At 66.4% G+C, this 57,510-nt stretch carries 49 protein-coding genes and 1 tRNA gene (1 of these 50 cut by a window edge); 38 read left to right on the top strand and 12 right to left on the bottom strand.

Translation table 11 applies throughout. From position 1 onward, the window contains the following. From ureE to PSQ40_RS15205, 7 genes are all read left to right on the top strand, one after another. Positions 1-121, top strand: partial view of an urease accessory protein UreE gene (gene ureE, locus PSQ40_RS15235; protein ID WP_273952593.1) — the 3' portion only. It extends 752 nt beyond the left edge of the window; the window shows 121 of its 873 coding nt (coding positions 753-873); its start codon lies beyond the left edge, outside the window; its stop codon occupies positions 119-121. Then, positions 84-857, top strand: a complete 774-nt coding sequence (locus PSQ40_RS15230) for an urease accessory protein UreF (RefSeq protein WP_273952590.1) — start codon at positions 84-86, stop codon at positions 855-857. Before ureE ends, PSQ40_RS15230 begins: the two co-directional genes overlap by 38 nt. Before the next feature lie 77 nt (positions 858-934). Beyond that, positions 935-1,588, top strand: a complete 654-nt coding sequence (ureG, locus tag PSQ40_RS15225) for an urease accessory protein UreG (RefSeq protein WP_273952587.1) — start codon at positions 935-937, stop codon at positions 1,586-1,588. 261 nt (positions 1,589-1,849) lie between these two features. Then, a tRNA-Ser gene (locus PSQ40_RS15220) sits at positions 1,850-1,937 on the top strand. A gap of 561 nt (positions 1,938-2,498) precedes the next feature. Next, positions 2,499-3,938 carry a hypothetical protein gene (locus PSQ40_RS15215; RefSeq protein WP_273952585.1) on the top strand — a complete coding sequence of 480 codons (1,440 nt, stop codon included), beginning with the start codon at positions 2,499-2,501 and terminating at the stop codon, positions 3,936-3,938. Positions 3,939-3,952: 14 nt separating this feature from the next. After that, entirely contained in the window at positions 3,953-8,350 is a 4,398-nt protein-coding gene (locus PSQ40_RS15210; RefSeq protein ID WP_273952583.1) for an ATP-binding protein, read from the top strand. Further along, positions 8,347-9,783, top strand: coding sequence for a hypothetical protein (locus PSQ40_RS15205; protein WP_273952581.1), 1,437 nt, complete (start codon positions 8,347-8,349; stop codon positions 9,781-9,783). The genes PSQ40_RS15210 and PSQ40_RS15205 overlap by 4 nt, the downstream gene beginning before the upstream one ends. Before the next feature lie 551 nt (positions 9,784-10,334). Here the strand turns inward: PSQ40_RS15205 and PSQ40_RS15200 are convergent. The 5 genes from PSQ40_RS15200 to nirB all read right to left on the bottom strand — a co-directional run bounded on the left by PSQ40_RS15200 (position 10,335) and on the right by nirB (position 15,647). Further along, positions 10,335-10,595, bottom strand: coding sequence for a hypothetical protein (locus PSQ40_RS15200; protein ID WP_337961835.1), 261 nt, complete (start codon positions 10,593-10,595; stop codon positions 10,335-10,337). A gap of 2 nt (positions 10,596-10,597) precedes the next feature. After that, complete coding sequence (locus PSQ40_RS15195) at positions 10,598-11,011, bottom strand: hypothetical protein (protein WP_273952579.1); 414 nt, start codon at positions 11,009-11,011, stop codon at positions 10,598-10,600. Between the two features lie 287 nt (positions 11,012-11,298). Further along, entirely contained in the window at positions 11,299-12,639 is a 1,341-nt protein-coding gene (locus PSQ40_RS15190; RefSeq protein ID WP_273952577.1) for a nitrate- and nitrite sensing domain-containing protein, read from the bottom strand. Positions 12,640-12,724: 85 nt separating this feature from the next. Then, positions 12,725-13,069: a nitrite reductase small subunit NirD gene (gene nirD / locus PSQ40_RS15185; RefSeq protein WP_273952575.1), complete on the bottom strand. Its 345-nt coding sequence runs from the start codon at positions 13,067-13,069 to the stop codon at positions 12,725-12,727. Positions 13,070-13,094: 25 nt separating this feature from the next. After that, positions 13,095-15,647: a nitrite reductase large subunit NirB gene (nirB, locus tag PSQ40_RS15180; RefSeq protein WP_273952573.1), complete on the bottom strand. Its 2,553-nt coding sequence runs from the start codon at positions 15,645-15,647 to the stop codon at positions 13,095-13,097. Positions 15,648-16,117: 470 nt separating this feature from the next. On the opposite strand from nirB, the gene PSQ40_RS15175 reads away from it, so the two are divergent. From PSQ40_RS15175 to PSQ40_RS15065, 23 genes are all read left to right on the top strand, one after another. Further along, on the top strand, positions 16,118-16,288 hold the full coding sequence (locus PSQ40_RS15175; protein WP_273952571.1) for a hypothetical protein: 171 nt from the start codon (positions 16,118-16,120) through the stop codon (positions 16,286-16,288). A 422-nt stretch (positions 16,289-16,710) separates the two neighbouring features. Next, a complete protein-coding gene (locus PSQ40_RS15170) occupies positions 16,711-17,094 on the top strand; it encodes an RNA recognition motif domain-containing protein (RefSeq protein ID WP_273952568.1) in 384 nt (127 codons plus the stop codon). 322 nt (positions 17,095-17,416) lie between these two features. Continuing rightward, complete coding sequence (locus PSQ40_RS15165; RefSeq protein ID WP_273952566.1) at positions 17,417-20,632, top strand: efflux RND transporter permease subunit; 3,216 nt, start codon at positions 17,417-17,419, stop codon at positions 20,630-20,632. Position 20,633: 1 nt separating this feature from the next. Further along, positions 20,634-22,010, top strand: coding sequence for an efflux RND transporter periplasmic adaptor subunit (locus tag PSQ40_RS15160; RefSeq protein WP_273952563.1), 1,377 nt, complete (start codon positions 20,634-20,636; stop codon positions 22,008-22,010). Then, complete coding sequence (locus PSQ40_RS15155; RefSeq protein WP_273952561.1) at positions 22,007-23,494, top strand: efflux transporter outer membrane subunit; 1,488 nt, start codon at positions 22,007-22,009, stop codon at positions 23,492-23,494. The genes PSQ40_RS15160 and PSQ40_RS15155 overlap by 4 nt, the downstream gene beginning before the upstream one ends. 127 nt (positions 23,495-23,621) lie before the next feature. Then, positions 23,622-24,062, top strand: coding sequence for an acyl-CoA thioesterase (locus tag PSQ40_RS15150; RefSeq protein WP_273952559.1), 441 nt, complete (start codon positions 23,622-23,624; stop codon positions 24,060-24,062). A gap of 408 nt (positions 24,063-24,470) precedes the next feature. Further along, a complete protein-coding gene (locus PSQ40_RS15145; RefSeq protein ID WP_273952558.1) occupies positions 24,471-26,141 on the top strand; it encodes a glycosyltransferase family 39 protein in 1,671 nt (556 codons plus the stop codon). Between the two features lie 12 nt (positions 26,142-26,153). Further along, the gene (locus PSQ40_RS15140; protein WP_273952556.1) at positions 26,154-26,522 is read left to right on the top strand and encodes an SMR family transporter; all 369 of its coding nucleotides are present in this window, start codon (positions 26,154-26,156) and stop codon (positions 26,520-26,522) included. Between the two features lie 46 nt (positions 26,523-26,568). After that, on the top strand, positions 26,569-27,675 hold the full coding sequence (locus tag PSQ40_RS15135) for a DegT/DnrJ/EryC1/StrS family aminotransferase (RefSeq protein ID WP_273952554.1): 1,107 nt from the start codon (positions 26,569-26,571) through the stop codon (positions 27,673-27,675). A 62-nt stretch (positions 27,676-27,737) separates the two neighbouring features. Continuing rightward, positions 27,738-28,691, top strand: a complete 954-nt coding sequence (locus PSQ40_RS15130; RefSeq protein ID WP_409338603.1) for a glycosyltransferase — start codon at positions 27,738-27,740, stop codon at positions 28,689-28,691. Beyond that, positions 28,688-29,683 (top strand): formyltransferase, encoded by a 996-nt coding sequence (locus PSQ40_RS15125; RefSeq protein WP_273952552.1) that lies wholly within the window; start codon positions 28,688-28,690, stop codon positions 29,681-29,683. The genes PSQ40_RS15130 and PSQ40_RS15125 overlap by 4 nt, the downstream gene beginning before the upstream one ends. A gap of 33 nt (positions 29,684-29,716) precedes the next feature. After that, positions 29,717-30,760, top strand: coding sequence for a bifunctional UDP-4-keto-pentose/UDP-xylose synthase (locus tag PSQ40_RS15120; protein ID WP_273952550.1), 1,044 nt, complete (start codon positions 29,717-29,719; stop codon positions 30,758-30,760). A gap of 14 nt (positions 30,761-30,774) precedes the next feature. Next, positions 30,775-31,683, top strand: a complete 909-nt coding sequence (locus tag PSQ40_RS15115) for a polysaccharide deacetylase family protein (RefSeq protein ID WP_273952548.1) — start codon at positions 30,775-30,777, stop codon at positions 31,681-31,683. 113 nt (positions 31,684-31,796) lie between these two features. Beyond that, positions 31,797-33,194, top strand: coding sequence for an MFS transporter (locus tag PSQ40_RS15110; RefSeq protein WP_409338600.1), 1,398 nt, complete (start codon positions 31,797-31,799; stop codon positions 33,192-33,194). 368 nt (positions 33,195-33,562) lie between these two features. Beyond that, positions 33,563-34,168, top strand: a complete 606-nt coding sequence (locus PSQ40_RS15105) for a TRAP transporter small permease (RefSeq protein ID WP_273952545.1) — start codon at positions 33,563-33,565, stop codon at positions 34,166-34,168. Positions 34,169-34,237: 69 nt separating this feature from the next. After that, the gene (locus PSQ40_RS15100; RefSeq protein WP_273948891.1) at positions 34,238-35,515 is read left to right on the top strand and encodes a TRAP transporter large permease; all 1,278 of its coding nucleotides are present in this window, start codon (positions 34,238-34,240) and stop codon (positions 35,513-35,515) included. A 72-nt stretch (positions 35,516-35,587) separates the two neighbouring features. Continuing rightward, complete coding sequence (locus PSQ40_RS15095) at positions 35,588-36,595, top strand: TRAP transporter substrate-binding protein (protein ID WP_273952542.1); 1,008 nt, start codon at positions 35,588-35,590, stop codon at positions 36,593-36,595. A 100-nt stretch (positions 36,596-36,695) separates the two neighbouring features. Further along, positions 36,696-37,148: a type II 3-dehydroquinate dehydratase gene (aroQ, locus tag PSQ40_RS15090; protein ID WP_273952540.1), complete on the top strand. Its 453-nt coding sequence runs from the start codon at positions 36,696-36,698 to the stop codon at positions 37,146-37,148. A gap of 832 nt (positions 37,149-37,980) precedes the next feature. Next, positions 37,981-40,128 (top strand): TonB-dependent receptor, encoded by a 2,148-nt coding sequence (locus PSQ40_RS15085; RefSeq protein WP_273952538.1) that lies wholly within the window; start codon positions 37,981-37,983, stop codon positions 40,126-40,128. Between the two features lie 85 nt (positions 40,129-40,213). Beyond that, complete coding sequence (locus PSQ40_RS15080; protein WP_273952536.1) at positions 40,214-40,954, top strand: DUF4198 domain-containing protein; 741 nt, start codon at positions 40,214-40,216, stop codon at positions 40,952-40,954. Continuing rightward, on the top strand, positions 40,951-41,247 hold the full coding sequence (locus PSQ40_RS15075; RefSeq protein WP_273952534.1) for a DUF3649 domain-containing protein: 297 nt from the start codon (positions 40,951-40,953) through the stop codon (positions 41,245-41,247). The genes PSQ40_RS15080 and PSQ40_RS15075 overlap by 4 nt, the downstream gene beginning before the upstream one ends. Continuing rightward, positions 41,244-42,860, top strand: coding sequence for a PepSY-associated TM helix domain-containing protein (locus PSQ40_RS15070; RefSeq protein WP_273952531.1), 1,617 nt, complete (start codon positions 41,244-41,246; stop codon positions 42,858-42,860). The genes PSQ40_RS15075 and PSQ40_RS15070 overlap by 4 nt, the downstream gene beginning before the upstream one ends. Beyond that, a complete protein-coding gene (locus tag PSQ40_RS15065; protein WP_273952528.1) occupies positions 42,857-43,159 on the top strand; it encodes a DUF3325 family protein in 303 nt (100 codons plus the stop codon). Before PSQ40_RS15070 ends, PSQ40_RS15065 begins: the two co-directional genes overlap by 4 nt. A 160-nt stretch (positions 43,160-43,319) precedes the next feature. Here PSQ40_RS15065 and PSQ40_RS15060 read toward each other — a convergent pair whose 3' ends face one another. After that, positions 43,320-44,132: a HoxN/HupN/NixA family nickel/cobalt transporter gene (locus PSQ40_RS15060; protein ID WP_273952527.1), complete on the bottom strand. Its 813-nt coding sequence runs from the start codon at positions 44,130-44,132 to the stop codon at positions 43,320-43,322. An 87-nt stretch (positions 44,133-44,219) separates the two neighbouring features. Continuing rightward, a complete protein-coding gene (gene nikR / locus PSQ40_RS15055; protein ID WP_273952524.1) occupies positions 44,220-44,684 on the bottom strand; it encodes a nickel-responsive transcriptional regulator NikR in 465 nt (154 codons plus the stop codon). Positions 44,685-44,816: 132 nt separating this feature from the next. On the opposite strand from nikR, the gene PSQ40_RS15050 reads away from it, so the two are divergent. Beyond that, positions 44,817-45,461 carry a LysE family translocator gene (locus PSQ40_RS15050; RefSeq protein ID WP_273952800.1) on the top strand — a complete coding sequence of 215 codons (645 nt, stop codon included), beginning with the start codon at positions 44,817-44,819 and terminating at the stop codon, positions 45,459-45,461. 48 nt (positions 45,462-45,509) lie between these two features. Here PSQ40_RS15050 and PSQ40_RS15045 read toward each other — a convergent pair whose 3' ends face one another. The 4 genes from PSQ40_RS15045 to PSQ40_RS15030 all read right to left on the bottom strand — a co-directional run bounded on the left by PSQ40_RS15045 (position 45,510) and on the right by PSQ40_RS15030 (position 49,481). Then, the gene (locus PSQ40_RS15045) at positions 45,510-46,451 is read right to left on the bottom strand and encodes an alpha/beta hydrolase (protein ID WP_273952520.1); all 942 of its coding nucleotides are present in this window, start codon (positions 46,449-46,451) and stop codon (positions 45,510-45,512) included. Between the two features lie 11 nt (positions 46,452-46,462). Further along, complete coding sequence (locus tag PSQ40_RS15040) at positions 46,463-47,545, bottom strand: GGDEF domain-containing protein (protein ID WP_273952517.1); 1,083 nt, start codon at positions 47,543-47,545, stop codon at positions 46,463-46,465. 173 nt (positions 47,546-47,718) lie between these two features. Then, positions 47,719-48,354, bottom strand: coding sequence for an NAD(P)H-dependent oxidoreductase (locus PSQ40_RS15035; RefSeq protein WP_273952514.1), 636 nt, complete (start codon positions 48,352-48,354; stop codon positions 47,719-47,721). 242 nt (positions 48,355-48,596) lie between these two features. After that, positions 48,597-49,481: a LysR family transcriptional regulator gene (locus PSQ40_RS15030; protein ID WP_273952512.1), complete on the bottom strand. Its 885-nt coding sequence runs from the start codon at positions 49,479-49,481 to the stop codon at positions 48,597-48,599. A gap of 142 nt (positions 49,482-49,623) precedes the next feature. On the opposite strand from PSQ40_RS15030, the gene argC reads away from it, so the two are divergent. Next, entirely contained in the window at positions 49,624-50,577 is a 954-nt protein-coding gene (gene argC, locus PSQ40_RS15025) for an N-acetyl-gamma-glutamyl-phosphate reductase (protein ID WP_273952511.1), read from the top strand. 22 nt (positions 50,578-50,599) lie between these two features. On the opposite strand, the gene PSQ40_RS15020 is transcribed toward argC, so the two are convergent. After that, positions 50,600-51,547: a LysR family transcriptional regulator gene (locus tag PSQ40_RS15020; RefSeq protein ID WP_273952509.1), complete on the bottom strand. Its 948-nt coding sequence runs from the start codon at positions 51,545-51,547 to the stop codon at positions 50,600-50,602. 97 nt (positions 51,548-51,644) lie between these two features. On the opposite strand from PSQ40_RS15020, the gene PSQ40_RS15015 reads away from it, so the two are divergent. From PSQ40_RS15015 to PSQ40_RS14990, 6 genes are all read left to right on the top strand, one after another. Continuing rightward, entirely contained in the window at positions 51,645-52,505 is an 861-nt protein-coding gene (locus PSQ40_RS15015) for a fumarylacetoacetate hydrolase family protein (protein ID WP_273952507.1), read from the top strand. Then, positions 52,502-53,254: an SDR family NAD(P)-dependent oxidoreductase gene (locus PSQ40_RS15010; RefSeq protein ID WP_273952504.1), complete on the top strand. Its 753-nt coding sequence runs from the start codon at positions 52,502-52,504 to the stop codon at positions 53,252-53,254. Before PSQ40_RS15015 ends, PSQ40_RS15010 begins: the two co-directional genes overlap by 4 nt. Before the next feature lie 47 nt (positions 53,255-53,301). Next, positions 53,302-54,312, top strand: a complete 1,011-nt coding sequence (locus tag PSQ40_RS15005; protein WP_273952503.1) for a TRAP transporter substrate-binding protein — start codon at positions 53,302-53,304, stop codon at positions 54,310-54,312. 10 nt (positions 54,313-54,322) lie between these two features. Further along, the gene (gene rhmD, locus PSQ40_RS15000) at positions 54,323-55,507 is read left to right on the top strand and encodes an L-rhamnonate dehydratase (RefSeq protein WP_273952500.1); all 1,185 of its coding nucleotides are present in this window, start codon (positions 54,323-54,325) and stop codon (positions 55,505-55,507) included. Positions 55,508-55,621: 114 nt separating this feature from the next. Beyond that, positions 55,622-56,212 carry a TRAP transporter small permease gene (locus tag PSQ40_RS14995; RefSeq protein ID WP_273952497.1) on the top strand — a complete coding sequence of 197 codons (591 nt, stop codon included), beginning with the start codon at positions 55,622-55,624 and terminating at the stop codon, positions 56,210-56,212. Then, a complete protein-coding gene (locus PSQ40_RS14990) occupies positions 56,213-57,493 on the top strand; it encodes a TRAP transporter large permease subunit (RefSeq protein ID WP_273952494.1) in 1,281 nt (426 codons plus the stop codon). Positions 57,494-57,510: the final 17 nt, after the last annotated feature.

The raw sequence follows: 57,510 nt of genomic DNA, 5'->3' as shown, positions 1-57,510 counted from the left end.
GGCCGCCAGCGCCACCGCGCATGTGCACGGCCCCGGCTGCGGTCACGACCATGGCCATGACCACGACCACGGCAGTCACCCCCATGCCCACCCTGACCACGACCATGGTCACCCGCACTGAGCCGTCCGCCCTGCCCGTGGCCGGGGGCGCCGTGCCTGGCCACCCCGCCGCCGCGCCTGCGGCCCCCCCAGCCATCGCTGGCCTGCTGCAGCTGATCTGGCTGGCCTCGCCCGCGCTGCCGGTGGGCGGGTTTTCGTATTCCGAAGGCTTGGAAGCCGCCGTCGAATGGGCCGGTGTCAGTGACGAAGCCCAGGCGGCCGAATGGCTGTCGGACCAACTGCACCTGAGCCTGGCGCGCAGCGACCTGGCGGTGGTCAGCGCCGCCGTGCAAGCCCTGCGCGCATCAGACTGGCCGCGCCTGATACGCCTCAATGAATGGGTGCAGCAAAGCCGCGAAACCGCCGAGCTGCGCCTGCAAAGCCAGCAAATGGGCCGCTCCCTGGTGGAGTGGCTGCGCAACCTGCAGCCCGACACGGCGGCCCAACTGGATGGGTTGATTGCGACCTACCCCGTGGCCTTTGCCTGCGCCGCCGCGGCCAGCCCCGCCAACGCGGCCGACATCTGCTTTGCCTATGCCTTTGCCTGGTGCGAGACCATGAGCCAGACCGCCATCAAGGCCGTGCCCCTGGGCCAAAGCGCGGGCCAGCGCATCCTGGCGCGGCTGGCGCAAGAGATCCCGGCCGCCGTCGCCACCGCCATGTCGCTGGACGACGACCAGCGCCAGGCCTACACCCCGCGCCTGGCCGTGTTGTCGGCCCGGCACGAGACCCAATACTCCCGACTTTTCAGAAGCTGAGCCTTCACACCCCCCTCTCTTCTGCTCAGTTCTTGTCACTTCTTTTCTCTTCTCCTGCCTTCACTGGACCCGCCCCCATGAGCACCTCAGCCCTGCACCACATCCCTGGCCGAAGCAAAAAACTGCCCCCGCTGCGCGTCGGCATTGGCGGCCCCGTCGGGTCGGGCAAGACCACCTTGCTGGAGATGCTGTGCAAGGCCATGAGCCAGCGCTACGACCTCGTGGCCATCACCAACGACATCTACACCAAGGAAGACCAACGCCTGCTGACCGTCAGCGGCGCCCTGCCCGCCGAGCGCATCTTGGGTGTGGAAACCGGCGGCTGCCCGCACACCGCCATCCGCGAAGACGCGTCGATCAACCTCGAAGCCATCGACCGCATGCTGGAGCAGTTTCCGAATGCCGACGTGGTCTTCATCGAATCGGGCGGCGACAACCTGGCCGCCACCTTCAGCCCCGAACTCAGTGACCTGACGATTTACGTGATCGACGTCGCCGCCGGCGAGAAGATCCCGCGCAAGGGCGGCCCCGGCATCACCAAGAGCGACCTCTTTGTGATCAACAAGACCGACCTGGCGCCGTATGTGGGCGCCGACCTGGGCGTGATGGAGGCCGACACCCGCCGCATGCGCCAGCAAAAGCCGTTTGTGATGACCAACCTCAAGACCCTGAGCGGTATGGACGACGTGATTGCGTTCATCGAGCGCAAGGGGATGTTGGCGGCGGCGTGAGGGTTGGAGGGATTGAAGGCGTCAGGACTTGAGGTCGGGTGGCTGACTGAGGCTGTTCACTGACTGCAGCGGTTGGCTGTTGGCTGTTGGCTGTTGGCTGTTGGCTGTTGGCTGTTGGCTATGGGCTGTTGATGTTGTCCTGGCTTTGAGCCGTCCCCTTGCTTGTGCGGGTGGAAGCGCTTCTGTGCGGCCGGAACGGCCTGCCGGCCTGGGCGCCGAGCCTCAAAAGCAGCCTGGCGCACAGGTACAATGTGCGGCGCTGGAAGCGTGGCAGAGTGGTCGATTGCACCGGTCTTGAAAACCGGCGGCTCGAAAGGGTCCGTGAGTTCGAATCTCACCGCTTCCGCCAGATACAAACGAAAAGCCCCTGTTGAATGACAGGGGCTTTTTTCTCATCTGTCGATTTCGACCATCAACGGCTCGCAAGCTGCTCGTGGCCCCAATTGGATACTCCACTCGCCTGATGGAACGACGACGTTATCAAAGGGTGCGAGTACGCGGACGGCGCCTTTGCAACGGTTGCCGTCATCGACGATCAGCCGTCGACTTCACGCTCTCTGGCATGAAGCAGACGCCAACGCTCTTGGCCGGGTGACGGGATCAACGACCAGTGTCGAAGGTGCTGCTGACGTCCAGCCTAGCCGTCTGACAATCGGCGTCGAACGTCTCCCAGTAATGCAGGCTTCCGAGACCGTCGCAGCGATGTCCGAGGAGATAATTAAGACCTATGTGCCGCTGTGGGACTTCATAGTTGCCAACATCGCTCTTGCTTGTTTCACGGGGCAAATTCTTCTGAAGCAGCTGGCGCTAGGTCACTAGTTTCGCAACGTTGCAAGGCCACGGTATGTGAAACTCGAGCCCAGCGGCAAGGAGGCTGCTGCTCGAGAACGTCATCAAGGAATGCAGGGACATGGCGAAGACCAGATTTCAGGGCGCAGCCGACATTGAGGACGAGGACTTCAAGCGCGCGTTTGTCGGGGACACCCTCGTCATCGACTGTGATGAGATTCGCCTGGTCCAGAAGGGACTTGACTCCCCCATCACGTACGTTGGGCCTGGTTCCATCGAGGTTGGCGCCAGGAAGGGCGTCGTGGTGCGCATGGTGTGCCCGCGCTCGGAGACGGATCCATACGACCCTATCAAGTTCTTGAAGAGCTTGAATGGCCCTCAGGCTGGGGTCATCCTGGCCGACGAACACTACTACCGGCTTGAAGCCAGAGATGTCGCCGGCGACACCTGGCTGTGCGAATCAGGAAGCCTGGAAAGGAGTGACCGGGAGTCCACGGTCGTGCTGAGCTTTACGTCCTCCCGCATCACATGCGCCGCACAGGCACCTGCCTCAAAGGACTACGCCTTCCTAGTGTTCCTCGACGAGCTCGGATTTCCTAGGAACACCGTCAGGACAACCACGGTTGAAAGAGGCGGGGAGCCCTGGGGTACTCAGTCCAAGTGGGACCTATCGGAAGGTGTCATTGCGGGCTTGAAAATCACGTATGAGGGAATCAATGTTGAGCCGAATAGGAAGTACTCCCAATTCGTAGCGGTTGCTGAGAACGAGGTGGAAGCGCCGCCTGGATTTGAGCACCGGCTGCTCGAGGCAATCAGGTTCTGCACCGCAACCATGGCGACCCCTGTCCTGACCCAAGTAGGCAAGGATGGGAAGAGAACAATCGAGCTTTCGCGTGCGCGTGACCTGAACAAAGGCCTGGTTGAGCCCCCAGTTCCTCACCAGAACCATGGGCCGGACTTCTTCCGGCTCTTTGGTTGCTACTACGCACATGCCTGCACGCATGCAGCAGGCAAGGACTACTCACCGCTGTCTGCAAAGGTTGGCGGTCTGTTCTCCCTGAAGGGCGTCTGGGTCGAGACTGTGGTCCTGCTTCTCTCCGTCGCAGTCGAGAAGATGCTGAACGAGAAGGAGTTCAAGCGCCTGGGCAAACCCGCCGCCGACGTTAAAGCCGAGGTAGACAAGGTCCTGGCGGCGGTGCGAGAGCTTGAACTCAGCGAGTCGATGGCCAAGCGAGTCGGGGGCTCTTTGAATGGGTTCAAGTCCACCAGCCCTGCCGATCGGCTCCACGCGTTGATAGAGGCCGGTGTCCTAATCGAAGACGACCGAACGACGTGGAAGGCGAGCCGAAACGCTTCCGCGCATGGCTCGTTCGAGATTGAACCCGAGACATTCCAGCAGGTCATAGATACGGCTTTTCGGCTGATGGCCATGATCTACAAGATGGCGTTCCTGTGCATCGGCTACTCTGGCTCGTACACGAACTTCGCCGTCAGAGGCTGGCCTGTGCATCAATTCGACCTGGCAAGGTACCAAGCCGCGCTTGCTAAGCCGGCAAGCTGAAGAGGAGGCGTGCGTTGAGCGCAGACATCAAGGCGACTGCGATTCCGTTGGCGGGGTACGTCTACCAGACACTGCAGGGTGTTGATGTCCTCTGCGATTGGCTCGATGCACCAGCCCAATACGCGAGGATTCGCTTCGAGTGCGACGATGACGAAGTCGCACCGCAGGGACTGGACGACGTGGTCGCGGAGCGGCGGGACGGTCGTGTCGACGTTACACAGGTCAAGTTCACGCCCTCGCCTGAGAAGTACGCCTTGGACTGGGATTGGCTGCTGACGAAGCCCGGCAAGGTTGGAGGCACCTCGCGCAGCCTTCTTCGAAAGTGGTTCGACGCCCTTGAAGCGATTGACCCGGGCCGCCTGGGCGACGTTTGCTTGATCACAAACCGCGTCCCTGACCTGGCGATGGAGACGTGCCTCGCCGGTGGCGCGTTCATTGCCTACAAGAAGGCATCTGCCGAGGTCCAAGCCCAGGTTGAGGCGGATCTCGGAGGCGAGGCGAGCGCACAGCGACTCTTCCAAGCCCTGAGCGTCCGCCACAGCGACAAGGGCTACACGTCGCTGGACCACCATGTCACCAGCCGACTGCGTAAACACTCAACGGTCGAGGGTATCGAGACGTTGAAGAACAGGGCGGTGCAGTGGGCCATCCAGAAGAAGCACCCGGCGCCGGAAGGCTGGATAACTTTCGAGATTCTGCAGACCACCCTGCGGGTTATCGCCCCAGAGCCACTGCCCGAAGACTTCGTCATTCCAACCGGGTATCGAGTGCCCGACGCAGCCTTTCATGCGGAGTTCGTCAATGCGCTCAGTGCGGTGCCAACGCAGCCGCTGGTGCTGACCGGACCGCCTGGCAGAGGCAAGAGCACGTACCTGAGCAGGGTCTGCGAGACCCTGGGAAAGCTTGGAATTCCGTTCGTCCGGCATCACTACTACTTGTCTTCGACGGATCGCACGGCTGACCGCTACTCCAGCTACGCGGTGGAGGAGGCCCTGCTAGCGCAAATCAAGAAGTTCCACACGGATACAGGGGCGCCGGATAGAGACCTGGCTAGGGCCCTGCTTGAGTGCGCGGCCCGCTACAAGGCTGAGGGGAAGCCGTTTGTAGTGGTCATAGACGGCTTGGACCATGTGTGGCGAACCCAGGGGCATGACAAGCGGCCGCTTGACCAGCTCTTCGACCAGCTGCTTCCCGCGCCTGAGAACCTGGTAATCGTGGTGGGCACTCAACCCGTCGATGACACTCAGCTCCCGAGCCGGCTGTTGGCTGCGGCGCCCAGAGCGACATGGCGTGAGCTGCCCGTAATGTCCGCCGATGCGGTGCTTCACTATCTGCGCAGGCAGGTTGACCATGGCCGACTAACCATTCAGGGTACGTCACCCCATGACGATGAGGAGCTCCAAGCAGCTGCGGCTGAGCTCCGCTCTCGTACTGGCGGCCACCCGCTGCACGTCATTTACGCAACCGAGGAGCTCGCTCGCTCGGGCCGGCACGTGTCCAGATGGAGTGTGGAGCAACTGTCCGGCGACCTGAGCCAAGACGCCACCACTTACTACGCCTCGCTTTGGCATGGTCTGAGCGCTAGTCAACGCGACGCCCTCAGGCTCATTTCCGGATTTCCGTACTTTTGGCCCAAGACGGCATTTGCGCAGATCGCTGCCCTGGCGGGAACTGCGCCGCCAGAAATCGGCGCTGTGGAGCACCTCTTGTACGCCTCGCCAGCGGGCCTGCGCGCCTTCCACGATAGCCTTGTAGTTTTCGTCAAGCAGACCGAGGACTTCGCAGCTCGGCTGGAAAAGCTGACAGGCCATGTTGAGACGTGGCTAGCTACAGCGGCTCCTGATGCCTTGCGCGTCAACTGGCTCTGGGCCGTGCGAGCCCAGCGAGGCAAGCCGGAGCAGCTCATTTCCGGTCTGCAGCGCGACTGGGTCGTCGAACGGCTGCAGGAGGGGTACCCGACGACGCTCTTTGAAGGTCTTCTGGCGAGCGCGGAGGAGCATGCGGTGCAGCTCGTACGCTATGCGGACGCCTATCGGCTGCGCCACCTGAAATACCGCCTCCTGAACAGCCTGTCCTATCAGTTGATGGATGAAGCGGCGGCGAGGCTAAGAGCATGCACTTGGACCCTTGCTCCCGACGACGGCGTGATTGACGAGGCCTTCGCCTCACGTCACGAGACTAGCGTTCTTGAAGTTGCTGCACTCGGGACGGCGCTCATGGAGCGCGGCAAAAATGCAGAGGCGGAAGTTTGCGGGCGCGAAGCCTGGCGAAGGGCGCTAGGGGAGAGCCGCTTTTCCACCCGCAACGACTCTCGTGTGAAGACGCTATATCTCACCAAATCGTTGGCACTGCTTCATGCCCTAGATCGCACTGCAGCCGAGACTGCCAAATGGGTCGACCGGCGGTGGGAGGAAATGGGGCGCAAGCTCTTCGAGGTCTACGCTGATCGCGGCGAGCTGCGGATGCTGGTACAGATTGCCGTCGCCCTGAAAGACCCGGACCTAAAAGTTCTTGGCTGCGAAGCCGCCGTCCGCTCAGCAGCCCTTGTTGGTGCGGACCTTTCTGCCTGGGCCGAGTTTGGCGCACTCTCGCATGGAGCACTGATTGGATGCTTGAGTGCACTTACCGGGCATGGCGGGGCGACTTGGCTCGGGGCGACAGACCTTCAATGGCATGAAGGCGGGTATGAGGAGAGTCGTGCTGCTTTGTGCGACCTTGCGCATGACTGGTTCTTTGGGGCGGCTCACGTCAAGCTTGCAGCTGTGGCGCCTGCCTCCCTGTTGAAAGCCCCCATCTTCAAAGATCGGGAGAACGTCTCCCAGTACCTGGACCACATGAGCGGTTTAGGCTGGAACGTTGCCAAGCGCTGGCGCGCAGGTGCGCCTGTGAAGTTTTCGCGCCTCTACGAGTCTTTCAGTGCCGTCCAGCCGTTCAGCTACTACGGCAGCTACGAGCTGAGCAGCGCTGCCAGGGACTTCAGACGCACGCTTCATGGCATCGCCATAGATATCCATCTGCTGAGCGTCCGGTTCGGTGGACCGCAGTTGGTGGAGGCTGACGACCTTAGCCACGCCATGGGGCAGGCTTGGTTTGACGTTGATGCCTTCAGGGAGCAGTACGTCTCGGGTCTGCCGAAGGTTCTTTCGGATGACGCTGCCGAGTTGTTCATCCGCAGCCAGATGGCTGGGTTCGACGCAGCCGTCGATGAAGAGACCGGCGTGCGCATGCTTGCCATGCTCGACCTGTGCGAGATGGGCATCCGCCATAAGCTGACCGCCCTGGCCTCTGAGCTTTGCCGCCGTACCTGGGAGCTGGTGCTCGGATACTCGCAGCGGAAGGACCCGGCGCTGTCCGAGCTGATGGACGCGCTTGAGTATCTGGCGGTGGTCGCGCCCGACGACACCCGACGCCTGCTGGCCGAGGTAGGCCCTCAAGTTCATCATGTGTTGTCGTACACAGATGGCAAGGGCACTCGGCATGTCCTCTATGAAGCTGATCGCTTGCTTGCAATGCTGCATCGCGAGGCGCTGGTGGAGAAGTACCGCGAGCACACAGAGAGCGGTGACTGGTATCACGCGGAAAACAGCCTGGAAGCCTATGTCGCGACCATGCCCGCGCAAACCGCGCTAGGGAATGCTCTTCTTCGCACTGGCCTTCACGCAGGCGCTGTTGATGCTCTAAAGGAGGCGGCTGATGGTGGAGATGCCCTTTCCGCCAGGTTGCTTGCGGAAGTCGTGATTCACAACGGGGCCGACGTTGGTCGAATCGCGGACACGGATCGCGGGAGCACGCCTACTCATTGGAAGCCGTTCCTGTCGGACGTGAAGACATATGGGGTCGATGACCTTCAGCGTCTGCTTGATGACTTGAAGAGTCACTACGGAGTTCGCGGCGACATCCTGCGGGAGTGGTATTTGCACTGGGAGGCCCAGGGGGAGGGCTCTCGGCTCATCCATGTGCTCGAGCCTCGGCTTTTGTCAGGCTCTGTGCGGGATGACGATCTGAGTGACCTGCTGGACTTGGCGTTTGAAACCAAGCTCAGGTTGGAAGGGAAGGCAGCCGCCTTCCCATACATTGTTCAGGCGCAGATGTTCCGGGGAGGTTGGTCCGGACCGATGATGGCCAGCCAAGAGCAGTCTCGACAGCGTCTGCAGCGAGCAGTCGCCACCTACAAGAGTCGCTGTGACGAGTTTTTCGTCAAGTCAGCATATAGCTGGCTCGGGCTCCCGAGAAAGGAGCGCGTGATTCCGAGCGACATCATGGTGTACTTCCTCGGGCTGCAGGGGCGTACGGCGGAGGCGGTTCAGTTCGCGCAAGCCATGGTTCAGGCCGTGCGCGATGACACCCGGACGCTGCAGCTCAAGGTGCCATCTTGGGTGCTCAAGCTCGCGGCGCCGAGCCCTGCTCCATGAACTTGGAGCTGGAGCTACTTTTCGTCAGGCTTCGCTGGCCTGTGGCGGCAACGCGCTGGTGGGTGATGCAGGAGCTGGCCACCCTGTTGGTCACACCCGGCGTTGCTGATGAGGTGCAGACCCGCCTGTTCAAGGAATTGCGCGGATGTCGGTTGGAGGCTGAGGCGCTGGAAGTTCTGAGCATCTTCTGGATGGCATTCCACAAAGGGTGGGCTGCGCCCCAAGAGCTTGGCGACGCCCTATCTCGGCCGTCCATGTTGGCAGACCGCTTGTTGGGTGACATGAAGGTCTCGTCTCAATCAGTCGCCACTCCACCACTGCACGTCGCACCAACCGACTTTGAGGTGCCAGAGGAGTTTGAGCGGCGCCAAGGCACGGATGTTCCCCGGATCCACTACTCCACCGTGAAGTGGATGGAAAAGAGGTTCGGGTTTCCTTTGGTGCGTCAAATGGCGTACGAGTGGGCGCGGTCGAAAGAGGCATATCCGGATGCCCCATTCCAGGGAGACTTGGCCCACTTTGCGCGGCCAACAGGTGGTGCGGGGTGCTTTGCAGATAGGACCTCGCTGCGAATGTTGACCGCCTTTATCAGAACCCTAGAGGTCGCGAAGGCGCTATGGCAGGCGCCGGCTCAACTGGCGTTTGGGGTTGTTCTTAGGGCGCTTCCTCTGGTTCCTACGCTTGCTTTCCTCAGGCCTGAGCGTCCGACCTGGTTGCCAGCGCTTGTTCCAGAGGCGGGGGCCGACGCCGATTCCATCAGTGGATTCATCGGGGGCGCTGACGCGGCTCTGAGAGCAATGGACCTGCAAGCAGCACTCATTGCGCTTGCGACACCCCTGCATGTCTCTGATCACGAGGTGACCGTGCTGACCGTCGTGCGCTGGAGGCGATGGGGTTCGAAGGACGTCGAACCGAGTGAGCTTTGGGAGCGGTACGCGTCTCGTCAGCATCGTGCGTACGGCGACTTCGACTCAGACGGGTGGGGCCTGCAGAGTTTGATATCAAGCTTGCCTCTTGAGGAGGTCATCGACGAAGAAGTCGATGCAGCGCCCATGGCAGCGCTTTTGGGCACAGAGGTCATCGGCTACCTTCAACGGGAGCTTTACCCAGAGCGACTCTATCTGCCGGTGGTGACGGGACAGGCGGACGACCTTGTCGCAGAGCCTTCAGGCGGAAAGCTTGCGATCAAGGCTGCGGACGTCGAGGTCGCCAGTCAGCAGTACTGGAACGCAGGGTGGTCGCCCGGTCATCCATCAGGTAGCAGCGGTCTCGTTGGCACTGCCTTGATTGGGCGAGCAGACTGGCCTCGAGGTGAAGACGAGGCGGCTCCCGATGGCCACTTCTACCTTTGGCGCTTGAGCAGGCTAAAACGGGAACACGGCTACGGTGACTACGAGGAAGAGGCACCGCTGTTTGGAATCATCGGGCTTTAGGACCGTTCGTTTTAAGCCAGAACGTTCCGTCTGGCACGCGCTCCTCGCTGGTGAGCGCCTTGACCTACTGAAGGGTGCCAGGCATGGACTGAGGGAAGGCCGACCGCCACTTAAGAGCGCGGTAGGCGCATGTTTCACGCCAAAACGAGGTTTGCCAGCACAGCAGGGTTTTCGGCGGGGCCGCGAATGGCAGCAACGGGTCGATCTGCGACGGTCGCGGGACGCGATGGCGGTCGCTCGACCAGCCCGAATGCAGGCGTCCGGCCCAAAGGCCGGTTCCGGGAATGAAGCAGCCGGCCAGGCCGTGCCGCATCGCTCGACCGCTTCAGGCAACAGCGGTCACTTGGAGCCCTGTCGTCCAACGACCGAGATCAGCCTGAAACGGCGATTCACCTCTCTCCACACCTTCGCGCCCCGAAAACAACGATGCTTTCACTCCTGCACCTCGAAAGCATGCAAATCGGTGCCAGACCCACGACCGATTCTGTTTTCAGGCTGTGGGATCATTTGGGCAATCAGGCCCCGTTTTGCGCAGCCGCCAAGGGCGGGGGTTACGCCTTAGGCTGGGTGGCGAAATCCTTGGGGTTCAGGCCCAAATCTTCCAGCTTTTTCGCGTACGAGTCCCGGCGTTTGGCTGCCTTTGCCGCTGTCTCGGAGGCGGCTTGTATGGCCTTGGGCCCTTTGTGGGCAGCCGCCTGGATCAGCCCAAACTTGTGGGCGGCCTCGGCCTCGGCCCGCTTGAACGTGGCGATGAGTTCAGCGTGGGCAACAGATGGATTCACAGCAACGCCCCGATCAATCGACGCCGTCATTCTTAAATTTTGACGCTGGCGCGAAGCAAGGCGTTTCTCAAATCGCGCGTGGCTTCTTTATGAACATCCACCTTTTGAACCGCCAGGTCGAACGAAGAGCCTGGCTTGATGCTGGTGGGCAGTATCTTTTTGGCTGGAAGCTTGGATGGGTAAGTCCCTTGACGTGGACACATGCGAACGGAAAACCCGAATTCTTCGAGCACGCCTTTCGCATACAACTCCACCAATTGTTGAAACGTCACGTAGGTTGAGCGTTTCACGTCTTTGCGTCCTGGTTGGCAGACGTCGCGAACGAGTTCGAATTTTCCATGTGAATCGCGCTGGGTATCGGTGAACGGATGTAGCAAGAAAGTCTGACGAACGCCATCCTTTTTGGACACCCGAATGTGCTCGACGGCGATATCGGTTAACAGCATGTTGTTTTTCCAGCTCCGAGAGCTGCAGGTTGCGTGACCGCATCAGCCGACACATCGCAGACAGCAGATTTTGGTTTCAAGAGACGTCAGCGGGAAGCCGAGTGCCCCTTGGGATGCGGGTTGATCGTGCGGGCAAAAATCACCCAGCGGGCGCGGACTTTAACTGAACGACCGTCAGTGGTCGATCCCGATGGCACGGCGATGGACCGCCTGGGGTCCCCAACTGCCTGCCGAGGGTGGTCCATTCAAAGCCCGTTGCCAGCCTGAAGCAGTCACCAACCCCCTCCTCACTTCCCCGCCCCTCTCCCCTCAAACACAAAATCCGGCAGCGCCAGCGTCGCCTCCGCCACATCCAGCAAGCGGCGGTTGTGGTCCATCGACGCTTTTTGCAGCGCGCGCAGCGCGGCGTCTTCGGTCAGGCCCAAGCGGGCCATGAGGGCGCCTTTGGCGCGTTCGATCACCTTGCGTTCGTTCAGGGCGCGGCGCGCGGTGTCCAGCTCGACCTCCATGCGGGCCAGGCGCTCGGACTGGGCTTGCAGCAGCTCGACCAAGGACGACACGCTGGGCTCTTGCGCCTGGGCTGCGCTGCTGGCCGCCACGGCCGCGGCGCTGGCGCCGCTGGCAGCCGCCAGGCCCGCCTCGCCCAAGCCGGCGGCGGGCAGGGTTTCGCCGGTTTGCAAGAAGCGCTCGACTGCGTGGGCGCGAGGCAGGGGTTTGTCGCGCAGTTGGCGCAGCAGGCCCTCGGAGTCCTGCAGGTCGCGTTCGGCGGCGGCCATCTGGGCCTGGCAGGCCTGGCGCAGGCAGGCGACCAGCTCGGTTTGCAGTTGCCACAGCTCGGCAATGCGCACGCTGGCCACCTCAAACCAGTCGTCGCTGAGGCTGCTGTCCAGCGCGGCTTCATGGCGCGCCATGCACAGGGTGCGGCGCAGGCGCTCCAGCAGGGCGACCTTGGGGGTCAGCTGCAGTTGCTGCCAGCGGGTGCGCAGGGCGGGCTCGGCAAATTCTTCAAACAGGTGCAGGCTGCGCTCTTGCGCCTCGATCAGCTGCACCACGCGCTGTTGCAGGGCCTCGGTGCACAGGCCCGAGGCATAAAGCTGGGCGCCCACGGCACGCTCCTGGCCGGCGGCCTCTTTGCCTTGCACCAGGTGCACAAAGGCGACCAGCAGGCGCGACACGTCGGGGTTGGGGGCCGCGTCGGCCAAATGAAAAATCAGCTCCACCAGGCCGGCAATGACGCGGCTGAAGGCGGCCACGGCGTCGCTGGCGCTGGGGGTTTGGCGCTCGATCTGGGCACGCAGTGCGGGCAACGCCTCCAGGTCCAGCAGCACCCAGGCCATCAGGGACAGCAGGCGGGTGGAGGCGCCCAGGGGCGGTTGCAGGTGGTGGGCAAACTGCTCGCGCAGCGCCGCCTCGACCGGCTCGGCCGCGGCGCTGGCGGCGCGGCGCTCGGCCACAAAACGCTGCCCGCCCGAGGCCAGAAACCCGCTGCTGGCGCCGCGCTCGCGTTGCAACGCGTCGATCAGCTGGCCGGTCACGTCGACCAGGTCAACCCGACCCGCCAGGTGGCGCAGGGCCTCGATCTCCAGTTGCTTGGCGCGCAGAACCAGTTGAGAGACGGACAGTGGCATGGCTTGATCGGGGTCGGTGGTGTAGTTCGCAGACCAAGCACCTTCCGTACCCTGCCAGCTGGCGGCCCAGCTCATGCCCGGGCCCTCATGGCGCGCTGACCAGCACGCGTTCACCGTCCAGGCGCACCGGGTAGGCGCGCACCGAGTATTCCGGGGCTTCCAGGCACTCACCGCTGCGCAGGTCAAAGTGGTGCTTGTAAAGCGGTGAGGCTACCACGGTGCGGTCGGCCAGGTTGCCCACCAGACCGCGCGAATTGACGCTGGCGCGGGACTTGGGGTCGACGTTGTCGATGGCAAAGTACTGCGCCTCGCCCACGCGGAAGATGGCCACATGGTGCGCCCCCACGCGGGCGCACACGCCGGTGTTGGGCAGGATGTCGTCCACGGTGCAGACGGCTGTCCAGTGCGGGGTGTCGATGTCGGTGCTCATGTTCAGTTTCTCCAGGACAGGGGCCTCAGGCCAGGCTGCGTTGGGCATCGGCGGGGGCGCTCAGCGGGGCCGCGGCGGCGCGTTCTTCGGGGCGGGCCGGGCGGATCTGGCCGCGCTCTTCGACAAACACGATGTGCTCGTCGGCGCGGTCGCTGTTCACAAAAGACCGGAAGCGCTGGCGCACCTCGGGCGTGGTGACGGCGGTCTTCCACTCGCACTGGTAGGTGTCGACCACCTGCTGCATCTGGCTTTCCAGCTCGGCGCACAGGCCCAGGCTGTCGCGCAGGATGACGTCTTGCAAATAGGCCAGGCCACCTTCCAGGTTCTCGCGCCAGGTGCTGGTGCGTTGCAGGCGGTCGGCGGTGCGCACATAAAACATCAGCACGCAGTCGATCAGGCGGATCAGCTCGGCCTGGCTCAGGTCGGACGCGAACAGCTCGGCGTGGCGCGGCTTCATGCCGCCGTTGCCACACACGTACAGGTTCCAGCCCTTGTCGGTGGCGATGACGCCAATGTCCTTGCCTTGGGCTTCGGCGCATTCGCGGGTGCAGCCCGAGACGCCAAACTTGATCTTGTGCGGCGCGCGCAGGCCCTTGTAGCGGTTCTCCAGCAGCACGGCCAGGCCCACGCTGTCGCCCACGCCATAGCGGCACCAGGTCGACCCGACGCAGCTCTTCACGGTGCGCAGCGATTTGCCGTAGGCGTGGCCCGACTCAAAGCCGGCGGCGATCAGCTCCTCCCAGATGGCGGGCAGTTGCTCGACGCGGGCACCAAACAGGTCGACGCGTTGGCCGCCGGTGATCTTGGTGTACAGGCCGTACTTCTTGGCCACCTGGCCGACCGCGATCAGGCCGTCGGGCGTGACCTCACCCGCAGGCATGCGCGGCACCACCGAGTAGGAGCCGTCTTTCTGGATGTTGCCCAGGTAGTAGTCGTTGCTGTCTTGCAGGCTGGCCAGGTCTTTCTTGAGCACAAACTCGTTCCAGCACGAGGCCAGGATGCTGGCCGCCGCTGGCTTGCAGATGTCGCAACCCAGGCCCTGGCCATGGCGCGCCAGCAGCTCGTCAAAGCTGCGGATCTGGCCGACACGGATCAGGTGGTAGAGCTCTTGGCGCGAGTACGCAAAGTGCTCGCACAGGTGGTTGTTGACGCTCAGGCCCTGCTTCTTCATCTCGGCCTTCATGACCTGGGTGACCAGGGGCACACAGCCACCGCAGGTGGCACCGGCCTTGGTGCAGGCCTTCAAGGCCGCGATGGAGGTGGCGCCGTCGCAGACGGCCTGGCAGATCTGGCCTTTGCTGACGTTGTTGCACGAGCAGATCTGGGCGCTGTCGGGCAGCGCGTCCACGCCCAGCGTGGGCTTGGCCTGGCCGTCGCTGGACGGCAGGATCAAGAACTCCGGCTGGGCCGGCAGCTCGATGGCGTTGAGCGCCATTTGCAGCAGGCTGCCGTACTCGGCCGCGTCCCCCACCAGCACGGCGCCCAACAGGCGCTTGCCGTCTTCGCTGACCACGATCTTCTTGTAGACCTGCTTGATCTCGTCACAGTACTGAAAGCTGCGGCTGCCCGGCGTTTTGCCATGCGCATCGCCCAGGCTGGCCACGTCCACCCCCATCAGCTTGAGCTTGGTGCTCATGTCGGCGCCCACAAAAGCGGCGTCGTCCTGGCCCACGATGTGGCGCGCGGTGACGCGGGCCATCTCGTAGCCTGGGGCCACCAGGCCAAAGGTCTGGCCGTTCCAGGCGGCGCATTCGCCAATCGCGTAGATGTCGGGGTCGCTGGTGCGGCAGGCGCTGTCGATGGTGATGCCGCCGCGCGGGCCCATGGCCAGGCCGCTGGCTCGGGCCAGTTCGTCGCGCGGGCGGATGCCGGCGGAGAACACGATCATGTCCGCCTCCAGCGTGCTGCCATCGGCAAACACCATGCGGTGGCGGGCGTCGGTGCCGTCCACGATCTCGAGGGTGTTCTTTTGGGTGTGCACCTGCAGGCCCAGGTCTTCAATCTTCTGGCGCAGCACGCGGCCACCGCCCTCGTCCACCTGCACCGCCATCAGGCGCGGGGCAAACTCGACCACATGGGTCTGCAGGCCCAGGTCGCGCAAGGCCTTGGCGCATTCCAGGCCCAGCAGGCCGCCGCCCACCACCACGCCACTCCTGGCGCGTGCGCCGCAGGCGGTCATGGCCTCCAGGTCTTCGATGGTGCGGTAGACAAAGCAGTCGGCGCGGTCGTGGCCCGGCACGGCGGGCACAAAGGGGTTGGAGCCGGTGGCCAGCACCAGCTTGTCGTAGGGCAAGACCTCGCCCGCCGCGGTGGTCACGGTGTGGGCCACGCGGTCGATGGCCACGGCCCGCGAGGCCAGGCGCAGGGTGTAGCCGGTGCGCTCAAAAAAGCCCGGCTCGACCAGGCTCAGGTCTTCGGCCGTCTTGCCGGCAAAAAACTCGGACAGGTGCACCCGGTCGTAAGCGGGGCGAACCTCTTCGCCCAAGACGGTGATCTGGGCCCCGGAGACGCCGGCGTCTGCCAAGCTTTCCAGGAACTTGTGGCCGACCATGCCATGACCCACAACGACGATTTTCATAAGCACCTCTGAGGCGTTCAGGCGCCGCGATCCCTTGCCATGACGGGATTGCTTCGCCTGGGCAGGTGGGCGTGTCAAACGCTCACACCCGCCTGGGTTGAAGAAATCTAAGAAAAATGGACCTCCGAAGCAGCCCTGGCTGAGCCAAGACCGATGGGGGCGCCATGCTTCTCCGCCGTCGTTAGCGGAAACCGGGTGCGAACGCGTGGGCGACAATACCTGCGGGCACGGCAGGCTTGATGCAAGCTCCGTGCCTGTCTGAAAGCAGCCTGCGCGCCACCCAAAGCACCAAATCGCAGCAGGCTGCGCCAAGTTGGTGCCCAGGCACGGCGCTGCGGCGCGCAGGACGCGGGCAGGGTCGGCGCCAGGGGGGGCAGGCCCCGTTTTTAAAAATTCGCTTGACCTGTGCGCCCAACGGACTAAAACCCAGGGTAAGCGGCTTCTTCAGGTCGCTTGCAACGAGGCTTGCCATGAAAACCAAGCGTTTCTGGGACGAAGAAATCAGGGTCTGGGCACGCCAGTGCCTGTCGGACCTGCTGACCCTGGTTTTGTTTGTGGCCGGGTTCATGACCCTGACCCTGCCGGTGGTGGTGCCGGGGGTGCTGATGTGGTGGTTTCAGCTGGTCACGGGTCGACCCTGACGGCGCCCGCACCGGGTGCGGAGCACCGCCACCCCTGCGGCTGAAGCCACCCTGACAAGCCTTGACCGTGGCCACCTCCAGCCTGCCAACGGCGCGGCCGATCCGGCGGGCGCGCGGCCGCCCTTGCAGGCCCGCCCCGGTGCTGGCCGCAGCGCGCCGGGCTGGCGAGTCAGACCGTCAGGCCGGTGAAAGGAAGGGCGGAATCTGTCTTTTCCAGTCAACAAGGGCCCCCTCCTGGCGACCTAAATCAAGCAACACAAGCTTATTTCTTAAAAATTGCTAGGTGTTTTTGGATTCCGCGCATTTAATGCATGAGTGCAATTCAATTTGCACAGGCTTGCGGTGATTGGCCAGGTTTTCGTCTGAAATGTGCGTTTTTCGGGACTCCATCGCTTTCTCTATGTATTTTTAGGAGTCCCAAAATGGGCAACAAACTCTACGTCGGCAACCTGCCGTACCAAGTTCGTGACAACGACCTCGAACAAGCTTTCAGCGAATTCGGCAGCGTCACCAGCGCCAAGGTCATGATGGAACGTGACACCGGCCGCTCCAAGGGTTTCGGCTTTGTCGAAATGGGCAGCGATGCTGAAGCTCAAGCCGCCATCAACGGCATGAACGGTCAGTCCATGGGTGGCCGCAGCGTCACCGTGAACGAAGCCAAGCCGATGGAACCCCGTCCCCCGCGCAGCGGTGGCGGCTTCGGCGGCGGCGGCGGTTACGGCGGTGGCCGTAGCGGTGGTGGCGGCGGCGGCTACGGCGGTGGCCGCAGCGGCGGCGGCGGCTACGGCGGCGGCAGCAGCTACTGAATCGAATCCCCGTCGGTCTGATGTCCCTCAGCGCACTGTGATTTAAAAACCACAACTGCCCGCTGCGACACCAGCCCACAGATTCAAAAAAAGCCCCTCTCGAGGGGCTTTTTTGCGTCTGAAGCGGCCCCCAAATACGCTCAACCCGCACTCAATTAAGGTGCAGCAGCACAAAGCCACACCGACCCAACGCCGGCGCATCAAACCCAACGGCAAAGCAGCAGCAGGGGCTTGCGATCTCCTGCACAATCCGCCGTTGGCTTGCCAGTGCCCACTCGGGCGCCCGGCCAGGATGCCAGACAGCCAACCGGGTATGTGATCAATGTGGATCGTCAATATTGCGCTGCGCCGCCCCTACACGTTCATCGTGATGGCCTTGCTGATCGTGCTGGCCACGCCACTGACGCTGATGCGCATGGCGACGGACATCTTTCCGGAGATCAACATCCCGGTCATCAGCATCATCTGGAACTACGGCGGTTTGTCGGCCCAGGAGGTGGGCGCCCGCATCACCAACGTCAATGAACGCTCGCTGACCACCACGGTCAACGACATCGAACACATCGAGTCACAGTCCCTGGCGGGGATCGCGGTGGTCAAGGTGTTCTTCCAGCCCAACGCCAACATCCAGACCGCACTGGCCCAGGTGACGTCGTCCGTGCAGGCGGTGGTGCGCCAGATGCCGCCGGGCATCACGCCCCCCTTGGTGATCAAATACTCGGCGTCCAGCCTCCCGGTGATCCAGCTCGGCCTGTCCAGCCCCAGCATGTCCGAGCAGGGGCTGTTTGATGCGGCCGTCAACTTTTTGCGCCCCCGCTTGATCACCATCCCGGGCGCGGCGGTGCCCTTCCCTTATGGCGGCAAGAACCGGCTGGTGTCGGTGGACCTGGACACCAAGGCGCTGCAGGCCAAGGGCCTGACGCCCAGCGACGTGATCACCGCCATCAACGCACAAAACCTGATCCTGCCCGGGGGCACCGCCAAGCTCGGCGAGACCGAGTACACGGTGTCCATGAACGGCTCGCCCGACACCCTGCAGGGGCTGGCCAGCCTGCCGGTGCGCACCAGCAACGGCAACGCGATCTTGCTCAGTGACGTGGCCAATGTGCGCGACGGCTTCTCGCCGCAGACCAACGTGGCGCGCCAGGACGGCAGCCGGGGCGTGCTGCTGTCGGTGCTGAAGAACGGCAATGCGTCGACGCTGGAGATCGTCGACAAGTTGCGCAGCCTGCTGCCCTCGGTGGCCCAGACCCTGCCCGCCGACCTGAAGATCACGCCGCTGTTTGACCAGTCGCTGTTCGTCAAGGCGGCCGTCTCGGGCGTGGTGCACGAGGCACTGATCGCCGCCTGCCTGACGGCCGCGATGATCCTGCTGTTCCTGGGCAACTGGCGCAGCACCTGCATCATTGCGGTGTCGATCCCGCTGTCGGTGCTGGCCTCGATCCTGGCCTTGTACGCGCTGGGCGAGACCATCAACCTCATGACCCTGGGCGGACTGGCGCTGGCGGTGGGCATCCTGGTGGACGACGCCACGGTGACCATCGAAAACATCGAACGCCACCTGCACCTGGGCACGCCGCTGGAGCAGGCCATCCTGGACGGCGCAGGCGAGATCGCCGTGCCGGCGTTTGTCTCCACCCTGTGCATCTGCATCGTGTTTGTGCCGATGTTTTTCCTGAGCGGGGTGGCGCGCTTTCTGTTCGTGCCGCTGGCCGAAGCGGTGGTGTTTGCCATGCTGGCGTCGTATGTGCTGTCGCGCACCTTGGTGCCGACCCTGGTCATGCTGCTGATGCGCAACGCCCCGGTGCCCGACGACAGCCGCCCAGGCCCGCTGCGCCGCATCTACCTGGGTTTTGACGCCGCGTTTGAGCGCCTGCGCGGCGGCTATGTGGTGGTCCTGAGCGCACTGCTGCCGCGCCGCCGCAGCTTCATCGTGCTGTTCATGCTGTTCTGTGTGGCGTCTTGCGGCCTGTACGGCACGCTGGGCCGGGACTTCTTCCCGACCGTGGACGCGGGGCTGATCCGCCTGCACTTCCGCGCGCCGACGGGCACCCGCATCGAAGAAACCGCGCGCCTGGCCGACCGCATCGAGGCCGCCGTGCGCCAGGTGGTACCGCCCGAAGAGCTGGAAACCATCCTCGACAACCTGGGCCTGCCCTACAGCGGCATCAACCTGTCGTACAGCAACGCGGGCACGATCGGCACGCTGGACGGCGAAGTGCAGATCGCGCTGAAAAAAGGCCACGCCCCCACCGAAGACTATGTGCGCCGCCTGCGCGCCGAGCTGCCGCCGCAGTTCCCGGGGGTGGAGATCTTCTTCCAGCCAGCCGACATCATCACGCAGATCCTCAACTTCGGACAGCCCGCCGCCATCGACGTGCAGTTTGCGGGCCCCAATGTGGCCGAGAACTACCGCCTGGCCAGTCTGCTGCAAGCCAAGGTGCGGCAGATCGATGGCGCCGTGGATGTGCACATCCAGCAGCGCATCAACCAGCCGACCAAAAAGCTCGACATCGACCGCACCCAGCTGCAGCAACTGGGCCTGAACGCCAACAACGTGGCGCAGAACCTGTTGGTGTCGCTGTCGGGCAGCTTCCAGACCGCGCCGGCCTTCTGGCTCAACCCCAGCAACGGGGTGGTCTACACGGTGGCGGTGCAGACGCCGCAGTACAACGTGGACTCGCTGGACAGCCTGTTGCAGATCCCGGTGGCCCCCCCCAGCAGCAATGCGGCCAGCGCGGCCCCGGCCACCCCGCAGCTGATGGGCAACCTGGTCACCGTGCGTCCGGCGCGCGAGCAGACCGTGGTCTCGCGCTACAACGTGCAGCCCGTGGTGGACCTGTATGTCAGCGTCGACGGGCGCGACCTGGGCAGCGTCGCCAGCGAAGTGCAAAAAGCCATCGACAGCCTGAAGGACCAACTGCCCCGGGGCACCCAGGTCAAGATGCGCGGCCAGGTGGAGACCATGCAGTCTTCGTATGTCGGCCTGGGCGTGGGCCTGTTGGGCGCCATCGTGCTGGTGTACCTGCTGATCGTGGTCAACTTCCAGTCGTGGATCGACCCGCTGATCATCATCACCGCCCTGCCCGCCGCGCTGGCCGGCATCGCGTGGATGCTGTTCCTGACCGGCACCACCCTCAGCGTGCCGGCCCTGACCGGCGCCATCATGACCATGGGCGTGGCCACCGCGAACAGCATCTTGATGATCTCGTTCGCGCGCGAACGCCTGCTGGACGGGGCCGCCCCGCTGTCGGCCGCGCTCGAAGCCGGCACCACCCGCCTGCGCCCGGTGCTGATGACGGCCCTGGCCATGATCATCGGCATGCTGCCCATGGCCATCGGCCTGGGTGAAGGCGGCGAACAGAACGCGCCCCTGGGCCGCGCCACGATTGGTGGCCTGCTGTTCGCCACCGTGTCGACCCTCTTTTTTGTGCCGGTGGTGTTTGCCGGCGTGCACCGCTGGCTGGAACGCCGCGCGACCCGTCGCACCCCGCCCAACACCGCACGCCCCCCGCACTCCAGCTTAGGAAACGCCTGACATGAGCCACGCGCAGCGACACTCTTCCATCGGAATCCATGGCCTGCACCTGCACGAGGGCGCGCACCAGATCCACCGCCTGCGGCTGTTGCGCCGAGCCAAGTGGGGCGCCCTGATCGCCCTGCTGGTGCTGGGCGCCGGGGCTGGCGCGGTGATGTTCGAGCGCGCGGCCCAGGCGCGCACGCTCAGCGCCGCCACCCAGGCCAATGCCAAGGTGCATGTGTTTGTGGTGTCGCCGCGGCCTGGCCGGGGTCAGCAGCAGATCCAGCTGCCCGGCACGCTGCAGGGCTACATGGAAACCCCGCTGTACGCGCGCGTCAGCGGCTATGTGCAACGCTGGCACAAGGACATTGGCGACCGCGTGCAAAAAGGCGACTTGCTGGCCGAGATCGCCACCGGCGAGATCGAACAACAACTGGCCGAGGCCCGCGCAACGCGCCAGCAAGCCCAGTCCAACCTGCAACTGGCCCGCACCAGCTTTGAACGCTGGCAGGGCCTGCGCCAGCGCGACGCGGTGTCACAGCAAGAACTCGACGAGCGCCAGAACACCCTGAAACTGGTGCAGGCCAACGTGGCCGCCACCGAGGCCAATGTGCAGCGACTGGAGCAACTGCTGTCCTACGGCCGCATCGTGGCGCCGTTTGCGGGCGTCATCACCAAGCGCAACATCGACGTCGGCAGCCTGGTGGACGCGGGCAATGGCGGCGCGCCCAAGCTGCTGTTCACGCTGTCCCAGGTCAACCCGCTGCGCCTGTACGTGGCGGCGCCGCAAAGCGCGGCCCCGCGCATCCAGGTGGGCAACGAGGCCCAGGTCACGCTGGCCGAGCTGCCAGGCCAGACCTTCACCGGCAAGGTGGTGCGCACGGCCGGCGCCATCGACCCGGCCACCCGCACCCTGCAGGTGGAGATTCAGCTGCCCAACCCCGACGGCAAACTGCTGCCTGGCTCCTACGTGCAAGTCGCGCTGCAGACCAATGCCGCCGACAAGCCCACGCTGACCGTGCCCAACAACGCGCTGCTGTTCCGCCCCGAGGGCACGGTGGTGGCGGTGGTGCGCGACGGCAAGGTGAACCTGCAAAAGGTCACCCTGGGCCGTGACCTGGGCGTGCGCATCGAGATCCTCAAGGGCCTGCAGGCCAGCGACAAGCTGATCGTCAACCCACCCGACTCGCTGGCCGAGGGCGACCCGGTCGAGGCCAACGACCTGCCGGACCCCAAACCCGCAGACAACAAGGGCGGTGACAAAAAAGCGGGTGATGCCAAAGCCGCAGATGCCAAGCCCGGTGACGCCAAAGCCGCAGATGCCAAAAAAGGCGACGGCCCACCCGCCGCGCCCCAGGGCAACGACGGCAAGCAGGCCGCCCGGAGCACCCCGTGAGCGCCGCCCGCGTCTGTCGCCCGCTGACCCCGCTGGGCTGGGCACTGGCCCTGGGTGGCCTGCTGCTGACGGGCTGTTCGGCGGTGGGCCCCGACTACCAACGCCCCTCGGTGGCCACCCCGGCCCAATGGCAGACCGAGCCCGGCTGGCAAAGCGGCCAGCCGCGCGACACCGAAGCCAAAGGCGACTGGTGGACGGTCTACGGGGACCCGCAGCTCAATGCCCTGATGGCGCTGGCCCTGACCCAGAACAACACCTTGGCGCTGGCCCAGTCGCGCCTGGACCAGGCCCGCGCCCAGACCAACGCGGCGCTGGGCGCGCGGCTGCCGCGCGTCGGGCTGCAAGGCGCCACCTCGCGCTACCAGACCTCGGCCAACCGCCCCCTGACCAGCTACACCAGCACCAACAGCTCGGTGCAACAGAACGACTACAACCTGGCCCTGACGGTCAGCTACGAGGTCGACCTGGCCGGCCGGGTGCGCCGCCAGCTTGAAGGCGTGCGCGCCAGCGAAGCCCAGTCCCAGGCCGACTTTGAGAACACCCGCCTGCTGCTGGGCGCCCAACTGGCCAGCAGCTACCTGGCCTTGCGCGGCCTGGACGCCGAGATCGAGGTGCTGCAGCAAACCCTGCGCGCTCAGCGCAAGACGCTGGACTTCGTCACCGCCCGCCATGAGCTGGGCAGCGCCTCGGGCATCGACCTGGGGCAGCAGCAAGGCCTGCTGGCCGGCACCGAGGCCCAGCTGCAGTCGCTGCGCGACACCCGCGCGCGCTTTGAACACGCGCTGGCCACGCTGACCGGCCAGCCCGCCCCCAGCTTCAAGCTGCCGCCCAGCAGCGCCTTGCCACCGCCACCGCTGGTCGCGCTGGGTCAACCGGCCGACCTGTTGGAACGCCGCCCCGACATCGCCAGCGCCGAACGCGCCATGGCGGCAGCCAATGCCCAAATCGGCGTGGCCAGCAGCGCTTACTTTCCAAGCCTGACGCTGTCGAGCCTGTATGGCAACGACAGCGGGCGCCTGGCCCAGTTGTTCACGGGCCCCAGCCTGCTGTGGTCGCTGGGGTTGAGCGCCACCCAGACCCTGTTTGACGGGGGCCGCACCCAGGCCGCGGTCAACGTGGCCCAGGCCAGCCACCAGCAGGCCAGCGCCCAATACCGGCAGGTGGTTTTGGTGGCTTTCCAGGAGGTGCAAGACGGCCTCAGCACCCAGGCCGCGCTGCGCGAATCCTCGCGCGCCCTGCAACAAGCGGTGGCGGCGGCCGAGAAAGTGCTGAGCCTGTCCCAGGCGCGCTACCAGGCCGGGGCCTCCAGCCTGCTGGAAGTCGTGCTGGCCCAGCAAACCCTGCTGGGCTACCAGCGCCAGGAGGTGCAAAACCGCAGCCAGCAGTTGCTGACCTCGGTGCAGCTGATCAAGGCGCTGGGCGGTGGCTGGCAAGTGGAGCCCGGCACCGCCCTGGCCGCCCAGACGCCACGCGCCACGCCCTGACCGCGCGGCCAGCCCGCCCCCACCCGACCGCCCCGAACCGCCCAGCCAGCGCGCCCGGCCTGGCCGACCCAGCGCAGCCGGGCACAATACCGCTCCTCCTGCCGATCCGCACCTTTGTCTGCCCGCCATGGCCCGCCTCCAATTTGAATTGCCCGACCACTTCCTGTTCTCGACCGAGATGCAGATCTACATCAGCCACGTCAACCAGGGCGGCCACCTCGACAACGCCCAGTTGCTGACGCTGGTGTCCGAGGCACGGGTGCGCTTTTTTCAGTGGCTGGGCTACCGCGAAGCCGGGGTCGAGGGCCTGTCCATCGTGGTCGGCGACATCGTGGCGCAGTACAAGTCGGAGGGCTTTCACGGCGAAACCATGTGCGTCGAGATGCTGCCGCAGGACTTCAACCGCTACGGCTTTGACCTGGTGTTCCGCATGACCGACCGGGCCAGCGGCCGCGAGGTGGCCCGCGGCAAGATCGGCGTGGTGTTCGTCGGCAAGCAGGACAAGAAAGTGGCCCTGGTGCCCGAGGCCTTCCGCGCCCGCCTGGCCGCCGCCGTCCCGACGGCCTGAAACGGCCCGCCGTGCCGCGCCCATCGCAAAGCGGCGGCAAAAAACAGCAAAGTTGACGCACGTCGCCGGGCAGCCCGGCGCCGGGGGTGGAGAAACGCCGTCTTGAACAGATGTGCCGAATATAATCAGCCGCCCCGCCCGCACCGAGCGGCCCGGCCCGCTTGGCGGATGCCGCAGCCTGGCGCGCAGCGGCCCCGCCTCCTTACCTTCACCGAACGGGACCCCGAGTCGATCTCCGCCATGATGCTGCCGCTGCGCCCTTGCCTGACGTCATGGCCCGCTGCCGCCTGTGGCGTCCTCAGGGTGCGGTGGGCAGACCGCTTTTGAGCGCCGAGCCCATGAGCGCCGCGCCCGCCCTCGCGCCCACCTTGGGTCCCCCGACCCGCAGCCCAGCGGCCCTGACACACCGTGAATAACTCCTCTCCGGCGTCCCTGTTGAACCGAAGCGCCTCGCGCCAAAGCGGGCGTGTCGGCCTGTGGCCCCTGTTGATCGGCCTGGCGTTTGTCGCCCTGTGGCTGGTCACCCTGGGCAGCCGTGCCCTGATCTCACCCGACGAAGGCCGCTACGCCATGCTGTCGCTGGCCATGCTGCAAAGCGGCGACTGGATCACGCCACGCCTGAACGGCCTGCTGTATTTTGAAAAGCCACCGCTGCAGTACTGGGGCGGCGCACTGGCCATGGCGCTGCTCGGTGTCAGCGAGTTCAGCGCCCGCCTGTGGCCTGGCCTGGCCGGGCTGCTGACCGTGGGCCTGTTGGGCCACACCGCCCACCGCCTGTGGGGCGCACGCACCGGCGTGCTGGCCTTGCTGGGTGGCGCCGGCACCAGCTGGATCTTGATCAACAGCCATTTCTTGTCGCTGGATGCGGGGCTGTGCGGCGCTCTGACGTTGGCCATGTGTGGCTTTTTGCTGGCCCAGCACGCGCAGGCCCAGGGCCAGTCGCGCAGCGGCTGGATGCTGGCGGCCTGGGTGGGACTGGCCGCCGCCGTGCTCAGCAAAGGCCTGGTCGGCCTGCTGATTCCTGGCGCGGTGCTGGTGCTGCACAGCCTGTGGCGACTGGACTTTGCGATCTGGCGCGCCATGCGCTGGTGGGCCGGGCTGGCCTTGTTCGCGGCCCTGACGGTGCCCTGGTTCTGGGCTGTGTCGGCCCGCAACCCGGACTTTGCCTGGTTCTTTTTTGTGCACGAGCACTTCGACCGCTACCTCAGCCCGGTGCACAACCGCGAAGGCCCGCCCTGGTACTTCATCCCCTTCCTGCTGCTGGGCTTCATGCCCTGGACCGGCGCGCTGCCCTGGCTGATGAAGGTGCGCCGCAGTGACTTTGCCGAGGGCTTTTTGCTGGTTTGGGCGCTGTTCGTGATGCTGTTCTTCAGCGCCTCCAGCTCCAAACTGCCGTCCTACATCCTGCCCATGTTCCCGGCCCTGGTGCTGTTGCTGGCCCGCCGACTGGAACAGGCCTCGGTGCGCGCCCTGCGCTGGCACCTGCTGGTGCCGGTGCTGGCCTGGTCGGGTGGTCTGGCGGTGTGGCTGCTGGCCGAGCAACTGGTGGCCAAGGACAGCAGCCCAGCGATTGCGCGCGCCATGCTCGACGGCATCGGCCTGGCCAGTGCCCTGTTCCTGCTGGCCAGCGCACTGACCTGGTGGCTGCTGCAGCGCCAGCGCAAGCTGGCCGCCGTGGCCGTGCTGGCGCTGGCCAACAGCGCTTGCGTGCTGATCGGCCTGCAGGCGCACAACGGCTACGGCCTGCAAAAGAGCAGTGCCGAGTTGGTGCAGGCGATTCCACAGGCCCGCAACCCGGCAGTGCCCGTGTTTTCGCTGCGCAGCTACGACCAGACCCTGCCCTTCTACCTGCGCCGCCCGGTGACGCTGGTGGACTTCCAGGGCGAATTCGAGTTTGGCCAGACCCGTGAACCCGCGCTGTGGGTGCCCACGCTGGAGGGCTTTGTGCCGCGCTGGCAGGCCGCCCCCGAAGCCGTGGCCTACATGGAGCGCCCGACCCTGGCCGCCCTCCAGGCGCTGGGGCTGACCCCGCGCATCGTGTTCCAGGACGAGCGCCGCGTGGTGATCGCCAAACCCTGAAGCCCCCAGCCCATGAAACTCACTGACTTCCTGTTTGTCCTGGCCGGCGTGCTGCTCAATGCGGGTGCCCAGCTGCTGCTCAAATCGGGCGCCAACGCGGTGGGCCCCATCCAGGGCCTGGAGGGCCTGCGCGGCGTGGCCCTGACGCTGGCCTTCCACCCGGGCATCCTGGGCGGGCTGTTTTGCTATGTGCTGAGCGTGGTGCTGTGGATCGTGGCCCTGTCGCGCGTCGATGTCAGCATTGCCTACCCCATGCTGTCGATTGGCTATGTGGTCAATGCGCTGCTGGCCGCGGCCCTGCTGGGCGAGGCGATTTCGGCCCAACGCTGGGCCGGCATGGCCGTGATCCTGCTGGGCGTGGCTATCATCGCCCGCAGCTGAGGCGCTTTGCCCCTGACCTGAACCCTCTTTTCGACCGGACCGCACCGTGCAGCCTTTCCTGCCCTTTACCCGCCCCTCCATTGACGAAGCCACCATCGAGGCCGTGGCCGCCGTGCTGCGCTCGGGCTGGCTGACCACCGGCCCGCGCTGCCAGGAGCTGGAAGCCGCGCTGTCGGCCCGCTTTGGCGGCCGCCCGGTGCGCCTGGCCAGTTCGGCCACCGCGACGCTGGAGCTGGGCCTGCGCCTGGCCGGGGTCGGCCCGGGCGACGAAGTCATCACCACCCCGCTGACCTGGGTGGCCACGGGCAACGTGATCCTGCAGGTCGGTGCCACGCCGGTGCTGGTGGACATTGACCCGGTGACGCGCAACATCGACCTCGACCGAATCGAGGCCGCCATCACCCCGCGCACCAAGGCCTTGCTGCCGGTCGACCTCGCCGGTCTGCCGGTGGACCGGGTGCGCCTGTATGAGATTGCGCAGCGCCACCAGCTGCGCGTGATCGAGGACGCGGCCCAGTCGCTGGGGGCCACCTGGGCCGGGCAGGAGATTGGCCTGGGCGGCGACCTGGTGTCGTTCAGCTTCCACGCCAACAAGAACATGACCACCGCCGAGGGCGGCTGCCTGGTGATGAACAACGAAGACGAGGCGCGCCGCTTCGAGCGCCTGCGCCTGCAGGGCGTGGTGCGCTTCCCCGATGGCAGCGCCGACGTCGAAGAACTGGGTGGCAAGAGCAACCTCACCGACGTGGCGGCCGCCATCGGCCTGGGCCAGCTCAAGCAGGTGGACGACTTCAACCAGCGCCGGGTGGCGCTGGCGCGGCGCTACTTTGAGCTGATCCCGCGCGACCTGGGGCTGGAACTGCCGCTGGCCGACTTCGAGAACAGCAACTGGCACATGTTCCAGCCGCTGCTGCCGCGAGGGGTGGTGCGGGCCGACTTCCTGGCCCGCATGCGCGAGCACGGCATTGGCGTGGGCGTGCACTACCCGGCCATGCATTTGTTCACGCTGTACCGTCAGATGGGTCACTTTGAAGGCCAATTCCCACACGCGGAAGACGTCGGACAGCGCACCATCACCCTGCCTTTGTTCCCCGCCATGAACGACACTGACGTGGACCGCGTGTGCACGGCGCTGCGTGCCGTCCTGACCTGAACCCGATTGGTGATCTGCCCTTGAACTCCGAGTCCAACCCCTCCCTGACCCACCCGGCCCCCCTGCCCGCCAGCGCCCCCGGCGGCCCTGTGCTGAGCGTGGTGATCCCGGTCTACAACGAGGAAGACGGCCTGGCCGCGCTGTTCGACCGCCTCTACCCGGCGCTCGACGCCCTGGGCCTGCGCTACGAGGTCATCTTCATCAACGACGGCAGCCGTGACCGCTCGCCCGGCATCCTAGCCGAGCAGTTCAAGCGCCGCCCCGATGTGACACGGGTCATCCTGTTCAACGGCAATTTCGGCCAGCACCGCGCCATCCTGGCGGGCTTTGCGCACTGCCGTGGCGAGCGCATCGTGACGCTGGACGCCGACCTGCAGAACCCGCCCGAAGACATCGCCACCCTGCTGGCCAAGATGGACGAAGGCCACGACTACGTGGGCTCGATCCGCCGCATGCGCCAAGACGCGGCCTGGCGACGCTGGGCCAGCAAGGCCATGAACGGCCTGCGCGCCAAACTGACGCGCATCAATATCACCGACCAGGGCTGCATGCTGCGCGCCTACAGCCGCGACATCGTGTCCCTGATCAACCAGTGCGGCGAGATGAACACCTTCATCCCGGCACTGGCTTACCAGTTCGCGCGCAACCCCGCCGAGGTGGTGGTGGGCCACGAAGAACGCTTTGCAGGCGAGTCCAAATACTCGCTGTACAGCCTGATCCGACTCAACTTTGACTTGGTCACCAGCTTTTCGGTGGTGCCCCTGCAGTGGTTCTCACTGCTGGGCATGGCGATTTCCGCCGGCGCCGGATTGCTGGTGTTACTACTACTGGGCCGTCGCTTGATCATCGGACCCGAAGAAGGTGGCTTGTTCACCCTGTTTGCCATCGCGTTCTTCCTGATTGGCCTGGCGCTGTTCGGCATCGGCCTGATCGGTGAGTACGTGGGCCGCATCTACAGCGAAGTGCGGCAGCGCCCGCGCTACGTGATCAGCACCGTGCTGGAGCAACGCGAGTGAGCGACCGTTCCCCCAGCGTGCCCGGCGCCGCGGCCCGCCCCAGCGCCATCGTCTTCGCGTACCACAACGTGGGCGTGCGCCTGCTCAAGGTGCTGATCGATGGCGGCGTCGACGTCAAGCTGGTGGTGACCCACGCCGACAACCCCCACGAGACCATCTGGTTCGGCAGCGTGGCCCAGGTGGCGGCCGAACACGGCCTGCCCTGCATCACGCCCGACAGCGCCGAGGCGCCCGAGCTGCTGGCCCAGGCCCAGCAGGCGGCGCCTGATTTTCTGTTCTCGTTCTACTACCGCTACATGCTGGGCCAGCCGCTGCTGGACCTGCCGCGCCGCGGCGCCTTCAACCTGCACGGCTCGCTGCTGCCGCGCTACCGCGGCCGCGCCCCGGTCAACTGGGCGGTGGTGCACGGGCAACGTGAGATCGGGGCCAGCCTGCATGTCATGAACATCAAGCCGGACCACGGCGCGCTGATCGACCAGCAGGCGGTCCCCATCCTCAGCAACGACACCGCGCGCGAGGTGTTTGACAAGGTCACGCTGGCCGCCGAACTGGTGTTGGCCCGCAGCCTGCCTGGCCTGCTCGACGGCAGTGCGCCCCACCACCCGCAACAGCACATTGCGGGTCAGTACTTTGGCCGCCGCACGCCTGAGGACGGGCGCATCCCCGCGCACGCCAGCGCCTGGCAAATCCACAACCTGGTGCGTGGCGTGGCACCGCCCGACTACCCCGGCGCGTTCTTCGATGCCGGGGGTCAACGGGTGCAAATTGACCGCACCTTCTGGGCCGGCCCGCCGGGCCCGGCCGGTGCCGTGCCCCCGCCTGCGTCCGGGGCTGGTCGCTTCCAGCTGGGTCTGCAAGGGCAGACCCTGGTGATCACTGGCGCCGATGGCCAGCGCCTGCCGGTGTTGGCCGCCCGCCTGCAAGGGATGCCGCTCGATGCGGCGCGCCTGCAACAGCTTTTTGGCCCCCAGCCGGTGCTGGTGGCCGACTGATTCAAACCCATTCAACAGATACAGGACCAAACCGTGAAAAACGTGCTCATCCTTGGCGTCAACGGCTTCATCGGCCACCACCTGACCCGCAGCATCATCGAGAACACCGACTGGCACATCTACGGCATGGACATGCACTCCGAGCGCGTGCAGCCCTGGATGGACCACCCCCGCTTCCACTTCTTTGAAGGTGACATCACCATCAACAAGGAATGGATCGAATACCACGTCCGCAAGTGCGACGTGGTGCTGCCACTGGTGGCCATCGCCACCCCGGCCACCTACGTCAGCGACCCGCTGCGCGTGTTTGAACTCGACTTTGAAGCCAACCTCGAGATCGTGCGCCACTGCGTCAAGTACAAGAAGCGCATCGTGTTCCCGAGCACCAGCGAGGTCTACGGCATGTGCGAGGACGACGAGTTCGACCCCGAAGCCTCCAACCTGGTCTACGGCCCGATCAACAAGCCGCGCTGGATCTACGCCTGCTCCAAGCAACTGCTGGACCGCGTGATCCACGCCTACGGCCAGCAACACGGCCTGGACTACACCCTGTTCCGCCCCTTCAACTGGATCGGCCCGGGCCTGGACAACCTGCACACGGCCAAGGAAGGCTCAAGCCGCGTGATCACCCAGTTCCTGGGCCACATCGTGCGCGGCGAGCCGATCAAGCTGGTCGACGGTGGCGCCCAGCGCCGCTGCTTCACCGACATCGACGACGGCATCCGCGCCCTGATGCTGATCCTGGCCAACGAAGGCGGCTGCGCCACGCGCCACATCTACAACATCGGCAACCCGAGCAACGACCTGTCGGTGCGCGACCTGGTGACCGAGATGTTGAACCTGGCCGCCCAGTACCCCGAGTACCGTGAACACGCCGCCAAGGTGCAAGTGGTGGAAACCACCTCCAAGGACTACTACGGCCAGGGCTACCAGGACGTGAGCCGCCGCGTGCCCAAGATCGCCAACACCCAGCAAGAGCTGGGCTGGGCCCCGCAAGTGACCATGCAGCAGGCGCTGAGCCGCCTGTTCGAGCACTACAAGGACCAGCTCGACAGCGCCCGCGGCCTGATCAACTGAAGCCGGACCGGACCGTGAGCGTCATCGCCCTGAAGATCGATGTGGACACCTACCGCGGCACCCGCGAAGGGGTGCCCGCGCTGGCGCGCCTGCTCGAAAAGCACGACGCCCCGGCCACCTTCCTGTTCAGCCTGGGGCCCGACCACACCGGCCGCGCCCTCAAGCGCGTGTTCCGCCCGGGCTTTTTTGGCAAGGTGACGCGCACCTCGGTGGTCGAGCACTACGGGATCAAGACCTTGATGTACGGGGTCATGCTGCCCGGCCCCGACATCGGGCGGCGCGAGGCCGAAGGCCTGCGCGCCATCCGCCGCGCCGGCTTTGAGACCGGCGTGCACACCTGGGACCATGTGCGCTGGCAGGACGGTGTGGCCGACGCCGACGAGGCCTGGACCCGGCGCGAGCTGGTGCGTGCCACCGAGCGCTACGCCGAGGTGTTTGGCGAACGCCCCACCGTGCACGGCGCCGCGGGCTGGCAAATGAACGAAGCCGCCTACCGCCTGCAGGCCGAACTGGGGTACACCGTGGCCTCGGACGGCCGCGGCGAGCACCCCTACTGGCCCTGCAATGCCCAGGGCGAGGTGATTGGCCCGGTGCAACTGCCCAGCACCCTGCCGACGCTGGACGAGCTGATCGGCCTGGACGGCTGGACCGTGGACAACGTGCACGAAGCGCTGCTGGCCCGCACCCGCGACCTGGCCCCCCTGCATGTCTACACCCTGCACGCCGAACTCGAAGGCCAGAAGCTGGCCCCGGTGTTCGAGCGCCTGCTGCGGGGCTGGCGCGACCAGGGCTACCGGTTTGCCACCGTGGGCGACTGCGCGCGCCAACTCGACCTGAGCGCGCTGCCGCGCTGCCCGGTGGCGCTGGGCACCATCCCCGGCCGCAGCGGCACGCTGGTGGTGCAGCAGGCCGCGCTGGCCTAGCCCCCCTGATCAGGGCCCGCGCAGGCCTGCTCCGGGTGCCGCAACCCGTGACCCGTGACCCCGTGGCGCGGGGCGCGCCTGCACGAATGGCGCCGCGCCGATATAGTCGCTGGATGTCTGCCCCAGCCGCCCCGCCACCCGCCCCCAGCCCGACCGAGCTGCCCGCAGAAGCCGACTTCCGGCTTGGCCCTCAAGGGGTGTTGGCGCTGATCGCCATCTTGATGGGCGTGGGCCTGGGCACGCTGGACACCGCCATCGCCAACACCGCGCTGCCCGCCATCGCCGCCGACCTGCGCGCCCCGCCTGCCGCGTCGATCTGGGTCATCAACGCTTACCAGCTCGCCGTCGTGGCCACGCTGCTGCCCTTTGCCGCGCTCGGCGACCTGGTGGGCCCGCGCCGGGTCTTCATGGGAGGGTTGGCCTTCTTCACCGTCGCCTCGCTGGCCTGCGCACTGGCCCACACCCTGCCGCAACTGGCGCTGGCGCGCGGGCTGCAGGGCATTGGCGCCGGTGCCATCATGAGCGTCAACATCGCGCTGATCCGCTTGCTGTACCCCGCCTCGCGCCTGGGCCGGGGCGTGGGCATGAACGCGCTGGTGGTCGGGGTGTTTTTTGCCGTGGGCCCCACGGTGGCCTCGCTGGTGCTGACGGTGGCCGACTGGCCCTGGCTGTTTGCCATCAACGTGCCGCTGGGCCTGCTGGCCCTGGGCTTTGGCTGGCGCACCCTGCCGCACAGTGCGCGCCGTGGCCACGGCCTGGACCCGCTGACCGCGGTGTTGAGCGCCCTCACCTTCGCCAGCCTGATCCTGGCCCTGGGCGCCGCGGCCCAACGCGAACCCTGGGCCTGGGTGCTGAGCCCGGCGCTGGTGTGCGGGGTGGCGGGCACCCTGCTGCTGCGCCGCCAGGCCGGTCACCCGGCCCCCATGCTGCCGGTGGACCTGCTGGCCCGGCCGCTGTTTGCGCTGTCCACGCTGACGGCCATGGCCTCGTTCGCCGCGCAGGGCCTGGCCTTTGTGTCGCTGCCCTTCTATTTTGAGGAGGTGCTGCACCGCGACCCGGTGGACACCGGCTTCCTGATGACGGCCTGGCCCGTGGTGGTGGCCGCGGCCGCACCGTTGGCCGGGCGCCTGTCCGACCGCTACCCGCCGGGCCTGCTCGGGGGCATCGGCCTGAGCCTGCTGAGCCTGGGGCTGGCCTCGATGGCGCTGTTGCCCGACCAGCCGTCGGCGTTTGACATCGTGTGGCGCCTGTGCCTGTGCGGCGCGGGCTTTGGCTTCTTCCAGTCGCCCAATTTGCGGGCGCTGATGTCCAGCGCGCCCCCCGAGCGGGCCAGTGGGGCCAGCGGCATGATCGCGCTGGCGCGCCTGACCGGCCAGACCCTGGGCGCGGCCGGGGTGGCCCTGTGCTTCAGCCTGGCCGGGGCGCATGGGGCCATCACCGCCTTGGCCCTGGGTGCCGTCTGCGCCGCGATCGGGGCCACCGCCAGCACGGCCCGGCTGTGGGCGCGCTGAGGCGGCGCTGCGGCTGGACGCCACCCCGCACGGCCTCGGGCCAGGCCAGCGCCGGTTTGTAGACGCTGACCGCCCCATCGGCGGCCCTGCTGGGGCGGTACGCCCCGGGCGGCGGATCAGGGCAGTGGCAGCGCTGAAGTGCGACCCGGACCGCCGCCCGCCCCCAGCTGCCCACCCAACCGACTGGCCCGCCCGCCTTGCCAGGCCACCCCGGGTCGGTCCCGCCCGCCTGCCGAGGCGGTTTGCGCGATCATCGACCGCGGCCGTGCGCCAGCAGACCCGGGGCGGCCAGTCCTCGGGTTATCACCAATAGATCAAAAACTAACTGGTTCGTACATTTGCAGCGCTAACCAGAGGAGACTTTATTCATGCTGAATCGATTCATTGACCGGTACTGCCAATTCATCAACATCTCGATCGCGGCCGCCATGGCCGTGATGGTGGTGCTGGTCTTTGGCAACGTCGTCATGCGCTACGGCTTCAATTCCGGCATCGCCATCAGCGAAGAAATCTCCCGCTGGCTGTTTGTCTGGATCACCTTCCTCGGCGCCATCGTCGCCATCAAGGAAAACGCCCACCTGGGCACCGACATGCTGGTCTCGCGCCTGCCCGTGCTCGGCAAGAAGGTCTGCCTCGTGCTCGGCCATCTGCTCATGCTGTTCATCACCTGGCTGTTCTTTGACGGCAGCCTGCAGCAGGCCAAGATCAACTGGGACGTCGAAGCCCCCGTCTCCGGCCTGTCGGTGGCCATCTTCTACGCCTCCGGCGTCTTCTTCTCGGTCTGCGCCGCCTTGCTGCTGCTGTTGCAGATGGTGCGCGCCCTGAGCGGCCAGCTCAGCGAGGCCGAACTCGTCATGGTCAAGGAGTCCGAGGAACAGGCCGAACTCGAAGCCCTGCAGGCCGAGCTGGCACGCGAGAACGCCCACAGCCACTCCCCGCTGGGCGACAAGCCGCTGCCCCACGCGGGCAAGTGAGCCCACGGCCTGAGCCCACCCACCCTCACCACCACAACAACAACTCTAATAACAACGGAGCGCACTCCCATGACGGTTCTGATTTTTCTGGGCAGCCTGATCGGCGCCATGATGCTGGGCATCCCCATTGCCTACGCCCTGCTGGCCAGCGGCGTGGCCCTGATGTGGCACCTGGACCTGTTTGACGCGCAGATCCTGGCGCAGAACTTCATCAACGGCGCCGACAGCTTTCCGCTGCTGGCCGTGCCCTTCTTCATGCTCGCCGGCGAGATCATGAACGTGGGCGGCCTGTCCCAGCGCATCGTCAACTTCGCGCTGGCCCTGGTCGGTCACGTCAAGGGCGGGCTGGGCTATGTGGTGATCCTGGCGGCGTGCCTGCTGTCGGCCCTGTCGGGCTCGGCGGTGGCCGATGCGGCCGCGCTCACCGCGCTGTTGCTGCCCATGATGGTCAAGGCCGGGCACAAGAAGGAAGTCTCGGGCGGCCTGATCGCGGCCTCGGGCGTGATCGGCCCCATCATCCCGCCGAGCATCGGCTTTGTGATCTTTGGCGTCACCGCCAACGTGTCGATCAGCAAGCTGTTCATCGCGGGCATCTTCCCCGGCATCATGATCGCCGTGGGCCTGGCGCTGACCTGGTGGTGGGTGGGCCGCAAGGAGCAGCTGGTGCTGCCCGAGAAGAAGACCCGCGCCGAGGTCTGGAAGGCCGCGCGCGAGTCGGTGTGGGCGCTGCTGCTGCCGGTGTTCATCCTGGTGGGCCTGCGCATGGGCGTGTTCACGCCCACCGAGGCGGCGGTGGTGGCTGCGGTGTACTCGCTGTTTGTGGCCAGCGTGATCTACCGCGAGCTGCCGCTGAAGGCGCTGTACCCGATCTTTGCGACCGCGGCCAAGACGACGGCGGTGGTGATGTTCCTGGTGGCGGCGGCGATGGTGTCGTCGTGGCTGATCACGGTGGCCAACCTGCCCGCGCAGATGGTGCAGTTGCTCAAGCCCTTCATGGACAACCAGACGCTGCTGCTGATCGCGATCATGGTGCTGGTGATGCTGGTGGGCACGGCGATGGACATGACGCCGACGATCCTGATCATGACGCCGGTGCTGATGCCGGTGATCAAGGCCGCGGGCATTGACCCGGTGTACTTCGGGGTGCTGTTCATCATCAACAACTCGATCGGGCTGATCACGCCGCCGGTGGGCACGGTGCTCAACGTGGTGGCGGGGGTGGGGCGCATGAAGATGGACGAGGTCACGCGCGGCGTGCTGCCCTTCATGGCCGCGCAGTTCATCGTGATGTTCATCATGGTGCTGTTCCCGCAGACCGTGCTGGCGCCGCTGCGCTGGTTCTACTGAGGCGCTTCGGACCGCCCCTCTCTTTTCACACTTTCTTTTTTTGACGCTACACCCCACTGACTGGAGACAAGCATGAAACGATTTTTCCTGAAGACCCTGATCGCCGCCGTCGCAGTGAGCGCCATGGGCCTGGCCACGGCCCAAGACATCAAGTCGCGCACCATCAAGTTCGCCACGCAAAACCCCAAGGGCCACCCGCTGGTGACCGGTGCCGAGAAGTTTGCTGAGCTCGTCAGCGCCCGCTCGGGCGGCAAGCTCAAGGTCAATGTGTTCGCCGGCGGCGTGCTGGGCGGCGACGCGCAAAACATCTCGGCCCTGCAAGGCGGCACGCTGGAGATGATGGTCATGAACTCGGGCATCCTGGCCAATGTGCTGAAGGAGTTCTCGGTGTTCGACTTCCCCTTCATGTTCGCCAACGCCCAGGAAGCCGACGCCGTGGTCGACGGTCCCTTCGGCAAGATGATGCACGACCGCCTGGACGCCAAGGGCATCCACGGCCTGGCGTACTGGGAACTGGGCTTCCGCAACATCACCAATGGCAAGCGTCCGATCAACAAGGTCGAGGACATCGCCGGCCTGAAGCTGCGCGTGATCCCCAACGCCATCAACGTCGACTGGGTCACCGCCCTGGGCGCCAACCCCACGCCGATGGCCTTCCCGGAGGTGTACGGCGCGCTGGAGAACAAGGCCATCGACGGCCAGGAGAACCCCTTCACGGTGGTCGAGGCGAACAAGCTGTACGAAGTGCAGAAGCACCTGGCCGTGACCAACCACCAGTACAACCCGCAGTCGCTGATCATCAGCAAGAAGTTCTGGGACACCCTGAGCGCCGACGAGAAGAAGATCATTGCCGACGCCGGTGTTGAAGCCGCCAAGTTCCAGCGCGGCGTGTCGCGCGAACAAGCGGGTGCTGCCCTCGACAGCCTGAAGAAGCACGGCATGCAAGTCACCGAGTTCAACGCCGCTGAACTGGCCAAGTTCCGCGAAAAGCTGAAGCCGGTGATCGACAAGCACGCGGCCATCGCCGGTGTGGACGTGGTCAACGCCCTGCAAGCCGAACTGGCCAAGCTGCGCAAGTAAACCCAGCCACACCGCCCCAACACCACGGCCTGACTGCCACGCGGTCAGGCCGTTTGGTTTGAACTTCTCATTTTTTCAATCCCCCTCTCGAACCCACCCCATGCGCGCGCTCCAAGTCCTCATGCTCCACGGCATCAACCACAACATGTTTGGCAAGCGGGACCCGGCCCAGTACGGCACCATCACGCTGGCCGAGATTGACCAGCAGTTGCAGACCCTGGGCCGTGAACTGAACGCCGAGGTGACCTCGTTCCAGACCAACGCTGAAAGCGAGATGTGCGAGCGCATCCATGCGGCGTTTCAGGACGGCACCGACGCCGTGCTGATCAACGCGGGCGCCTGGACCCACTACAGCTATGGCATCCGCGACGCGCTGGCCATCCTGACCGTGCCAGTGGTTGAGCTGCACATGTCCAACATCCACGCGCGCGAACCGTTTCGCCACACCTCGGTGTTCGCGGACATCGTGAAGGGCCAGATCTGCGGGTTTGGCGTCGACAGCTACCTGCTGGCCCTGCGCGCCGCGGTGTCGGCCGTGCGCGCCAGCGCTTGAGGGGCTCCCGGGCCCCGCACAGGCGGGGCGACCTGCGCTCAGCCGCGGGTCTGGTGAGGCACGGCGGTGACCTGATCACGATGCCGCCCCCAATCAGCGCGCTGAAGCGGCGGATGGTTGCGAACGGTCAGCTTTGATCAGCGTGGGTCAGCTTTGATCAGCGTTGGCCTGTGGGACGGCTGTTGGGCGCGGCAGGGCGGTCTGCACACGGGGCCGCAAGACCATCGCCCCGCAGGGGCGGCCAGCCCGGCACAGCAGGCGCGCGGAACGCGGTGGACGCCTTGCAGCCCCTGTGCGCGCGGTAGAAAAGAGCCTGCCTCACCCCTTGAGTCATGCCGGGAACCCTGGAGAAACTGAAATACAGGTGTTTGGAGCATGAGGCGAGGCAGGCCGGAAATCGGCTAGCCCACCCACAAACCCACGCGCAACGGCGCCCGCCACCTGGGTCCTGGGCTCAGGACCTGGCGTTGCGGCCTGGCGACCGCACTGGACAGGGGCCACGCTCGGTGGCACGGCCCTCGGGCCACCACGCTCCGCTGCGGTCCGTTTCGCCCCTCCCTACCGCCTGATTCCAGCGGCGGTGGGCCTTGGATTTGTGAGAATAATTCTCATTCTATTACAAAAATCGGTGCTCGGTGCTCGGTGCCATGGCCTGGCGGCGACCGCGCACGGGGCCCGGCACTGTTCTTTGGCGAATGGACTCGAAACCCATTCATTTTGTAATGAGTTTAATTCTCATTAACATTACAATTCGCAAAACTTCTTTCACCCATGGGTGACCGGCCTCCCCTTGCTGACCGGGCCACCGCCCCCCTGTTGGATCCGCTGATTCATGAACGCCTCATCTCGCCCCCCGTTCCCCTCGACCCCTGTGGCCCGTCTGGCCCGGCACTTGGTTGGCCTGAGTGTGCTGGTCAGCGCCGTCGGGGCCCACGCACAAGCCACCGACAGCCAGGGCACCCTGAGCAACGTGACGGTGTCCGCTCAGAGCGAGGCGATTGGGGGGTTGCAGAAGACCTATTCGGGCAAGCAACTGGCCCGCGGCGGTGACCTGGGGATCCTGGGGCGCACCGACCTGATGGACGTGCCCTTCAGCACCACCAACTACACCGCGGAGTTGATCGAGAACCAACAAGGTCTGACCGTGTCGGATGTGGTCATGAACGACGCCTCCGTGCGCACCCTGCAAGCGCGGGGCGGCTACGGGGATGACTACCAGATCCGGGGCTTGTCGGTGGGCTCGCGCGACGTCAGCCTGAACGGGCTGTATGGCCTGGCCCCCTCGACCCGCATGCCGCTCGAGATGATCGAACGCGTGGAAGTGCTGAAGGGCCCAGGCGCTCTGACCAACGGCGTGGGGCCCAATGGCAGCGTGGGCGGCAACATCAACGTGGTCACCAAGCGGGCCGGGGATGTGCCCCTGACCCGCCTGACCGCCACGTACATGAGCGGCGCCCAATGGGGCACCCACCTGGACGTGGGACGCCGCTTTGGCCAAGACAACCAGTGGGGCGTGCGTGCCAATGCCGTCTGGCGCGATGGCGAAGGCAACATCCGCGGCGGCAACCAGCGCCTGGGTCTGGGGGCGCTCGGCTTGGACTATGCCGGGACCCGCCTGCGCGCCTCGGCCGATCTGCTCTACACCGAAGGCCAGACCGACAACTACCGGCCTCAAGCGGCCTTCCTGGCCGGCATCACGCAAGTGCCCGCTGTGCCCGACAACCGCTCGACCTTCTACCCTGGCGCCAAGCTGGCTGACCAGGCCAAGACCGTCATCTCACGCATCGAGTACGACCTGAACGAGCGCAGCACCTTGTATGGCTCGATCGGCTACAGCGACGTGGCCAGCCAGCAGAACTTCCCCACCGCGGCCACACGGATCAACACCGCGGGCAACTTCACGGTGCGCAATGGCTACTACGACGAATACAACAAGACGACCTCGGCCGATGTGGGCGTGCGAACCCAGTTCAGCACGGGCGAGGTGCGCCACACCCTGGTGCTGGCCGCCAACCAGATGCAGCGCGAGACGGGGTACTTCTACCAACTGACCAGCGCGGCCACCGCGTCCAACCTCTACCAGCCCTCGGCCTTGCCGGCCATCACCTTTGCCCGCGGCACACCGACCCGCTCCGCTGATCTGGCGCAAAGCAGCGTGGCACTGGCCGACACCATGGGCTTCTTCAACAACCGCCTGTTGGCCACGCTCGGGGTGCGGGACCAGACCATCCACCAAAAAAGCGTCAACGGCTCCATCCCTTACAAAGCCAGCAGCGTGACGCCGTTGCTGGGCCTGGTGTTCAAGCTCGACAAGGACACATCGGTCTACTACAACCACACGGCCGGACTCACGGCCGGTGGCACGGCCGGGGCCTCCCTGTCCAACGCAGGCCAGGTGTTCGCACCGCAGAAATCCAAACAGCACGAACTGGGGCTCAAGAAGGACTGGGGCACGCTGATCACGCAGGCGGCGCTCTACCAAATCGAGCGCCCCAGCGCCATCACCGAGAACAACGTCTACAGCTTCGGCGGCCTGCAACGTAACCGCGGACTGGAACTGTCGGCCTATGGGGAGGTGCAGCGCGGCCTGCGGGTGATGTCCAGCGCCTCGTTCAACCAGGCCAAGCTGGTGCGCACGGCCAGTGGCACGAACCAAGGCAAAGACGCCCCCGGGGTGCCCGACCGCACCTACAACCTGGGGCTGGACTGGGACACCCCCTGGGTGCCTGGCCTGAGCCTGAATGGCCGGGTGATCAGCACCTCGTCGATGTACTACGACTCCGCCAACCTGCTGCGCATGCCCGCCTGGACCCGCATGGACCTGGGCGCGCGCTACGCCACCCGGTGGTCAGGCAAGCAAGTGGTGTTCCGCGCCAACCTGGAAAACGCCGCCGACCAAGCCTACTGGGTGACCGCCAGCGGGTATGTGACCGTGGGCGCCCCCCGCACGCTGATGCTGTCCACCGCCATTGACTTCTGACCCTTCACCGCCCCAGCACCGCGCGGCCTCGCCCGGGGTGCGATGCGGTGCCGACTGACTCACCTCAAGCCGCGAAAGAAAACCCATGCACAAGCTCATCCACACCCTGGCCCTGCTCACCCTCGGCAGCCTGACGGCGGCCTCCGCCCAAGCCCATCAGATCTGGCTGGAACAGGCGCCAGGCGCTGAAGGCGCGACATTGAACTTTGGCGAGTTCGGCGACAACCTGCGCGAAACCTCGCCCGGACTGCTCGACAAACTGGGCCGCCCCATGGCCACCCTGCTGTCCCCCCGGGGTGAACGCCAGCAGGCCCTGACCAAAAAGCCCCATGGCTTTGTGCTGCCCTTCCAAGCGGCCCAGGGAGAGTCCATCGTCGCCGAAGACGCCCAGTACCCGCTCTATGCCATGCCCCAAGTGGGCCCACAGGCCAAGGGTTGGTATGTGCCTGCGGCTCGCCTGGTCACGCAGTGGACAGCCCAGCCCCCGCGCCTGACGTTCGACCTGGTGACCACCGGCACGCCCGGAGAGCTCAAGGTGGTCTTCAAGGGGCAGGCCCTGGCCAAGGTCAAAGTCAACCTCGTGACGGCCTCGGGCTGGGCCAAGGAAGCCCGCAGCGACGAGCAGGGCCTGGTCAAGTTTGACCTGCCTTGGCGCGGCACCTATGTGGCCGAAGCCAGCCACAGCGACAAGACGCCCGGCGAACGGACCGGTCTCCAAGGACCTGAGAAGTACGACGCTGCCAGCTACGTGACCACCCTGACCTATGTTCAGGCCGACGGTCTGCCAGCCCTGCCGGCCAGTCCGGCCGCCACCCCCAGCCGATGAAACCGACACTGCACCGGGTGCTGGAAACCGGGCCCTTGATCTCCCGCCTCATCGCCGCCATCGGTGGCGGCTACGCGGTGGCCGCCTTGGCCAGTGTGGCCGTGCTGGCCTTGCCCGTGAGCCGCCCCCAAGCCGTGATAGCAGGCATGTTGATGAGCTTTGCCCTGTACGCCGCCGCGGTGGTCTGGGTCTTTGCGGTGCGCAGCGCACGCCGAGCCTGGCTCGGCCTGCTGCTGGTCGCCCTGCCGCTGCTGCTGCTGGCCCAACAGGTCTGGCAAGGAGGACATTCATGAGCCCGGAACCCGCACCCCGCGGCCTGCGCCAGACCATGTCGGACCTGCACCTCTGGGCAGGCCTGTTGGTGGGCTGGGTGTTGTACGCCATGTTCCTCACCGGATCGGTGAGCTATTTCAAAGAAGAGATCTCGCAGTGGATGCGCCCTGAAGTGCCGCAGAGCAGCGAGCGCCCGGACCCAGCGCTCGTGGCCCAGCGCGTGGTCGACACGCTGCAGACCCTGGCGCCCAACAGCCCCCAGTGGGGCGTGACCCTGCCCAGTGAACGCGACAACACCGCCAGCGCCTTCTGGCGCACCGGTGGCACAGGCGGACGGCGCGGCTTTGAGAACGCGCACTTCGACCCGGCCACCGGGCTCAAAGTGGCGGGACGCGAGACCCTGGGCGGTGACTTCTTCTACCGCTTTCATTTCCAGTTTCACTACCTGCCAGCCTTGTGGGGACGCTGGATCGCCGGCGTCTGCGCCATGGCCATGCTGGTGGCGATCGTCAGTGGGGTGATCACCCACAAAAAGATCTTTGTGGACTTTTTCACCTTCCGCTGGGGCAAGGGCCAGCGGTCGTGGCTGGATGCCCACAACGCGCTGTCGGTACTGGGACTGCCCTTCCACGCGATGATCACCTACACCGGTCTGGTCACCCTGATGGCGCTGTACATGCCCTTCGGTGAGCAGGCCGCCTTCCGCAGCCCCGCCGAGCGTCAGGCCTTGAGCCGCGAACTCAATGCCTTCATCCAGCCCGGCCGCCCCAGTGGCCAGGCGGTGGCCCTGGCCCCGGTGCAGGACATGGTGCGCCAAGCCCAGGCCCGCTGGGGCGATGCCCCGGTGCGGGGCGTGGTGGTCACCTTGAACGGCGACGCGGCGGCACGCGTGGCGGTGACGCGCGGCGAAGCGGGCCGCGGCTCCGTGAGCCCCCAATACCTGCTGTTTGATGGCAGCACGGGCGCCCTGCTCGAAGCGCGCGAACAGGTCGGCCCGGCCGCCGAGACCCGTGGGGTGATGGTGGCCCTGCATGTGGGCCGCTTCAGTGACCCCCTGACCCGCTGGCTGTACTTCATCGTCAGCCTGGCCGGAACCGCCATGGTGGGCACCGGCCTGGTGATGTGGACCGTCAAGCGGCGCGGCCGACTGGCCCGCCCGGATCGGCCCCACATCGGCTTCTGGCTGGTGGAACGGCTCAACATCGCCACCCTGGCGGGCCTGTCGATCGCCATGACCGCCTACCTGTGGGGCAACCGCCTGCTGCCGCTCGAACTGCCCGACCGGGCCCAGTGGGAAGTGCATCTGTTCTTCGCCGCCTGGGCGCTGAGCCTGCTGCACGCCGCGCTGCGCCCCGGGCGCCGCGCCTGGGTCGAGCAACTGGGCCTGGCCACCGCCTTGCTCGCCGCCTTGCCGTTGTGGAACCTGTTCGCCACCCACCGGCCCCTGTGGCGCAGTGTGGCCGAAGGGGATTGGGTGTTCATCGGCATCGAACTGATGTTGTGGGTGTTCGCCGCCCTGCATGCCATGCTGGCGATCCGCTGCGCACGCCCCCTCGGCCCCTCGCCCACCCAGCGCTCCACGGACCGGGCGGCCCACACCGCGCGGACGTCGCGGGTGCAGGAGGCCTCATGACCCACCTGCTGCTGGCCTTGATCTGCCTGCCTGCCTTCGCCTGCTTGGCGCTGAGCCAGGAGCGCCATCAACTGGACCGGCTGAAGCGCCCACTGCCTCCAGCCGCCCAGCGCCGCCTGAGGGGGCTGGGTGGCGCCGCCTTGCTGCTCGCCCTGGTCGTGGCGGTGCACGGCAGCGGCTGGGTCATCGGGCTGGTGCAGTACAGCGGCCACACCAGCCTGTCCGCAGGCCTGGTGTTCGGGGCCCTGGTCGCCCTTGGACGGCGCGACGCAGCCCGGCCCTTGCCCGCGCGCGACTGACCGGGTCAGCTCAAAACGGCCTGGGCCGGCGACCCACTTCGGTACCGGCCGATGGCGCCACGGCAAGCGCTACGCCAGCGGGATCCTGCCAGCCAGGGGCGACTCCTTCAGTGACCGGGGCCCCAACCGACGAGGCGCTCCAGGCCAACGCGGCCGGCGATCAGGCCCAGCGCCGGCGGGCCCCGTGCAACACCCAGCCAAAGGCCGCCGCCAGCAAGCCCAGCACCGTCAGGCTCAGCAGCAAGGCCTGGCCCTCGGCCCAGGCGTCGATGGCCGGCGAGTACAGCTTGGCCAGCCCCAGGCCGGCCACGCCCCAGCTCAGGGCCACGACGGTCAGCCCCATGACCCGCGAGGCCCGGCGTGCCACCTGATCGGCCCGCGCCATGAGGCGGGCGATCCACAGGCCGTTGAGGCCATCGGTCACCAGCATGCCCAGCAGGAACGCCAACGCCAGGCTGGCCACCGGCCAGGCGCCGCCAAGGCGGCCCCCGGCCAAGGCAAAAAACGCAGCCTGCGACAAGGTGTCAAACGACAGCGCGAACAAGGCCCCCACCAGCGCCACCACGACCGGGTGCGACACCTGCTGCAGTCCCTTCAGGCCCCAGGCTTTCAGCCCAAGGGGCCGCACCACCTGATCGGGGGCGGTGCGCCACAGCGCCCACAGGTTGAGGCCGCCCAACAGCAGCAGAAAGCCGATCGACACCCAAGCCCCCAGCGCATCGAGCCAGTCGGGCACCGCCTGCTGACCCGCCAGGGCGGACAGGCCCAAGGCCGTGACCAGGACCACGGCCCCGTGGCCGAGCGAGAAAAAGCTGCCGCAGAACGACGCAAAGCGCTGCTGCAAGCGGCTGTTGTGGCGGGTCAGGCCATCGATGGTGGCCAGGTGGTCGGCATCCAGCCCATGCTTGAGGCCCAGCACAAAGGCCAGGGCCAGCAAAGTGGGCCAGTCGGAGGGGGTGGCTTGGAGGTCCATGGTAAGAATTTTTCCACCATTCTCTTACAAGTCACTGCGCTGGCCCATGCGCCGATCAGCGTATGGCGCCGGGCGCTCGAACCGGGGTCAGCGGCGGGGCCGCAAGTGCACGTGGGCCTGGCCGCCGGGGCCATGCACATGGGGCTGGTCGGGCTCCAGCGCCACCAGATTGGCCTGGCCATGGCGCACACCGCTCTCGGCCACGATGGCGTCGGCCAGGCGCCGCACCTCGGCTGTCGCGCCTTTGAGCAAGACCGATTCAATGCAGTGCTCGTGGTCCAGTTGGCTGCGCATCGAGGCCACGGTCAGGTCGTGGCTGTGGTGCTGCAGGCTGGCCAGGCGGTCGGCCAGCTCGCGCTCGTGGTGGCGGTAAACGTAGGACACATTGGCCACGCAATAGCCGGTCGGGGCTTCGCGCTGCCCGTCCTGCTCGATGGCGCCCCGGATCAGGTCGCGCACCGCCTCGGAGCGGTTGCGGTAACCGCGCGCGGCAATCAAATGGTCAAACTGGTGGGCCAGATCCTCGTCCAGCGAAATCGTGAAGCGGTCCATGCGGGGTCCTTCCTGAGCGCTGAGTGTAGGGCGAGTGCAGGCAGGCACGCGCTGTGCTAAAACCGGGGGCTCCCCCCACCTCAGCCCCCCAAGCGGGGCCCCGACGACCGCGTCCCGGAGTTGCCCATGAGCATGAACGCCCTTTTGTTTTTCCCTGTGGCGGTGGCCATCGCCCTGACGCCGGGCCCCAACAACTTCTGCGCGCTGAACAACGGCATCCGCCAGGGTGTGGGCGCCGCCCTGATCGGGACGGTGGGCCGGGTCAGCGCATTTGCGGTGTTCCTGACGGTGTCGGCCGTGGGACTGGGAGCCATGCTGCTGGCCTCGGAAACGGCCTTTCTGGCCATCAAATGGGCCGGTGCAGCCTACCTGTTCTACCTGGGTTGGCGGGCCTGGCGCAGCCGCGAATTCAGCGGCCTGAACCAACTCGACGCCCAGGCGTCCCCCGGGACGGCCGCCCCCCAGGCCCAGCCCGCCAATCACCGCGCCCTGGTGCTGCAGGAGTTTCTGCTGGGCATCACCAACCCCAAGGCCATCATCTTGTTTGCCGCGGTGTTCCCGCAGTTCATCGACCCCACCCAGCCCGCTGCACCCCAGTTCGCGGTGCTGGGCCCGACCTACCTGTGCGCCGAGTTCGTGGCCACGCTGGCCTATGCCCTGGGCGGGCTGCAACTGCGCCGCCTCATCACCACCCAGCGCGGCGTGGTGCGCCTGAACAAGGCGACGGGGGGCTTTTTCATGGGCGCCGCCGGCCTGCTGCTGGCATCGAACAAGTGAACACGCCCCGGGCCTGCGGCCTCGCGGTGGTGGCCACGGCGGCCCGGTTCACGGCGCCGGCTGGGTGACCCATTCGGCGATCTGCGCCACGGCTTCGCGCTCCAGGCCGATGTAGCCATGCCAGTGCCACGGCCCGCAGGCGTCCCCCCGCGGCGGCCCGCCGCCCGCCATCCAGACCACTTTCTTGAGTGGCACCTGTCGCAGGGCCGCCAGGGCCGCTGGCACGGCGTCAGGCGGACAGACGGCACAGGCGTCGTCGCGGTGGTGCAGCAGGAGCACTGGCAGGCGCAAGGCCGCCAGGTCCTGCCGCGGCAAGGCCCCTGGCTTGCTCGGGTTGAGGATGCTGGACGACAGCACCACGCCGGCCACGCGCCCCTGGTCTTGCCACTGCAGCGCCGCCGCCAGCACCGACACCGTGCCACGGCTGGTGCCCACCAGCCACAGCGGCGCCGCACTGCGGGCGTGCACCCAGGCCAGCACCGCAGCCACATCCTGCAGGTGGTTGGGGCTCAGCCGGTCGGCATAGCCCAGGTCCGTGCTGTCGCTGGGGCGGCCGATGATGGCCACGTTCAGGCCTTGCGCCAGGAAATGGGGCACCGACCGGACCAGAAAATTGGCCCCGGTGGGCAGGCCCTGGGTCACCGTGCCAAAGCCCCCGCCACCCCCCGGAAACAACAGCACGGTGGCCCGAGCCGCCGCGTGGGCCTGCCAAAAGACCGGCGTCTGCACGCCTTCGCGGGTGGGGAGTTGGAACAGCGCGCCGGCCTCCGCGCTCGCGTTCTCGCTCAGGCTCGCGCTCACCGCCACAGGCTGAACGGGGGCCGGGGTGAGGCGGGCGTCCGCCACGGCAGGCAGGCCCTGGGCCCCCGCTGATGCCAGGCCCCCCAAAGCCAGGCCCACACCGGTCAACACCGCCCACAGGCGCTGGCGCCAGCCCCGCCCAGGGCGCTCTGATGAGGGGCCTGGGGCCCCCAAGCGGCGATGGTGCATGGGCCGGGTCCTCACGCCGGCAAGGCCGCTGGCCAGGCGCGCGACACCCGGTTGCGCCCTGCGCGCTTGCTGTCGTACAGCGCGGCATCGGCGCGCGAGATCGCGCTCTGCAAGGACTCCCCCGGCCCCAGGCAGGCCACCCCCAGCGACAGGGACAGGGGCAACTCCAATTCGTCCACAGCCACCCGCGAGGCCACGACGGCTTGGCGGATGCGCTCGGCCGCCTGCTCGGCCTGCTCTGGCGAACACCCCGGCATCAGCAGCAGGAACTCCTCGCCCCCCCAACGCGCCAGCACGTCGCCCTGGCGGGCGTGGGATTGCAGGATGCGCGCCACGTGGATCAGCACCTGGTCTCCCGCGGCGTGGCCATAGCGGTCGTTGACCTGTTTGAAATGGTCCACATCCCCCAGCAGCACCGCGGCCGAGCCCCCGGCGTCCGGCTGGCGCGCCAGCGTCAGGGCCGCCTGGGTCTGGAAACCCAGGCGGTTGCACAGGCCCGTCAAGCCATCGGTCTGCGCCTGCTCCACCAGGCGCCGTTCGGCCGACAGGATGGCGCGGCGGTAAAACGCAGCGATCGAGGCCGACATCGCAAACACCAGGCACACATGGACCCAGAACACCGTCCGCAACCCCGCGGGGGACAGCGGCGTCAGTGGCCCCACGGCATCGCACACCGCTTTCAGCCCCAGGTAGTACGCCAGCAAGCCCAGCACGATGGCGGGCGCCAGGCCGCGCGAATTGGCCACCACGATGGCGGGCACGAAAAGCAGCAGGAAGTAGTGAAAACCGCTGTCCCAGCCGATCAACAGCGAGCCCAGGGCCGCGTGGGCCATCACCTCGAACCAGATCAGCAGCAGGGCCAGGGTGTTCTTTTTGCGGCCGATCAAGGCGTAGGCCGCGGCGTAGAGCAGCACGCTGACGCCATTGATCCAGGCCAGCGTCGAGGCGCCAAGCCCCGCAAACAGCACGATGTAACCCACATCGATGGCGCCAGCGATCAGCGTGACGCGACGCACCATCGCCCAATAGGCCTTGCCGGCCAGGCTGGAGCCCCGCGGACGCGGCGCACGGGATGTCGGTTCAGAAACGGTCATGTCGCGGCGGGCGGGCTGATCGGCCCACGCGGGCCAGCCCCACCAGAGCTGATTTGGCGACATGTTAGCGCTGTCGTGGGGCCGCCGTGTGGCCGCGATGACGCGCAGGCGGCAGAACGCCACCGACCGGCGGTGGCGCGCCAGGGCCCGCCCGCCCTGGCCGGCCTCAGGCCTTACTTGACTTCAGAGACGAAGTTGGCGCGTGCGCGGCGCACCTTCTTGAGCTTGACCAGCCAATCCTTGTCTTCCTCGCGGTAGCCCAGGGGCAGGATCAGCACACTGCGCAGGCCGCGGGCACGCAGACCCAGGATCTCGTCCAGCGCAGCGGGGTCAAAGCCTTCCATCGGGGTGGCGTCGACCTCGACTTCAGCGGCAGCGATCAGCGCGGTGCCCAGGCCAATGTAGGCCTGACGGGCGGCGTGCTGGTGGTTGGCTTCGGCATCGCGGTTGGGGTACATCGCCAGCAGCTTGGCGCGGTAGGCTTCCCAGCCTTCGTTCTTGAAACCACGCTCGTCGTTGGTCAGGTCGAACATCTGGTTGATGCGGTCGGCTGTGTAGTTGTCCCAGGCAGCGAACACCAGCAGGTGCGAACCGTCGGTGATCTGGCCTTGGCCCCAGGCGATGGCCTTGATCTTTTCACGCACTTCGGGGTTGGTGACGACGATCACTTCGTAGGGCTGCAGGCCGCTCGAGGTGGCGGTCAGGCGCACGGCTTCGAGGATGTGCTCCACCTTGGCTTCAGGCACCGCCTTGGCGGGGTTCATTTTCTTGGTGGCATAGCGCCACTTGAGGATTTGGATCAGGTCCATGAGATTTCCAATGGGGTCAGAAAAGGCCCGTGACAAGCGACCGGACACACCGGACACCGCCACCCAGCCGACGATGCAACCCGGTGGCCAGGCCAAAGCGCCCGACACCGGAGAACCCGGGGATTCTGGCACCGCCAGCGAAATCCTGCCGAGCACCCGGAAATCGTTTTGCTGCTAAAAGCCGCCAACGGCCGCGATCCCCAGGCGGCCGCCGGCCCCTCATGGCCCCGCCCCCAACCCGATCAGGCCTGGCGCATCGGCCACAGCACGTCCAGCACCTGCTGCGTGGCCGCTTCGAGCCCGCGTGAACGGTGCGCGATGCCCAGCGGGCGCCACAGCGCGGGACGCAGCGGCAGCATGCGGATGCGCGGGTCTGGCGGCGGCGCACTGGCCTCGTGGGGCAGCAAGGTGGCCCCATAACCAGCCGCCACCAGGCTCTTGATGGCGTCGTTGTAGTTGAGCTCGATGCGCGGCTTGGGCTGCAGTCCCGCCGCGGCAAACCAGTCCAGGGTCAGGCGCGACAGGCGGGTGCCCTCGTCATTGAGGATCAGTGGCCGCGCGGCCAGCCAGGCCGGGCTCAGGCGCTGCGGCGTCGGCCAATCCGCCGGCACAAAAGCCATCACCGGGTCCCGCCGCCAGGGCAGCACCGACAAACCCGGCACCGTGGCCTGCGGCAGCGCCACCAGACCCAGGTCGAGCCGCCCCTCGCTGAGGCGGGTCAGGGTGTCCTGCGAGGTGAGCACCGACACCTGCACATCGATGTCGGGGTGGGCACGCCCCAACTGCGCCAAGGCCTGCGGCAACAGGTGGGCGATGGCCCCCGTGGAAGCCCCCAGGCGCACACGCCCGGCCAGGCCCTGCACCTGACGCTGCACCTCGTCCAGCGCCTGGTCGGCCTCGGCCAGCAAGCGCCGCGCGCGCTCGATCAACAGGGCGCCCACCCCCGAGGGCCGCACCTGGCCCCGCTGCCGCAGCAACAAGGGCGCGCCCAGGCGGGCCTCCAGATCGGCCACATGCAGGCTGACCGTGGGCGGCGCCAGGTGCAGGGCCCGAGATGCCTGGGCAAAGGAGCCCAGGTCGGCGATCGTGACCAGGGTGCGCAGGCGGTCCAGACTGAGTTCACGCATCCGGGGCTCCCTACATTTGGTTCATTAAAGCTGAAGTTCAGCTTCATGATATTCAACTTTTCTTCATGACAGGCTGATCGCAAGATCGGGGCTTGCCGGGCTCACCCCGAGCCTGCCCACCCCGTTTCAGGAGCGCCCCGACATGCCCACCCCGCTTGTGTTCATCGATGGAGACCAAGGCACCACCGGCCTGCAGATCCACGCCCGCTTGGGCCACCGCCCCGACCTGCGCCTGCTGAGCCTGCCCGAGGCCGAGCGCAAGGACCCCCAACGCCGTGCCGAGGCGCTGAACAGCTGCGACATCGCCATCCTGTGCCTGCCCGACGCGGCCGCGCGCGAGGCGGTGGCCGCACTGCGCAACCCCGCCGTGCGCGTGATCGATGCCAGCTCGGCCCACCGCACCGACCCCCAATGGGTGTACGGCCTGCCCGAGCTGGGCGCCGCGCAAAGCCAGCGCATCGCCCAGGCCCAGCGCGTCAGCAACCCGGGCTGCTACCCGACCGGCGCCATCGCGCTGCTGCAGCCGCTGGTGCAGGCGGGCCTGCTGCCCGACGACTACCCGGTGGTGATCCACGCCGTGTCGGGCTACTCAGGGGGCGGGCGCGCCGCCGTGCAGGCGCATGAGGCCCCCGGCCCAGACCAGACGCCGCCGGCCTTCCAGCTCTATGGCCTGCAGCTGGCGCACAAACACCCCCCCGAAATCCAGCTGCATGCTGGGCTACAACACCGCCCCCTGTTTGTGCCGGCCTATGGCCACTACCGCCAGGGCATCGTGTTGACCGTGCCACTGCACCTGCGCCTGCTGGCCCCCGGGGTGACGGCGGGCCACCTGCACGCGGCCCTGCAGGCCCACTACGCCAACGCGACCGAGGTCGAGCTGATGCCGCTGGCCGACAGCGCCCAAACCGCCACACTGGACCCGCAGGCCCTGAATGGCAGCAACCGGCTGCGCCTGGGGGCGTTCGAGAACCCCGCGCACGGCCAGGTGCTGCTGTGCGCCGTGTTCGACAACCTCGGCAAAGGCGCCTCCGGGGCCGCGGTGCAAAACCTGGACCTGATGCTGGGACACGCGGCACCAGACCGACTGGTGGCTTGAGGCGCCCCGCCCCGCCAACGCCTCAGGCCGTTGCCCCCCCTTGCACCACCTGCTGCACATGGGCCATGAAAGCCTGGGCCGGTTCACTGACGGGGTCGGCACGCCGCGTCAGCACGCCGAACACCGGCAAGGCCTTCTGAAACCGGAACGGCAGCACGGTCAGCAGCTTGGCCTTGACGTGGTCGCGCACCACGGCTTCGGGCAGCAGGGCCACCGCCTGGGTGGTCTGGAGCAACTGCAAGGCGGCGAAGATGGAAGCGCACTCGACCTGGTTCTCGGGCACACCGATGTGGTGTTCAAAGAAAGCCTCTTCGAGCAGCTTGCGGGTCGGGCTGCTCTTGGCTTGCAGGATCCAGGGCCAGTCCACCAGGTCCAGCCACTCGATCTGACGGCGCCGTGACAAGGCGTGCCCCCGCCGCGCGACCAGGACCAGGGTCTCGTTGGCCAGCGGCAGAAAGTCCACCCGCCCCAGCTGCGGCTCGGACGGGCGACCAATCGCGAGCTCGATTTCACCGCGCTCCAGCATCAGGCCGATCTGGTCGCTGGTCTCGCCCACGATGCGCACGTCAAGCAAAGGGCGCTCTTCCTTGATGCGCGCCACGGCCAAGGCCACCACGTCGGGGGCCGCGCCCATGATGGCACCAATCACCAACTGACCGTGGCCACCGCGGCGCATGCGCTCCAGGTGCTCGGCAAAGCGCCCCAGCCGCTCCTGCTCCAGGCGGGCAAACGCCATCACCTCCTGCCCCAGCGGCGTGGGCAGCAGGCCGCGGGCATGGCGGGTGAAGACCGGCAGGCCCAGGGCCTGCTCGATGTCACCCAACAACTTGGTGGCGGTGGGCTGGGTCACGTTGAGGCGTGCAGCGGCCTTGTTGAGGGTGCCGCTATCGGCGATGGCCGCCAGCAAAGCCCAGTGCTTGAGGCGCAAGCGATTCGAGAGCCGATGCCCCATCTGGATGACAGATTCCATTTCTCTATACCTACCTCAATTATTTCGATTGGATAGTTATAGCTGCTTTGCCTATCGTTCGCCCCATGGATGACACAAGAACGACAGGAGACACCCCATGAAACTGGTGCGCTATGGCGCCCCCGGCGCGGAGAAGCCCGGCCTCATTGACGCAGACGGCGCGCTGCGCGATCTCAGTGCCCAAGTGGACGACATCGCCGGCGCGGTGCTCAGCCCAGCCGGCTTGGCCCGGTTGCAGGCCTTGCCCTTGGGCAGCCTGCCCCTGGTGCGCGGCGAGCCCCGGCTGGGCCCCTGTGTGGGGCGGGTGGGCAAGCTCATCTGCGTGGGCCTGAACTACCGCGACCATGCCGAGGAATCGGGCATGGCGATCCCCACCGAACCGGTGCTGTTCCTGAAAGCCACCAGCGCCATCAGCGGCCCATTTGATGCCATCGAGATCCCGCCCGGCGCCGAGAAAGTGGACTGGGAAGTGGAGCTTGGCGTGGTCATCGGCCAAGGGGGCCGCTACCTGAGCCGCGAGCGCGCCTTGCAGCATGTGGCGGGCTACTGCGTGGTCAACGACGTGTCCGAACGCGCCTACCAACTGGAGCGCGGCGGCCAGTGGGACAAGGGCAAGTCCTGCGACAGCTTTGCGCCGCTGGGCCCCTGGCTGGTGACGCGCGACGACGTGCCGGACGCCCAGAACCTGGCCCTGTGGCTCGACGTGGACGGCCAGACCTGCCAGCGCGGCCACACCCGCCACATGATTTTTGACGTGCCCACCGTGGTGGCCTACGTCAGCCAGTTCATGAGCCTGCAGCCCGGCGATGTGATCGCCACCGGCACGCCCCCGGGGGTCGGCTTCGGCCAACGCCCACCGCGCTACCTGCGTGCGGGCCAGACCCTGCGCCTGGGCATCAGCGGCCTGGGCGAGCAGATCCAAAACACCGTTTCCGCCAACCTGGACTTTCAAGCATGAACCAACTCGATCTGAATCAACGCGTCGCCATCGTCACCGGGGGCGCCCAAGGCATCGGCTACGCCGCCGCCGAACGGATGCTCAAAAGCGGTGCCAGCGTGGCGCTTTGGGACATCGACACCGCCCGACTGGGCAGCGCCCTGAGCAGCCTGTCGGCGCTGGGTCGGGTCAGCACCCACACCGTCGAACTGAGTGACGAGGCGGCCGTGCAGCAAGCGGTGTCCGACACCTTGCAGGCGCACGGGCAAATCGACATCCTGGTCAACAACGCAGGCATCACCGGTGGCAACGGCCCCACCTGGGAACTGCAGCCCGATGTCTGGCGCCGGGTGATCGAAGTCAACCTGGTCGGCCCCTACCTGGTGTGCCGTGCCGTGGTGCCGCACATGCTGACCCGGGGCTACGGGCGCATCGTGAACATCGCCTCCATCGCGGGCAAAGAGGGCAACCCCAACGCCTCGCACTACAGCGCCTCGAAGGCCGGCCTGATCGCATTGACCAAGTCGTTGGCCAAGGAAGTGGCTACACGCGGCGTGCTGGTCAACGCCATCACCCCGGCCGCGGCCAAGACCGCCATCTTTGACTCGATGACCCAGCAGCACATCGATTTCATGCTGTCCAAGATCCCGATGGGGCGCTTCCTGCAGGTCGATGAAGCCGCTTCGATGATCGGCTGGCTGGCCTCGGAGGACTGCGCATTCAGCACCGGCGCGGTGTTCGATCTGTCGGGGGGCCGCGCCGTCTATTGAGCCCCCCGCACCCCGACTTTTGAAGACAACAACAGGAGACATAGACCATGAAAAAACGCATGACCCCCTTGGCGCTGATTGCCGCCCTGGCCGCCTGCCTGGCCCTGCCGGCCCAGGCGCAAGAACCGCGCGTGCTCAAGTTTGGCTACGGCATCGCCGAAGACCACCCGCTGGGCCAGGGCGTGAACAAGTTCGTGCAACTGGTGGACCAGCGAGGCGGCGGCCGCATCAAGGTCAAGGCCTTTCCCAGCAATGTGCTGGGCAGCGAGTCGGCGATGATTTCGTCAGCCCAGGGCGGGGTGCAGGAGATCGTCGGGGCCTCTTCGGCCCCGGTGGTGCAGCTGGTGAAGGAATTCGCCGTCTTTGACCTGCCCTTCCTGTTCGGCGACGAGAAGGAAGCCGATGCGGTGCTCGACGGCCCGGTGGGCCGCGAGTTGCTGGACAAACTCAACCCGCGTGGCCTGGTGGGCCTGTGCTACTGGGAGACCGGCTTCCGCCACGTCACCAACAGCAAGCGCCCCATCACCAAGGCGGAAGACCTCAAAGGCCTGAAGCTGCGCGTGATGCAGAACCCGGTCTACATCGACGCCTTCAAGACCCTGGGCGCCAATGCGGTGCCCATGCCCTTCACCGAGCTGTACGCCGCACTCGAGTCGCGCGCCATCGACGCACAGGAGAACCCCTACGGGATCATCCATGCCAACAAGATGAACGAGGTGCAGAAGTACCTCAGCGCCACGCGCCACGCCTACTCGCCCTTCGTGGTGATGGTCAGCAAGAAAGTCTGGGACAAGCTCAGCCCCGACGACCACAAGGTGCTCAACGACGCCTGCGTCGAGTCGCGTGACTTTCAGCGCAAGTTGAACCGCGAATCCAACGCCAGCCTGGTCGCGGACATGCGCGCCAAGGGCCTGCAGTTCAACGACATCCCCCCGGCCGAAGCCGCCCGCATGCGCACCGAACTGCAACCCGTGGTCGACAAGTACAGCAAGCAGATCGGCGAAGACCTCGTCAAGCAGGTCTACGCCGAGATCGACAAAGTTCGCAAACAGAAATAAGGACCCCTCCATGGCCATGCCGACCATCAAGCAAGTCCGCGCCTACACCGTCCGCGGCGGTGGCGCCGACTACCACGACCAGGGCGCCGAGCACTGGATCGACAACCACATCGCCACCCCCATGGCACGCTACCCCGAGTACCGCGCCAGCCGACAGAGCTTTGGCATCAACGTGCTGGGCACGCTGGTGGTGGAGATCGAGGCCAGTGACGGCACGGTGGGCTTCTCGGTCACCACCGGGGGCGAGCTGGGATGCTTCATCGTCGAGAAGCACCTGGCCCGATTCCTCGAGGGCCAATGCGTCACCGCGATCGAGAAGATGTGGGACCAGATGTACTTCGCCACCCTCTACTACGGGCGCAAAGGCATCGTGATCAACACCATTTCCGGGGTCGACCTGGCGCTTTGGGACCTGCTGGCCAAGGTGCGCCGCGAGCCGGTGCATGCCCTGCTGGGCGGCCCGGTGCGCGATGAGCTGCAGTTCTATGCCACCGGCGCCCGCCCCGACCTGGCCAAGGACATGGGCTTCATTGGCGGCAAGCTGCCACTGCACCACGGTCCGGCCGAAGGCGAGGAAGGCCTGCGCAAGAACCTGGCCGAACTGGCCACCATGCGCGAGCGGGTGGGCCCCGACTTCTGGCTGATGCTGGACTGCTGGATGAGCCTGGACCTCAACTACGCCACCCGCCTGGCGCAGGGCGCCCACGAGCACGGCCTCAAATGGATCGAAGAAGCCCTGCCGCCTGACGACTACTGGGGCTACGCCGCGCTGCGCCGCCAGGTGCCCCCGGGCATGTTGGTCACCACGGGTGAGCACGAGGCTACGCGCTGGGGTTTTCGCCTGCTGCTGGAGCAGGGCTGCTGCGACATCATCCAACCCGATGTAGGCTGGTGCGGCGGGATCACCGAGCTGATCAAGATCTCGGCGCTGGCCGATGCCCATGGCGCGCTGGTGGTGCCGCACGGCAGCTCGGTCTACAGCTACCACTTCGTCATCACCCGGCACAACAGCCCGTTCGCCGAGTTCCTCATGATGGCCCCGCAGGCCGACCGGGTGGTGCCCATGTTCAACCCCCTGCTGCTGGACGAGCCCGTGCCGGTGAACGGTCGCATGAAGGCCTCGGTGCTGGATCAACCCGGCTTCGGCGTGCGGCTGAACCCTGACTGCGCGCTGCACCGTCCGTACACACACTGACCCACAACACAAAGCCGGGACCGCGCACGCCGCCTGGGTGCGCCGTCACCGGCCCCCTTTCCCCAGCGCGGCGCGCGCCCTCTGGCGCCCGGCCGCCGGACACAGGAGACAAGCGTGAAGCGATTTTTAACGGGGTACTGCCGTCTGCTCGACGGCCTGATGGGCCTGGCCCTGCTGCTGATGGTGGTGCTGGTGTTTGGCAACGTGGTGTTGCGCTACGCCTTCAACTCGGGCGTGACCGAAAGCGAGGAGATCTCGCGCTGGCTGTTCGTCTGGCTCACCTTCCTGGGCGCGGTCGTGGCGCTGCACCACAACGAACACCTGGGCACCGACATGCTGGTGTCGCGCTTGCCCGCGGCGGGCAAAAAAGTCTGCCTGGTGTTGGGCCACGCCCTGATGCTCTACATCTGCTGGCTGTTGCTGCAAGGGGCCTGGCAGCAGGCCGGCATCAACTGGGAAGCCCAGGCTCCGGTGACCGGCTGGTCGATGGGCTTGTTCTATGGCGCCGGGGTGTTCTTTGCGCTTTCGGCCGGCGTCATCTTGCTGCACAACCTGTGGCGCTTGCTCAGCGGTCAACTGCAAGCCAATGAGCTGGTGATGGTCAAGGAGTCGGAGGAACAGGCCGAACTGGAAGCCCTGCAAGCCGAACTGGCCCGCCAAGCAGCGCCGCGTCCCCACCAAGCCGCCCGCGGCCGGGAGGCTTGAATGACCGTCGCGATCTTCCTGGGGGCCCTGATGGGGGCCATGGCCCTGGGCATCCCCATCGCCTTTGCGCTGCTCGCCAGCGGGGTGGCCCTGATGGTCCACCTGGACATGTTCGACGCCCAGATCCTGGCACAGAACGTGATCAATGGCGCCGACAGCTTTCCGCTGCTGGCGGTGCCGTTCTTCATGCTGGCCGGTGAAATCATGAACGTGGGAGGCCTGTCCAAGCGCATCGTGAACCTGGCCCTGGCCTGCGTGGGGCACATCCGGGGCGGCCTCGGCTACGTGACCATCATGGCGGCGGTGCTGCTGTCGGCCTTGTCGGGCTCGGCCGTGGCCGACGCGGCCGCGCTGACGGCACTGCTGCTGCCCATGATGGTCAAGGCCGGGCACGACAAGGCGCGCTCCGGGGGGCTGATCGCGGCCGCCGGGGTGATCGGGCCGGTGATCCCACCGTCGATCGGCTTCGTCATCTTTGGGGTCGCGGGCAATGTGTCGATCTCCAAGCTGTTCATGGCGGGCATCTTTCCGGGCCTGCTGATCGGCGCCGCCCTGTGGGGGACTTGGTGGTGGCTGGGTCGGCGCGAAGCCATCGTCACGCCCCAGCGCCAAGGCGCCCGGGAGATCTGGGTCGCGCTGCGCCAATCGGGCTGGGCGCTGATGCTGCCGGTGATCATCCTGGTGGGTTTGCGCATGGGTGTGTTCACCCCCACCGAGGCCGCGGTGGTGGCCGCCGTCTACGCGCTGTTCGTGGCCACCGTGGTGTACCGCGAACTGAAGTGGTCCCAACTCGGCGGGCTGTTTGTCTCGGCGGCGCGCACCACCGCGGTGGTGATGTTCCTGGTGGCCGCCGCCATGGTCAGTGCCTGGCTGATCACCGTGGCCGACTTGCCCAACAAGATGATCGCCATGCTGGAGCCCCTGATGGGCAGCCCGACCCTCCTGTTGATCGCCATCATGGTGCTGTGCATGGCGGTGGGCACAGCGATGGACATGACGCCGACGATCCTGATCCTGACGCCGGTGCTGATGCCGGTGGTCAAGGCCGCGGGCATTGACCCGGTGTACTTCGGGGTGCTGTTCATCATCAACAACTCGATCGGACTGATCACGCCGCCGGTGGGCACGGTGCTCAACGTGGTGGCGGGGGTGGGGCGCATGAAGATGGACGAGGTCACGCGCGGCGTGCTGCCCTTCATGGCGGCCGAGTTCGCGGTCATGTTCCTGATGGTGCTGTTCCCCTCGCTGGTGACCGTGCCTGCGCGCTGGCTGACCGGGTGACGGCCGGCCGGGGAGCT

The sequence above is a fragment of the Curvibacter cyanobacteriorum genome (assembly GCF_028649475.1).
Lineage (GTDB): Bacteria > Pseudomonadota > Gammaproteobacteria > Burkholderiales > Burkholderiaceae_C > Curvibacter > Curvibacter cyanobacteriorum.
The sequence above is the reverse complement of the archived record's forward strand: the minus strand, read 5'-3'. Positions and strand labels throughout refer to the sequence as shown.

Bases quoted from the DNA above. Each gene is read 5' to 3' on its own strand.
- PSQ40_RS15230 (WP_273952590.1), top strand. From the start codon at position 84: ATGCCCACCCTGACCACGACCATGGTCACCCGCACTGAGCCGTCCGCC.
- ureG (WP_273952587.1), top strand. From the start codon at position 935: ATGAGCACCTCAGCCCTGCACCACATCCCTGGCCGAAGCAAAAAACTG.
- PSQ40_RS15215 (WP_273952585.1), top strand. From the start codon at position 2,499: ATGGCGAAGACCAGATTTCAGGGCGCAGCCGACATTGAGGACGAGGAC.
- PSQ40_RS15205 (WP_273952581.1), top strand. From the start codon at position 8,347: ATGAACTTGGAGCTGGAGCTACTTTTCGTCAGGCTTCGCTGGCCTGTG.
- PSQ40_RS15200 (WP_337961835.1), bottom strand. From the start codon at position 10,595: ATGACGGCGTCGATTGATCGGGGCGTTGCTGTGAATCCATCTGTTGCC.
- PSQ40_RS15195 (WP_273952579.1), bottom strand. From the start codon at position 11,011: ATGCTGTTAACCGATATCGCCGTCGAGCACATTCGGGTGTCCAAAAAG.
- PSQ40_RS15190 (WP_273952577.1), bottom strand. From the start codon at position 12,639: ATGCCACTGTCCGTCTCTCAACTGGTTCTGCGCGCCAAGCAACTGGAG.
- nirD (WP_273952575.1), bottom strand. From the start codon at position 13,069: ATGAGCACCGACATCGACACCCCGCACTGGACAGCCGTCTGCACCGTG.
- nirB (WP_273952573.1), bottom strand. From the start codon at position 15,647: ATGAAAATCGTCGTTGTGGGTCATGGCATGGTCGGCCACAAGTTCCTG.
- PSQ40_RS15175 (WP_273952571.1), top strand. From the start codon at position 16,118: ATGAAAACCAAGCGTTTCTGGGACGAAGAAATCAGGGTCTGGGCACGC.
- PSQ40_RS15170 (WP_273952568.1), top strand. From the start codon at position 16,711: ATGGGCAACAAACTCTACGTCGGCAACCTGCCGTACCAAGTTCGTGAC.
- PSQ40_RS15165 (WP_273952566.1), top strand. From the start codon at position 17,417: ATGTGGATCGTCAATATTGCGCTGCGCCGCCCCTACACGTTCATCGTG.
- PSQ40_RS15160 (WP_273952563.1), top strand. From the start codon at position 20,634: ATGAGCCACGCGCAGCGACACTCTTCCATCGGAATCCATGGCCTGCAC.
- PSQ40_RS15150 (WP_273952559.1), top strand. From the start codon at position 23,622: ATGGCCCGCCTCCAATTTGAATTGCCCGACCACTTCCTGTTCTCGACC.
- PSQ40_RS15140 (WP_273952556.1), top strand. From the start codon at position 26,154: ATGAAACTCACTGACTTCCTGTTTGTCCTGGCCGGCGTGCTGCTCAAT.
- PSQ40_RS15110 (WP_409338600.1), top strand. From the start codon at position 31,797: ATGTCTGCCCCAGCCGCCCCGCCACCCGCCCCCAGCCCGACCGAGCTG.
- PSQ40_RS15105 (WP_273952545.1), top strand. From the start codon at position 33,563: ATGCTGAATCGATTCATTGACCGGTACTGCCAATTCATCAACATCTCG.
- PSQ40_RS15100 (WP_273948891.1), top strand. From the start codon at position 34,238: ATGACGGTTCTGATTTTTCTGGGCAGCCTGATCGGCGCCATGATGCTG.
- PSQ40_RS15095 (WP_273952542.1), top strand. From the start codon at position 35,588: ATGAAACGATTTTTCCTGAAGACCCTGATCGCCGCCGTCGCAGTGAGC.
- aroQ (WP_273952540.1), top strand. From the start codon at position 36,696: ATGCGCGCGCTCCAAGTCCTCATGCTCCACGGCATCAACCACAACATG.
- PSQ40_RS15085 (WP_273952538.1), top strand. From the start codon at position 37,981: ATGAACGCCTCATCTCGCCCCCCGTTCCCCTCGACCCCTGTGGCCCGT.
- PSQ40_RS15080 (WP_273952536.1), top strand. From the start codon at position 40,214: ATGCACAAGCTCATCCACACCCTGGCCCTGCTCACCCTCGGCAGCCTG.
- PSQ40_RS15075 (WP_273952534.1), top strand. From the start codon at position 40,951: ATGAAACCGACACTGCACCGGGTGCTGGAAACCGGGCCCTTGATCTCC.
- PSQ40_RS15070 (WP_273952531.1), top strand. From the start codon at position 41,244: ATGAGCCCGGAACCCGCACCCCGCGGCCTGCGCCAGACCATGTCGGAC.
- PSQ40_RS15065 (WP_273952528.1), top strand. From the start codon at position 42,857: ATGACCCACCTGCTGCTGGCCTTGATCTGCCTGCCTGCCTTCGCCTGC.
- PSQ40_RS15060 (WP_273952527.1), bottom strand. From the start codon at position 44,132: ATGGACCTCCAAGCCACCCCCTCCGACTGGCCCACTTTGCTGGCCCTG.
- nikR (WP_273952524.1), bottom strand. From the start codon at position 44,684: ATGGACCGCTTCACGATTTCGCTGGACGAGGATCTGGCCCACCAGTTT.
- PSQ40_RS15050 (WP_273952800.1), top strand. From the start codon at position 44,817: ATGAACGCCCTTTTGTTTTTCCCTGTGGCGGTGGCCATCGCCCTGACG.
- PSQ40_RS15045 (WP_273952520.1), bottom strand. From the start codon at position 46,451: ATGCACCATCGCCGCTTGGGGGCCCCAGGCCCCTCATCAGAGCGCCCT.
- PSQ40_RS15040 (WP_273952517.1), bottom strand. From the start codon at position 47,545: ATGACCGTTTCTGAACCGACATCCCGTGCGCCGCGTCCGCGGGGCTCC.
- PSQ40_RS15035 (WP_273952514.1), bottom strand. From the start codon at position 48,354: ATGGACCTGATCCAAATCCTCAAGTGGCGCTATGCCACCAAGAAAATG.
- PSQ40_RS15030 (WP_273952512.1), bottom strand. From the start codon at position 49,481: ATGCGTGAACTCAGTCTGGACCGCCTGCGCACCCTGGTCACGATCGCC.
- argC (WP_273952511.1), top strand. From the start codon at position 49,624: ATGCCCACCCCGCTTGTGTTCATCGATGGAGACCAAGGCACCACCGGC.
- PSQ40_RS15020 (WP_273952509.1), bottom strand. From the start codon at position 51,547: ATGGAATCTGTCATCCAGATGGGGCATCGGCTCTCGAATCGCTTGCGC.
- PSQ40_RS15015 (WP_273952507.1), top strand. From the start codon at position 51,645: ATGAAACTGGTGCGCTATGGCGCCCCCGGCGCGGAGAAGCCCGGCCTC.
- PSQ40_RS15010 (WP_273952504.1), top strand. From the start codon at position 52,502: ATGAACCAACTCGATCTGAATCAACGCGTCGCCATCGTCACCGGGGGC.
- PSQ40_RS15005 (WP_273952503.1), top strand. From the start codon at position 53,302: ATGAAAAAACGCATGACCCCCTTGGCGCTGATTGCCGCCCTGGCCGCC.
- rhmD (WP_273952500.1), top strand. From the start codon at position 54,323: ATGGCCATGCCGACCATCAAGCAAGTCCGCGCCTACACCGTCCGCGGC.
- PSQ40_RS14990 (WP_273952494.1), top strand. From the start codon at position 56,213: ATGACCGTCGCGATCTTCCTGGGGGCCCTGATGGGGGCCATGGCCCTG.